Genomic DNA, 56,292 nt, shown 5'->3' with positions numbered 1-56,292 from the left:
CACGCGCCCGGGTGCGCCCCGTCGCGCCTACCGCGACATCTCGGCGCCGATCGCCGGGGGCGTCGCGGCCGGTCTCGCCGAGCACCTCGCCGTGCCGGTGCTGTGGGTGCGCGGCTTCTTCGTGGCCACCGCCTTCCTCGGCGGCTTCGGGCTCCTGCTCTACGCCGGCCTGTGGGTCTTCATGCCCGCCGACCAGCACTTCGAGGTCGGCGCACCCGGCCTCGAGAGCGCGACCCGCACCGGCAAGCGGCCGGCGCGGCGGCGCTCGCGGCTGCGCGACGCCGGACCGGCCATCGCGCTCGGCGCGCTGTTCTTCGGCGTCGTGCTCGGCGTCGAGGGCATCTTCGGCCAGGGGGTGCTCTTCTGGCCGGTGGTCCTCGGCGTCGCCGGCATCGGGCTGCTGTGGCGCCAGGCCGACGAGGCCCAGCGTGAGCGCTGGATGGACTCCTCCGGGCGCATCGACCCGTTCCGGGCGATCTTCGGCAACGGCGGGTGGGCCTCCTACGCCCGGATCGCCGCGGGCCTCGGGCTGATCGTGACCGCCCTCATCGTGTTCGCCGTGGCCGCCGGGCAGGCGACCTTCGCCGTGCCGGTGCTGGTCGCGGGCCTGCTCGGGCTGCTCGGTCTCGCGATCGTGGTCGGTCCGTGGGCCCTGCGGCTCGTCAACGACCTCGGCGCCGAGCGGGCCGAGCGCGTGCGCACCCAGGAGCGCGCCGACATGGCCGCCCACCTGCACGACTCGGTGCTGCAGACCCTCGCGCTGATCCAGAAGAACGCCCACGACGCCACGACCGTCGCCCGCCTCGCGCGGTCGCAGGAGCGCGACCTCCGCCAGTGGCTGTTCGAGGCCGACACCACCGACGCGACGACCCTCGCGGGCGCGCTGAAGGAGATGGCGGCCGACGTCGAGTCGCAGCACCCCGTGGTCGTCGACGTCGTGACCGTCGGCGACTGCGACCTCGACGAGTCGCTGCGCCCCATCGTGCTGGCCGCGCGCGAGGCGGTGGTCAACGTCGCCAAGCACGCCGGCACCCAGCGGGCCGACGTCTACGCCGAGACGAGCGACGGAGCCGTCGACGTGTTCGTCCGCGACCGCGGCGCGGGCTTCGACCTCGGCGGGGTGGCCACCGACCGCCACGGCGTCCGCAACAGCATCGTCGACCGGATGGCGCGCCACGGCGGCAGCGCCGACGTACGCTCGGCTCCCGGTGAGGGCACCGAGGTCCGCCTCCACATGCCGCGCACCGGCCAGCACCAGCACCACCAGCAGCCCCACCAGCAGACCGACAGCGAGGAGACCCCATGACCCAGGCCAGCCCCGAGCGTCCCGTGCGAGTCGTCCTGGTCGACGACCACGCGATGTTCCGCGCGGGGGTCCGCGCCGAGCTCGCCGCGAGCGGCGCCGGCGTGGTCGAGGTCGTGGGCGAGGCAGCCGACGCCGATGCCGCCGTGTCCGTCGTCCGCGACCTGCAGCCCCAGGTCGTGCTGCTCGACGTCCACCTGCCAGGCGGCGGAGGGGTGGAGGTGATGCGACGCCAGCCGTCGCCCGACACCCTCTACCTCGCCCTCTCGGTCTCGGACGCCGCAGAGGACGTCATCGGCACCATCCGCGGCGGCGCGCGGGGCTACGTCACCAAGACGATCACCGGCCCCGAGCTGGTCGACGCGATCACCCGAGTCGCCGGGGGAGACGCCGTGTTCTCGCCGCGCCTGGCCGGGTTCGTGCTGGACGCCTTCGCCGGGTCGATCGACGTCGCCGCCGTCGACGAGGACCTCGACCGGCTCACCGAGCGCGAGCGCGAGGTGATGCGCCTGATCGCCCGCGGCTACGCCTACAAGGAGGTCGCCAAGGAGCTGTTCATCTCGGTCAAGACCGTCGAGACGCACATGTCCTCGGTGCTCCGCAAGCTCCAGCTCTCGAGTCGTCACGAGCTGACGAAGTGGGCCTCCGACCGTCGCCTGCTCTGACACCGACGCGCCGCCCGTCCGGGTGAGCGACGTTTGACAAGCCTGGGACGAACCGGTTCGGTCGTGGGATGGCAGACAGCGCGACGATCCCGCGTCCGGATGAGGCCGACAGCGAGCTGAAACGCTCGATCACCGGTCGCCTCCTGTTCTTCTACACGCTCGGAGACGTGCTCGGGTCGGGCATCTACGTGCTCATCGGCCTCGTCGCCGCAGCCGTCGGCGGCGCGTTCTGGATCGCCTTCGCGCTGGGCGTCACCGTCGCCGCCATCACCGGAGCGGCCTACGCCGAGCTGGTCACGAAGTACCCCCAGGCGGCGGGTGCCTCGCTCTACGTCAACAAGGCCTTCGGCAACCGGCCGCTGACGTTCCTCATCACCGTGTCGTTCCTGGCCGCGAGCATGGCGGCCTCCGGCTCGCTGGCCGTCGGCTTCGCCTCCTACTTCGCGGAGGTGTGGTCCGCGCCGCCGGCGCTGCTGGTCTCGCTGGTCTTCGTCGCGCTGCTCGTGGTCGTGAACTTCATCGGGATCACCGAGTCGGTGTGGATGAACATGCTGATGACCTTCGTCGAGGTCGCCGGCCTGGTCATCGTCATGGTCATCGGCATCATCCACGTGAGCCGCGGCGACGCCGACTTCGGCGTCCTGACGCACATCGACATCTCGGGCGACTACGGGAGCTCCGCGCTGGCGGTTCTCGCCGGCATCTCGTTCTCGTTCTTCGCCATGACCGGCTTCGAGAACACCGCCAACGTGGCCGAGGAGACCATCGACCCCTACAAGTCGTTCCCGCGCTCGCTGGTCGGCGGCATGGTCGTGGCCGGCCTGGTCTACGTCCTGGTGTCGATGGCCGCGGCCCTCACTGTGCCGACCGAGACGCTGGCCAGCTCCGACGCCGCGCTCCTCGAGGTCGTCAAGGCGGGCATCCTGCCCTTCTCGACCGAGCTCATGGCCACCCTCTTCAGCATCATCGCCCTGATCGCGATCACCAACACGACGCTGGTCACGATCGTCACCCAGCCGCGCGTCCTCTACGGCATGGCCCGCGAGGACGTCGTCCCAGGCGTCTTCGCCAAGATCCACCCGACCCGGCGCAGCCCCTGGGTGGGCCTGATGTTCTGCGGCTTCGTCGTCGGCATGCTGCTCGTCATCGGCACGCTGGTCACCGAGGCAGGCGGCGGGATCGACCTCGTCGGTCGCCTCGCCACCGTCACGGTCGTGCTGCTGCTGGCCATCTACGCGCTGGTGATCGTCGCCTGCCTCAAGCTTCGCGGGCAGGACGAGGACCACCCGTTCTTCCGGGCCAACACGCCCCTGCTCCTCGTGGGTCTGATCGGCAACCTCGCCATCCTCGGCTTCACCGTCTACGACGACCCGCACTCGCTGATCTGGTGCGCCGGGCTCCTCGGCGTCGGTCTGGTCCTCTTCCTCGCCGAGTACTTCTTCGGCAGCAAGGGCACCGGCTCCCGGACACCCGATCTCGACGCCGAGCTCAAGGAGGGCTGACATGCACGTCATCGTCGCCACGGACGGCTCGCGCCAGTCGCTGGCCGCCGCCAAGCACCTGAAGTCGTTCGCCGACCCGACCAAGGTCACCGAGGTCTCCGTCGTCGCCGTGATCCGCCCGCTCGCCTCGGTCGCCTTCGCCGACGACCTGTCCGAGGGCAAGCTCGACGGGTCGTTCCGCGACGCGGCGCAGAGCGCGGTCGACGCCATCGCCGCGGTGTTCGAGGGCTGGGGCCCCAAGGTCAACAAGCGCATCCGCAGCGGGTCGGCCGCCAACGAGATCATCAAGGCCGCCAAGCAGTACGACGCCGGGCTGGTCGTGGTGGCGGCGGGCGGGCGCGGGCTCAGCGACAGCGTGCTGGTCGGCAGCACCGCCCAGCGGGTGCAGCACTACGCGCCCTGCCCGGTGCTCGTCGTACGCCCCGCACCCAAGCCGAAGAGGCACCGCGCCTGACCGTCAGGTGGCTCACTAGGGTTGGGCCATGGAGACCCTGCGGCTGGTGCTGCTCTTCGTCCACATCCTCGGCTACGCCGCGCTGCTCGGCGGCCTGCTCGTGCAGGTCCGCGACGAGACCAAGACGGTGAACTCGTTGATGCGCGACGGGGCGGGGACGGCATTCGTCGCCGGCCTGCTGCTCGTCGGCGTCCTCGAGAACCTCGGCACTCCCGACCACGCCAAGATCGGCGTGAAGTTCGCGATCGGCCTGGTGATCCTGGTGCTAGTGATGGTCAACATGCGCAAGCCGAGCATCCCCCAGGGCCTCTACTTCGGCCTGCTCGCGCTGACGGTCGCCAACATCGCGGTGGCCGTGTTCTGGTCGCCCGTCCACGCCTGACCCACGCCCGACCGGGCCCGTCGGCCTGTCGTACCCGCCGCATAGGCTGGGGTCGAGATGACCCCCACTGACGCACCGGCCGACCAGGCCCTCTTCGAGCTCCGCGACCACCCGCTCCTCGACGGGCTCAACGAGCCCCAGCGGGCCGCCGTGACGCACGCCGGCGCCCCGCTGCTGGTCGTCGCCGGGGCCGGCTCCGGCAAGACGCGGGTGCTGACGCGCCGCATCGCCTGGCTGATCAACGAGCGCAAGGCACACCCGGGCTCCATCCTGGCGATCACCTTCACCAACAAGGCCGCGGCCGAGATGAAGGAGCGCGTCGAGGACCTCGTCGGCAAGCGCGCCCGGATCATGTGGGTGTCGACCTTCCACTCCGCCTGCGTCCGGATCCTTCGCAAGGAGATCGACCGCGTCGGGTTCAAGTCCAACTTCTCCATCTACGACGCGGCCGACTCCAAGCGGCTGATGACGCTCGTGCTGCGTGACCTCGAGCTCGACCCCAAGCGCTACCAGCCCAACGCCGTGCTCCACTGGGTCTCGGACCAGAAGAACGAGCTCCGTGACGCCGAGGACGCCGCCAAGGAGGCGCGCAACTCGTTCGAGGAGGCCTACGCCAAGGCGTTCGCGAGCTACCAGCGTCGCCTGCGCGAGGCCAACGCCCTCGACTTCGACGACCTGATCATGACCACCGTGCACCTGCTCCAGGCGTTCCCCGACGTGCGGGAGAACTACCGCCGGAGGTTCCGTCACGTCCTGGTGGATGAATACCAGGACACCAACCATGCGCAGTACAGCCTGATCCAGCAGCTGTGCGGCCAGTCGTTGGAGGAGGGGCACCAGGAGGCGGTCGAGCCCAGCGAGCTGATGGTCGTCGGTGACGCCGACCAGTCCATCTACGCCTTCCGCGGCGCCGACATCCGCAACATCCTCGACTTCGAGCAGGACTTCCCCGACGCCACCACGATCCTGCTCGAGCAGAACTACCGCTCGACGCAGACCATCCTGTCCGCGGCCAACTCCGTCATCGGCAACAACCGCGGCCGCAAGCCCAAGCGGCTGTGGACCGACGCGGGGGCGGGGGAGCGGATCGTCGGCTACGTCTCCGACGACGAGCACGACGAGGCCCGCTTCGTCAGCGAGGAGATCGACAAGCTGACCGACGACGCCGGCGTACGCCCTGCCGACGTCGCCGTGTTCTACCGCACCAACGCCCAGTCCCGGGTCTTCGAGGAGGTGTTCATCCGCACCGGCCAGCCCTACAAGGTCGTCGGTGGGGTGCGCTTCTACGAGCGCAAGGAGGTCCGCGACGCGCTGGCCTACCTCCGGATGCTGGTCAACACCGCCGACGAGATCTCGCTGCGCCGGGTCCTCAACACCCCCAAGCGCGGCATCGGTGAGCGGGCCGAGGCCTGCATCGCCGCCCTCGCCGACCGCGACCGGATCACCTTCTGGGAGGCGCTGACCCGTGCGGCCGACGCGCCGGGCCTGGCCACGCGCAGCCTCAAGAACATCGAGGCGTTCGTCGCGATCGTGCAGGAGCTGCAGTCGATGGTCGAGGCCGACGAGCGCCCCGACGTGATCCTCGAGTCGGTGCTCGAGCGCTCGGGCTACCTCGCCGAGCTCGAGGCCAGCGACGACCCGCAGGACGGCACCCGCGTGGAGAACCTCGCCGAGCTCGTCGCGGTCGCCCGCGAGTTCGCCGAGGACCCGCAGCCCGGACCGAGCGCCGACCCGGCCGAGGTCGAGGCCGGCACCGTCGCGGTCGGCCTCGGCGACTTCCTCGAGCGGGTCGCCCTGGTCGCCGACGCCGACCAGATCCCCGAGGCCCCCGACGGCGACGACTCCGGGGTCGTCACGCTGATGACGCTCCACACGGCCAAGGGCCTGGAGTTCCCGGTCGTCTTCCTCACCGGCCTCGAGGACGGCGTCTTCCCTCACCAGCGCTCGCTCGGCGACCAGCCCGAGCTCGAGGAGGAGCGCCGCCTCGCCTACGTCGGCCTCACCCGCGCCCAGCAGCGCCTCTACGTCTCCCGGGCCCTCGTGCGCTCCGCGTGGGGGGCGCCCAGCCACAACCCCGCCAGCCGCTTCCTCGACGAGCTCCCCGTCGACCTCGTCGACTGGCGTCGTACGGCAGCCGAGCAGACCCGCTGGGGCCGCCAGGACCTCACCGGCGGCTCCACGCGCCTCGGCACCCCCACCGACGCCGGCCGGCGCAACTTCAGCTCGGCCGCCCTCCGCGCCGACGCGGCCGCCAAGGCCAAGCCTGCCCGCGAGATCCCCAGCCTCGCCCCCGGTGACCGCGTGGTGCACGACTCCTTCGGCATGGGCACCGTCGTCGCCGTCGAGGGCGTGGCCGAGAAGTCCGTGGCCTCCATCGACTTCGGCTCCGAAGGCGTCAAGCGCCTCCTCCTCCGCTACGCGCCGGTCGAGAAGCTCTGACCCCGCGCCGGGCCGCTGGTTGAGCTGCTGAGCAGCGAGGGTGTCTAAACCAAGGCTGGGTCGTACGGCGACCGGTCGGGCGGTGTGCCAGCCACATTCCGCGTGTGACAAATGTGGCTCAGGCACCGCTGGCGGCTGTGTCGGCGTACGGCGCGCGAGTGGGCGGTGTGCCAGCCACATTCCGCGGGTGACAAATGTGGCTCACTCACCGCTGGGGCGCCCTGATGAGCGAGATCTCGGTACGTGCCGTCGCGACCCCGCAGGCTCGGTCGCGGGCGCTAGTCGATCTTCCGTGACTACGACGCTGCTGACGCAGCGTCGGTCACGGAACGATGCCGTGCTCGACGAAGGCCTGGAACGGGTCGACGGGGCCGCCGCCGCCCGGGCGCACCTCGAGGTGGAGGTGGGAACCCGTGACGTTGCCGGTGGCGCCGACGGTGCCGATGTTCTCGCCGCCATTGACGCGGTCGCCCACGGAGACGTAGATCGAGGTCTGGTGGCAGTACCAGATCTCGGTGCCGTCATCGAGGGTGACGACGGTCTTGTTGCCGTAGGCGCCGTCATAGCCGGTGGAGGTCACGGTGCCGTTGGCGATCGCCAGGATCGGGTCACCGGAGTCGCCGTTGAAGTCGAGGCCGGTGTGGTAGCTGGCCCAGAGGCCGTACTGGCCGAACGTCGCGGTGATGCCGTAGTGCGCGAGGGGGAGAACCCACTTGTTCTCCTTGATCTTCGCCGCCTGCTTCTCGGCGGCCTTGCGCATCTCGGTGAGCTTGGCGGCCCGCTCGGCCATCTGCTTCTCGGCGAGCGCGACGAGCTCGGGGTCGGTCTCCTCCTCGCCCGAGCCGCGGGTGTGGTCGCGGCTCACGACGACGCCGCGGCGGGACAGGGCCTGTCCGGCGACCGAGCCGATGGCCTGCGTGGCCTCGACCGCGGAGCCGGTCGAGGTGAGGGCGGTGACGCCCGAACCGGAGCCGGTGACGGCGGCGCCGGCGGAGACCGCGAGCACGGCCACGCCGGCGACGAGCGGCAGGGACGGGAGTCGCACCACGGAGCGCTTCGGCGGCGTGGTCGCACGCCGCTTCCCGCTCACGGGTGCAGCCGTTGCCGAGGTGCGTCGCTTGGGAGCGCGCTCCGCTCGGTGGTTGCCCATGAAGGAGTTACCAATCTGCCGGGTCGTCAGGGGGGTCGGGTCGGCAAGACCGCGCACGACTGTAACGGAAGGATCACGGGAAAGTGCAACCCTGGACCAAATAAGTTGCAGTACCCCGCCGGACGGTCGATAAACGAACGCTGTGGCGTGACGCGCGACTCAGCCGCGCGCCGCCTGGTAGCGGTCGAGCGCCTCCCGGCGCTCGTCCGCGTGGTCGACGATGCGCAGCGGGTAGTCCTGCTCGTAGCCGACGTCGGACTTCCACGGCTCGTGCGCGGCCTTCCCGGGGAGGTGGTCGAGCTCGGGCACCCAGCGGCGCACGTAGTCGCCCTGCGGGTCGAACTTCAGGCCCTGGGTGACCGGGTTGAAGACCCGGAAGTAGGGCGAGGCGTCGGTGCCGGTGCCGGCCACCCACTGCCACCCGTGGTTGTTGGAGGCCACGTCGCCGTCGATCAGCAGGTCGAGGAAGTGCCGCGCGCCGACCGGCCACCACACGTGCAGGTCCTTGGTGAGGAACGAGGCGGTGATCATCCGCACCCGGTTGTGCATCCACCCGGTGTGCATCAGCTGCCGCATCCCGGCGTCGACGATCGGGTAGCCGGTGGTCCCGGTGCGCCACGCCTCGATCGCGTCGTCCGGCTCGTCGTACCTCATCTGCTCCAGGGCCGGCTTGAGGTCCGCCCACGCCGACGACGGCGCGTGCCAGAGCACGTCGGCGTAGAAGTCGCGCCACGCCAGCTCGTTGGTGTACGTCGACGTGTGGGGCACCTCCGCGAGGAGTGACCGCGGGTGGAGCACCCCGAGGTGGAGGTAGGGCGAGAGCCGCGACGTGCCGTCGTGGTCGGGCCGGTTGCGCTCGTCCGGGTAGCTGCGGAGCCCGTCGTCGCGGAACGACCGCCAGCGCCGCCACGCGGCGTCCTCGCCGGCACCGGGCAGCTCGAACGGCGCCTGCGCCACCGCCTCCTCCAGCAGGTCGAGCGCCCGCCGGTCGGACCCGGCCGGGGCGAGGTCGGGGGAGCGGGGTGTGCGGGCGGGCTCGGACCAGCCGTGCTCGCGCCACGCGCGGGCGAAGGCGCTGAACACCTGGTAGGGCTCGCCGCTGCCGTTGCGGACCAGGCCCGGTCCCACGGCGTACGGCGACCCGGTGGCGACGAGCTCCACGCGCTCGGCCACCGCAGCGTCGCGGCGCCGGCCGTACGGCGTCGTCTCGGCGGCCACGTGCACCCGCCGGCCGTCGGCCACGCGGGGCACGACCTCGCGAGGGTCGCCGTGGAGGACGGTCAGCGGGATGCGGTCGCCGAGGGCTCTCACGTTGGCGGCCAGCCACGCCCGCCGCGCCGGCCCGGCGGTGGTCCAGATGGCCGGGTCGACGACGAAGAGCGCCGTCGCGGAGCCCTCCTCGAGCGCGGCGAGCAGGGCCGGGTTGTCACGCACCCGCAGGTCGCGCCGGAACCACATCACCGAGGAACCGCGGGTCGACGTCGAGGCAGCCATGCGTCTCAACGTAGCCGCGGAGTGAGCACCACCACGCTCACCCGACCTCGCTCGACCCCGTGAGGGAGGTCTAGGGTGCCGAGAGGGAATTGCCCGCACTGTTCGCAGACGAAAAGGACTGGTCACTCTCGTGGACCTGATGGAGTTTCAGGCGAAAGAGCTCTTCGCCAAGCATGGAGTAGCGACCACCCTGGGTGTCGTCGCCGAGACCCCGGAGGCAGCGCGAGCCGCCGCCGAGGAGATGGGCGGCGTGACCGTCGTCAAGGCCCAGGTCAAGGCCGGTGGCCGTGGCAAGGCCGGCGGCGTGAAGATCGCCAAGACCGCCGACGAGGCGGAGTCCTACGCCCGCGACATCATCGGCATGGAGATCAAGGGCCTGCGCGTCAACCGCGTCCTGGTGACGCCGGCGACCCCGCCGGTCGAGGAGTACTACTTCTCCTTCCTGCTCGACCGCTCCAACCGCTCGCACCTGTGCATCGCATCGGTCGAGGGCGGGGTGGAGATCGAGGAGGTCGCCAAGACCAACCCCGAGGCCGTGCGCCAGATCCCGATCAACGCCATCGAGGGTGTCACGCCCGAGAAGGCCGCCGAGATCGTCGACGACGCGAAGTTCCCCGCCGAGCTGCGCGACCAGGCCATCGAGATGGTCCAGAAGCTCTGGCAGGTCTACGTCCAGGAGGACGCCACCCTCGTCGAGGTCAACCCGCTCGCCCGCCTCGAGGGCGACAAGCTCGAGGCGCTGGACGGCAAGGTCTCCCTCGACGACAACGCCTCCGAGGTCCGCCACCCGGACCACGAGGAGTTCGAGATCCGCGAGGAGGCCGACCCGCTCGAGGCGAAGGCCAAGGACAAGGGCCTCAACTACGTCAAGCTCGACGGCCAGGTCGGCATCATCGGCAACGGCGCGGGCCTCGTGATGAGCACCCTCGACGTCGTCGCCTACGCCGGTGAGGCGCACGGCGGCGTGAAGCCCGCCAACTTCCTCGACATCGGCGGCGGCGCCAACGCCCAGGTCATGGCCGACGGCCTCGACGTGATCCTCAACGACGAGCAGGTCAAGAGCGTCTTCGTGAACGTCTTCGGCGGCATCACCGCCTGCGACGAGGTCGCCAACGGCATCAAGGGCGCGCTCGAGATCCTCGGTGACGAGGCCTCCAAGCCGCTCGTCGTCCGCCTCGACGGCAACAACGTCGTGGAGGGTCGTCGCATCCTCGACGAGCTCAACCACCCGCTGGTCACCCAGGTCGACACGATGGACGGCGCGGCCGACAAGGCCGCCGAGCTCGCCCACCAGGCCTGAGAGAGAGAACTGAACAGATGAGCATCTACCTCAACAAGGACTCCAAGGTCATCGTCCAGGGCATGACGGGCGGCATGGGTGCCAAGCACACCACCCTCATGGTCGAGTCGGGCGCCAACATCGTCGGCGGCGTCAACGCCCGCAAGGCCGGTACGACGGTCGAGCTGGGCGGCAAGGAGCTCCCCGTCTTCGGCACCGTCGAGGAGGCGATGAAGGAGACCGGCGCGGACGTGTCCGTCGCCTTCGTGCCGCCGGCCTTCACCAAGGACGCCTGCATCGAGGCCATCGACGCCGAGATCCCCCTCCTCGTCGTGATCACCGAGGGCGTGCCGGTCCTCGACACCGCCGAGGTCGTCGCCTACCTCGAGGGCAAGTCCACCCGGATGATCGGCCCCAACTGCCCGGGCATCATCACGCCGGAGGAGTCGCTGGCCGGCATCACCCCGCACACCATCGCGGGCAAGGGCCCGATCGGGCTCGTGTCGAAGTCGGGCACGCTGACCTACCAGATGATGTACGAGCTGAAGGACTACGGCTTCACCACCGCCATCGGCATCGGCGGCGACCCGATCATCGGCACCACGCACATCGACGCGCTCGAGGCCTTCGAGAACGACCCGGAGACCAAGGCGATCGTGATGATCGGCGAGATCGGCGGCGACGCCGAGGAGCGCGCCGCGGCCTACATCAAGGAGCACGTGACGAAGCCGGTCGTCGGCTACGTCGCCGGCTTCACCGCACCCGAGGGCAAGACCATGGGCCACGCCGGCGCCATCGTGTCCGGCTCGTCGGGCACCGCCCAGGCGAAGAAGGAGGCCCTCGAGGCCGCCGGGGTCAAGGTCGGCAAGACGCCGTCGGAGACCGCCGCCCTGATGCGGGAGATCCTTCAGGCGCTCTGATCCACAGCGCTCTCCAGACGGCCTCGCAGGTCCACCTGCGGGGCCGTCGTGGATTTCGCGTGCCGGTCGTGGCGCGTGGGCGGGTGCGCCTCCCAGAGCAGGCGCCACACGACGTGCGCGCCCAGCAGGCGCACCGGCGCGACGGCGGTCAACCGTCGCGGCGACGGCAGGGTCGGGCAGGCCGAGCTGGCCAGCGTCGATGGAATGGACATGGTTCTAGCACCCCGTTTTCGTGAACGCGCACATCGCTTGGACGATCTGGTTGGTGGTCTCGGTGACCTCGTCGGCCTGCCGGTCCAGCGACGCGAGCGATCCCTCACCGTACGTCTGGACCATCAGCCGCGCCGAACCGACGCGGGTCACCTGGTAGACCGAGCTGCCGAGCCCGTCGTCGTACGTCAGGCCGATGGTGACGGTGTCGTAGCCGGTGTCGCGCGCCAGGACCGTCCAGACCTGGTTGCCCGAGCGCCGGCAGTCACGCGCGGCCCGGCGGGCCTCGGCCATCGCCCGCACGGCCGCGTCCGCGTCGGCGTGGACGACGAGCTCGCGCCCGTCGTAGTACTCCGGGCCGATCACGGAGGAGTAGAGGTGGCGGGTGCCGGTCGCGCCCGCTGCGGGCCAGACGTCGCGCCCGCACATCTCGACGGCGTCCATGGCGGCGTCGTCGGTGGGCGGTGTGACGTCGTTGTCGCCGCCGTCCTCCGGCAGGCCGACCCCGAGCGGGAAGTCCGCCGGGATCGCCGTCGGCGCTGTCGGCACCGTCGGCTGGGTGGGCTCCGCAGGCGAGGTGGGCGAGCTCGGGTCGGTCGACGGGCTCGGCGCCGGCGGTGACGACGAGGGAGCCTCGGGCGACGGGCTGCCAGGAGTCCCGGTCGGGCCGTCGGTGGGGCTGTCGGTGGGGGTGTCGGTGGGCGTGGAGGATGGGCCGTCGGTCGGGTCCGGTGCGGGCGTCGGCACCTCGCCGAACATCACGAGCGCGTCGACGGTCGCGCGCAGCGGCGCGACGGTCGACTCGACGGCGTCGCGGGCGCGCTCGCGCGTCCACTGGCCGTACGTCGAGGTGACGAGCACCGCGGCACCGACGGGCACGACGTGCACGATGGTCGCACCCGTCCCGGGCTCGCCGTCGAAGGTGTAGGTCTGCAGCAGCGTGGTGGCGGGGCCGGGGCCGAACGGCGACGCGAGCACCTCGGTGCGGGTCTCCATGTCGCGGTGGCCGGCGTCGGGCTCGTCGCACTCCGAGACCAGGCCGGTGAGGCGGTCGGCGAGACGGCGGGCGTCGTCGGGAGCCCCGAGGACCAGCAGCTCACGGGTGTCGGCGGACTCGCCGCCGCTGTTGTCGGCCACCATCCGGTCACGGGTGCCCAGTCCGCGCAGCGGGGAAGTGCCGCACAGCTCGAGGTCACGCAGGCCGGTGCCGGACCGGGAGGTCGGGACGGTGTCGGCGGGTGCTCCCATCCCGGAGGACAGCGGGAAGTCGTCGGGGATCGCGGTGCCGGTGCTCGTCCCGTCGGTCGCCGACGCGGCGGAACCGTCCGACGAGCCGCTCGTCGCAGGCGCGTCCGACGACCGGCCGCCGCACCCGGCGGTGAGCGCGAGGGTGCAGGCCAGCGCGGCGGTGACGAGCCGTGCGCGGTGCCTCATGACCGGTGAGACACCCGTAGGGGCGAAAAGGTTGCGCCGGCCTCGATCTCAGCCGGCGGAGTCGAGCGCCGCGAGCCGTTCGGCCACGCGCCGGGCCAGGGCGACGAAGTCGGGGCGCGACATCGTCATGGTGCGGTTGGGCGCGAAGCCGAGCTGGGAGACGGCTCCGCCGTCTCGCACGACCGCCATCAGGAACGGGAACGACTGGCTGTCGTTGATCTCGAAGTTCAGCGCCCACACGCTCAGGTCGCCGGACTTCGAGGACGACGAGGCCAGCTCGGTGACGTCGGTGCCGAGGTTGGCGCGCCCGCACTGCCGGATGCGCTCGCGGACCTGGTCGACGAAGGTGCCGGCCCGGGCCGGCTTCATCTCGCCGATGGTCTGGGTGAGGCCGAGCTGGCCGACCTTCGGCGTCTCGGGGAACAGGAAGGTGCGGGTCAGGGCCTTGCTGATGCCCTTGCCCTGGAAGGAGGTCCGGTCGCAGCGGGTGGCGGCGTAGTTGGTGCGCGCCCGCTCGGGATCGGTGCCGACCCACGGCCCGCGGACGTCGGCGACCGGCGGGAGGTCGACCACGGACAGCAGCCCGGGCGGCGTACCTATCCCGAGCGGCGGTGCGGCGGTGTCCCGGGGGCGCCCCGCGCAGGCGCCGGCGCCCTCGGACCCGCACACGCCGTTGACGGCGGCGGCGAGCCCGGTGAGCACGGCCTTGTCGGGCACGGCGCGGCCGCGGCTGCGCACCACCTGCGTGATGACCAGGTTGCCGGTGCGGGCCGTGCCGACGGTGAGGGTGGCCGGCTCCTTGCCCCAGGACCGCAGCCGGAACGTGCGGGCCTCGTCGCCGACGCGCTTGACGGTGCGGGTGGCCATGAGCTGGGTGCGGGGGTCGATGCAGCCGGCGAACCAGAGCGACGCCGTCTCGAAGCCCTGCGCCGCCTGGCGCTCGTTGCGCGACATCTCGACCATCTGGACGGCGGTCGAGCGCACCTCGCTGACCTCGCGCTTGCGGGTGCGCTGACGGTCGCCCTTGCCCGCCTTCGTGCGCTCGATGCGGGTCTCGGTGCCCTCCCAGGTGCGGGCGAGGGCGGTGACGCCGTCGGGATCGGCGAAGCGCTCGCGCTGGCACGGAGCGAGCAGGCCGTCGCCGTCGAGGTTGTCGGTGGTGGCGGTCTCGCTCCAGTCGAGCCCGGACCCGAAGCGGGCGAGCTGCGCCGGGGCGAGCAGCGAGTCGGCGCTGATCATCTCCGCGCCCGCGTCGTCGTCGACGGGCGCGTGCACCGTCACCCCGGGCACGGCCTTCTCCTCGCTGAGGCTGGTGGGCTCGGCGTCGGCGCCGGTCGCGACGAGGGAGCCGGAGGCGAGGAGGGCGGCGGTCGCGAGGCCAGCCCCGATCACGGTGTGGGTACGACGTCGGGCGGCCCCGGCGCGGCGGATCACGGTGGCGCGGGGCCAGCGGATGTCCTCGAGCGGGCCCGTGAGGGCGTGGAGGAGGCGCGGGATGTCGGTGGTCGCGACGTCGCGGTGCAGCGAGAACTGCGAGCTCGCCGTCTGGAGCTCGCGCTCGGCATCGGCGCGCGGGAGGCCGACGGTGCGGGCCACGTCGCCGAGCGACAGCGCCGAGATGCCGTTGAGCACGAGCAGCTCGCGCTGGCGGCTGGTGAGCTTGGACAGCGCGTCGAGCGTGCTGCGTACCTCAGGGTCGAGGGACTTGTCGCGGTGCCAGAGCCGGGCGGTGTGGCGCCTGCGGGCACGGCCGAGGGCGAGGGGGCGCACGTAGCCGTCGCGGTCCTCGAGCTGCCCGACCTTGCGCCAGCGGTGCCAGGCGACCACGAACGCGTCGCGGACGGCGGCCCGGGAGGCCGGCGCGTCGCCGGTGAGGGCGTACGCCTCGTGCAGGAGGCGGGTACGGGTCTCGACGTAGTAGGCGTCGAACGTCTCGGGGCTCCTCATGACCGCTCCACGGTACGGGAGGGGCCCTTGCCGCGCACATCGATGAGCGCCTTCGTCGAGGTCGGCACGGGCGGCGTGGGAGCACGATCTGCCGCGGGGCGCGGGTGATGATGGGGCGGCCATGACGTCGCTCCTGACCCGCCCCGACCGCGCACGGACCGAGGCCGCCCGACCGCGACCCCTCGTGCTGATCGCGACCCTCGGCGGGGCGCTCGCGGCCCTGGGCCCGCTCGTCGTGCTCCTGGCGATCGGCGTCATCGGCTGGTTCGCCTCCGACGCCGGCGTCCACGGCGCCCCCCGTGACGGCATGCGCGTGGGTGCCCTCGCCTGGCTGGCCGGCCACGGCTCCGGCGTCACCGTGATGGGAGCGCGGATCACGATCGTCCCGCTCGGCGTCACGGCCATCGCGGCGTGGTCGGTGTGGCGCCTCGGGCACCGCGTCGGCGACTCGGTCTCCGGGCACGGTCCCGACGCCGACCGCATCTCCGACGGCGAGCGCGACCTGACCGTGCCCACCGCCGTCGCCCTGTTCTTCGCGGCGTACGCCGTCGTGGCCGTGGTGGTCGCGACCCTCGCCGCCGGCAGCACCGCCGACCCGTCGCTGCCGCGGGTGCTCGGCTGGGTCGTGCTCCTGACGGTGTTCGTCGCCGCCCCGGCCATCGCGATCGCCTCGGGTCGCGCGGCGATCTGGGCGGCCTTCCTCCCGGCCTCCGTCCGGGCAGGAGCCGCTGTCGCCGGCTCGGTGCTCGCCCGGTTGCTGGCCGTCTGCGCGGTGGTCTTCCTCGTCTCCTTCGCGGCGTCCTTCGGCGAGGCCGCGACGATGTCCTCGCGGTTGCACCTCAGTCCGTCGGAGGCCGGCCTCTACGCCCTCGTCAACGCCGCCTACGCCCCCAACGCCGTCCTCTTCGCGGGCGCGTGGCTCCTCGGGCCCGGCTTCGCGGTCGGCGGCGCGACCGTGGTGTCGCCGAGCGCAGTCGTGCTCGGCCCGCTGCCCGTCGTCCCGCTGCTCGCGGCGCTGCCAACGGTCGGCACGCCGCCCGGCTGGGCGGGCGGCCTCATGGTCCTTCCGCCTCTGGTCGCTGCCGTCGCGGCGCACCGCACGCTCCGCGGGCGTCTCCTGGGCTGGGACCGCATCGCGCTCGCGGGGTGCGGCGGCGGGCTCGCGGCAGGCGTCGGCTTCGCGCTGCTCGCCTCGCTGTCGGGTGGCGCCGCCGGTCCGGGCCGCATGCGCTTCGTGGGTCCCTTCACCCGCGACGTCCTGGTCCACTCGGTCACCGCGTGCGGCATCAGCGCGCTCCTCGGGGCATCGGTGCTGGCCTGGTTGGCATGGCGCGCCGCGCGCTCCGTCACGCCCGACGAGGACCTCGGTCCCGACACGCCCGCCGAGGACTGATCGGTGGGGGCTGGACACAGCCACGGCGAGCGCTCGTCCCTCGGGCCCGCGCCGCGGCAGATCAGGGTGCTGATGGCTGCGCTGGTGGCGCCGCTCGTGCTGGCCACCCTCGTCGGCCTCGTGACGCTGTGGCCCGACGGGGACCTCGAGGTCAGCGGACCGGGGGTCGACGTCGAGCGCGGCACCGCGAAGGTGCTGTCGATCGGCGCGTGCCGGCAGGACGTGGAGGGCTGCCAGCTGGCCGAGGTGGAGCTGCTCAGCGGTCCGGGAGCCCCCGGCGAGGCAGAGGCCCTGCTGCCGTATGGCTCGCAGGCTCCCGAGGTGGTGGCGGGTGACCGCATCATCGTGTCCTACACCGCGCAGGCGCCCGAGGGCGAGCAGTACGCCTTCCAGGACTTCGACCGCGGCCCACCCCTCCTCCTGCTGCTGGTCCTCTTCGCCGTGTGCGTCCTCGCCCTGTCGCGGTGGCGGGGGATCGGCGCGCTCGGCAGCCTGGTGTACTCCCTGGTCCTCATCGCGATGTTCACGCTGCCCGCGATCATGGAGGGCTCCTCGCCGCTCCTCGTGGCGGTGACGACGGCGGCCTCGATCATGCTGGTCACGCTCTACCTCTCCCACGGCCTCAGCGTCCGCACGACGGTCGCGATGCTCGGCACGCTGGTGTCGCTCGCGGTGATCGGGGGCGTCGGGTGGGTGTTCACCGAGATCGGCCACTTCACCGGCCTCGTCGACGAGGGCAGCCAGTACATCTCGGGCATCGCCGCGCAGGTCGACCTCCGCGGGCTGCTGCTCGCGGGCCTGGTCATCGGCGCCCTCGGCGTCCTCGACGACGTCACCGTCACCCAGACCTGGGCGGTGTGGGAGCTCGCCGACGTCGACCCCGACGCCAGCACCCGCTCGCTGTTCACCCGGGCGATGCGGATCGGTCGGTCGCACGCCGCGTCCACCGTGAACACCCTCGTGCTGGCCTACGTCGGCGCCACCCTGCCGCTGATGCTGGTCTTCTCCGCGCTGTCGCTGCCCTTCGGGATCGCGGTCAGCCAGGAGGTCGTCGCGCAGGAGGTCGTCCGCGGGCTCGTCGGCGGGCTCGGGATCATCGCGGCCGTCCCGGTGACGACGGCGATCGCGGCCCTGGTCGCTGGTCGGATGCTGCGTGATCGGACACGCCCCAGCGCCCCGTCCCACCGCGCCTAGACTTCCGCGCGTGCACCAGCCCACCCGCCTCGTCGTCCTCGTCTCGGGGTCCGGTACCAACCTGCAGGCCCTGCTCGACGCCTGCGCCGATCCGGCGTACGGCGCCCGTGTCGTCGCGGTCGGCGCCGACCGCGACGACATCGAGGGCCTCGCGCGCGCCGACCGCGCCGGCATCCCGACCTTCGTGCGCAAGCTGTCGGACTTCGAGACCCGCGAGGGGTGGGACGCCTCGCTGGCGACGGTGGTCGAGCGGTTCGAGCCCGACCTGGTCGTCTCCGCGGGCTTCATGAAGCTGCTGTCGCGGGAGTTCCTCGACCGGTTCCTCACCCTCAACACCCACCCGGCGCTGTGCCCGGCGTTCCCGGGGATGCACGGACCGCGCGACGCCCTCGACTACGGCGTGAAGGTCACCGGCGCCACCCTGTTCGTCGTCGACGGCGGTGTGGACACCGGCCCGATCGTCGACCAGATCACGGTCCGCGTCGAGGACATCGACGACGTCGACTCGTTGCACGAGCGGATCAAGCTGGCCGAGCACCGCATGCTGGTGGAGTCGGTGGGGCGGATCGCCCGCGAGGGGATCACCGTGGAGGGGCGCCGGGTTCGCTTCGGCCGCGCGGCTCGGTAGTCTGCTGCCACACGACTGGCGCAGGTGGGACACCACCAGGGAGTGACGCGCGGGAGCATCGAACGCCTGGGTGCCCCGACTCGAAACCAACCGAGGAGTCCCCGTGTCCCCGACAGCTGCTGACCGCATCGCGATCCGGCGTGCACTCGTGTCCGTCTACGACAAGGCCGGTCTCGACGTCCTGGTCCGTGGCCTGCACGACGCCGGCGTCGAGCTCGTCTCCACCGGCGGCTCCGCCGCGCTGATCGAGTCGCTCGGCCTGCCCGTCACCAAGGTCGAGGACCTCACCGGCTTCCCGGAGTGTCTCGACGGCCGGGTCAAGACGCTGCACCCGCGCGTGCACGCCGGCATCCTCGCGGACCGCCGCCTCGAGTCCCACGTCGCACAGCTCGAGGAGCTCGGCGTCGAGCCGTTCGACCTGGTGGTCAGCAACCTCTACCCCTTCACCCAGACCGTCGCCTCGGGCGCCAGCCCCGACGAGTGCGTCGAGCAGATCGACATCGGTGGCCCCTCGATGGTCCGCGCCGCCGCCAAGAACCACCCCAGCGTCGCCATCGTCACCTCGCCCGCGTCGTACGACGCCGTGCTGGCCGCCGTCGCCGCCGGCGGATTCACGCTGGCCGAGCGCCAGCGCCTCGCTGCCGAGGCCTTCGTGCACACCGCGACCTACGACGTCCACGTCGCCTCGTGGATGGGCAACGTCCTCACCGACACCAGCGAGGGCTCGGGCTTCCCGGCCTGGATGGGCGCGACCTGGGACAAGGAGGCGGTGCTCCGCTACGGCGAGAACCCGCACCAGTCCGCCGCGCTCTACACCAACGGCTTCCTCCCCGAGGGCCCCGGCCTCGCCCAGGCGACGCAGCACCACGGCAAGGAGATGTCCTACAACAACTACGTCGACGCCGACGCGGCCCGCCGGGCGGCGTACGACTTCGACGAGCCGGCCGTGGCGATCATCAAGCACGCCAACCCCTGCGGCATCGCGGTCGCCGACGACGTGGCGACGGCTCACCGGAAGGCCCACGAGTGCGACCCGGTCAGCGCCTTCGGCGGCGTGATCGCCACGAACGTCCCGGTCTCGGTCGCGATGGCCGAGCAGGTCGCCGAGATCTTCACCGAGGTCATCGTGGCGCCCGGCTACGAGGACGGCGCGATCGAGGCGCTCCAGGCCAAGAAGAACATCCGCATCCTCGAGTGCCCGCCGCTCACGCGGGGCGGGGGCGAGATGCGCGCGATCTCCGGCGGGCTCCTGCTGCAGGGCCGCGACGTGGTCTCCGCGGACGGGGACGACCCCGCCACCTGGACCCTCGCGACCGGGGAGGCGGCCTCCGAGGAGGTGCTCGCCGACCTTGCCTTCGCGTGGCGCGCCTGCCGCTCGGTGAAGTCCAACGCGATCCTGCTCGCCGCCGGCGGCGCCTCCGTGGGCGTCGGGATGGGCCAGGTCAACCGCGTCGACTCCTGCCGCCTCGCCGTCGAGCGGGCGGGGGAGCGGGCCTCGTCCGCGGTCGCGGCCTCCGACGCGTTCTTCCCCTTCGCCGACGGACCCCAGATCCTCATCGACGCCGGCGTGAAGGCCATCGTCCAGCCGGGCGGGTCGGTGCGCGACGCCGAGGTCGTCGCGGCCTGCGAGGCCGCCGGCGTGACGATGTACCTCACCGGCGCGCGTCACTTTTTTCACTAGGAGGAGCGAAGCGACTCCGCGAGTGAAAAGGTCGAGTGCGCCCGCGACCGACGAAGGAGGTCGCGACGGCGCGTACCGAGACCCAGACGGTCCCACCGGTAGATGAACCCTGAAAGGATGCACGCGTGACCGCACAGACCCTCGACGGCGCAGCGACGCTGCGGACCATCAAGGCAGAGCTCGCCGAGCGCGTCGCCTCACTGCGCGAGCGGGGCGTGGTCCCCGGTCTGGGCACCGTGCTGGTCGGCGACGACCCCGGCTCGCACTGGTACGTCGGCGCGAAGCACAAGGACTGCGCGGAGATCGGCATCACCTCGATCCGGCGCGACCTCCCGGCGACGGCCACCCAGGCCGAGGTGGAGGCCGTCATCGACGAGCTCAACGCCGACGACGCGTGCACCGGGTTCATCGTGCAGCAGCCGACCGGGCTCGACGAGTTCGCCCTGCTCTCGCGGGTCGACCCCGACAAGGACGTCGACGGGCTGCACCCGGTCAACCTCGGCAAGCTCGTGCTCGGCGAGGCCGGACCGCTACCGTGCACGCCGGTGGGCTCCATCGAGCTGCTGCGTCGTCACGGCGTCGAGATCGCGGGCGCGGAGGTCGTCGTGGTCGGCCGCGGCATCACCGTCGGCCGCCCGCTCGGGCTGCTCCTGACCCGGCGCTCCGAGAACGCCACGGTCACGCTGTGCCACACCGGCACCCGTGACCTCGCCGCGCACGTGCGCAACGCCGACATCGTCGTCGCGGCCGCCGGCGTGCCCGGCATCGTGACCGCCGACATGGTCAAGCCCGGCGCCGCGGTGCTCGACGTGGGCGTCTCGCGCGTCGACGGCAAGGTCACCGGTGACGTGCACCCCGACGTCTGGGACGTGGCGGGGTGGGTCTCGCCCAACCCCAAGGGCGTCGGACCGATGACGCGCGCGATGCTGCTGACCAACATCGTCGAGATCGCCGAGAAGTCCCTCCGGTCCTGACATGGCCGAACCCGACATCCCCGACACCCCCGACTCTCCCGACCACCCCGAGACACCTGGGCGTCCGGTCGAGCCCCCGGAGTCGGTGCCCCCGGTCTCGGCCGAGCCGCCTCCGGAGAACCCCGACGAGCCGCGCCGCTACCCCTCGACCATCGGGGGAGCGTTCTACCTGCTCGTCCTGGGCGTCGTCGCGGTGTCGATGGTCGTGGTGGCGCTCGACGAGTGGCGCAGCGGTGTCCGGCTCATGGGCGGAGCGCTGATCTTCGCCGCCCTGGTGCGACTGGTGCTGCGGCGTCGCGACGCCGGCATGCTCGCCGTACGCCACAAGCTCCTCGACGCGGCCGTCCTCCTGGTCCTGGGCGGGTCGCTGATCTTCCTCGCCGGCTCGATCCCCGACCAGCCCGGCGGCTTCTAGTCGAGTCGGCGCATCTGCACGCCGAAATCGCATCGAGTCGGCGCATCTGCACACGAAGCTGCGTGCAGATGCGCCGACTCGACAGGCGTGGCGCGTGCAGAAGCGCCGACTCAGATGAGGCCGAGCTCCGTGACGGCCTTGCGCTCGTCGGCGAGCTCGGCGGTCGAGGCGTCGATGCGGGCGCGGGAGAAGTCGTCGATCTCCAGGCCCTCGACGATCGACCAGTCGCCGCCGGAGGTGGTGACCGGGAACGAGGAGATCAGGCCCTCGGGGACGTCGTACTCGCCGTTGGACACCACGGCCATCGACACCCAGTCGTCGGACGCCGAGCCGAACAGCCAGTCACGGGCGGCGTCGATCGTGGCGGACGCGGCCGAGGCGGCCGAGGAGGAGCCGCGCGCGTCGATGATCGCGGCGCCGCGCTTGGCGACGGTCGGGATGAAGTCGTTCTCCAGCCACGCCTGGTCGCCGACCAGCTCGGCGGCGTTCTGGCCCTTGACCTTCGCGTGGAACAGGTCGGGGTACTGGGTGGCCGAGTGGTTGCCCCAGATCGTCATGTTCGTGATGTCGGTGACGGCCGCGCCGGTCTTGGCCGCGAGCTGCGAGATCGCCCGGTTGTGGTCGAGGCGGGTCAGCGCGGAGAAGCGCTCGCGCGGGATGTCGGGCGCGTTGGTCATCGCGATGAGGGCGTTGGTGTTGGCCGGGTTGCCGGTGACACCGATCCGCACGTCGTCGGCCGCGACCGCGTTGAGGGCCTTGCCCTGGGCGGTGAAGATCGCGCCGTTGGCCGAGAGGAGGTCGCCGCGCTCCATGCCGGGTCCGCGCGGCCGCGCGCCGACGAGGAGGGCGAGGTTGACGCCGTCGAAGATCTTCTCGGCGTCCGCGCCGATCTCGACGCCCGCGAGGTTCGGGAACGCGCAGTCGTCGAGCTCCATGACGACGCCCTCGAGCGCCTTGAGGGCGGGCTCGATCTCGAGCAGTCGCAGCTCGATCGGGCGGTCCGCGGCCAGCGCGCCGCTGGCGAGGCGGAAGAGCAGGCTGTAGCCGATCTGGCCGGCGGCGCCGGTGACGGCGACCTTGAGGGGTTCGGAGGTCACGGTGGTACTCCTCGTGAGGTGTTCGGGAGGCGGGACGTCTGTCCCGCTGACGCTAGCAGCGCCCGATCCGCCGTCGGCCGCTGGTCTGTGACTGGCATGCTGGCGCCCATGACGAGGGGTCCCCGGCGCGTACGACGCCCGCGTGCGGGAGCCGCGCTGGCAGCCGGCCTGACGGCCGGGATGGCCCTCGGGCTCACCGGGTGCGCCGGCATCGGCCAGCCGGCGCCGTACGACTCCCCGGGCATCAACGGCCTCGTCGTCCCGACGCCGACGCCGGCCCCGGACGACTTCGTCGACGACGTCGACAACCCGTGGCTCGCCCTCGAGCCGGGCAGGCGCTGGACCTACGACGTCACCGGTACCGCCACGAGCGGGCGCATCGAGGTGGACGTGCTGGACCGCACGGTGCCGGTGGCCGGCCTGGACGCCACAGCGGTGCGGACCACGACGTACCTCGGGGACGGGACGAGCGTGGACACCCGTCTGTACGCGCAGGACGAGGCGGGCAACGTCTGGTGGGTGGGCTCGAACTCCGGACCCGACTCCGGAGACGTGTCCTGGCGTGCGGGGGAGGACGGTGCCGAGGCGGGGCTCGCCATGCCGGCCGACCCGCGCCTCGGCGACGGCTGGCTGTCGTACGACGTCCCGGGCCTGCCGCGCGCCAGCGCGACCATCGAGGACCAGTCGAGCGAGCTGGTGCAGCTGCGCGACGAGGCCGACACCACGACCCGCACGGTGTACGAGAAGGGTGTCGGCCTCGTGGGGCTCGAGGACCTCGACGCCGGCTGGACCGCCGAGCTGGTCGAGGACCAGCAGTAGTAGCCGGTCAGTCGGGCCGGCGGACCTGGGTGCGGCCGTCGTCGTCGCCGTCCGGGTTGCCCCAGTGGCCGGGCTGCCCGGGCTGACCGGGCTGCTGCGCGGGCTGGGCCGGCTGCTGGGGCGCGCCCCACTGGCCGGGCTGGGACTGGCCGGGCGGCTGCTGCTGCGGGGCGGGCTGGCCCCACTGGCCGGGCTGCTGCGGGGCGGACTGAGGTGCACCGTAGGCCGGGTCGGGCTGCTGCGGCTGCTGGTAGGGGTCGGGCTGGCCCCACTGCTGCTGCGGGGGAGCGCCCCAAGCGGCACCGGGCTGTCCCCAGCTGGCCGGCTGGCCCTGGTTCCACTGGGCCTCGTAGTTGCCCGGCACGAACTGGTCCTTGCGCCCGCCGCCGAAGTTCAGGCCGGAGCCGGCCACCGGCTCGGCGCCGTGGCCGAAGAGGACCGGGTAGGTGAGCCCGGCGATCGCGGCGCCCAGCAGCGGGGCGAGCACGAAGAGCCACAGCTGGACGATCGCGTCCGTGCCGGCGAAGACGCCGACGCCGATCGAGCGGGCCGGGTTGACCGAGGTGCCGGTCAGCGGGATGGAGGCGAAGTGGATCATCGCGAGCGACAGGCCGATCGCGAGGGGACCGAGCGCGACGTTGACCTCGTTGCGCGCGTCGGTGACGGCGAGGATGACCCACACGAAGACGGCGGTCATCATCAGCTCGAGCAGCAGGGCGGCCCACCAGGCGAAGCCGGAGCCCTGGTCGCCGAAGAAGTTCTGGCCCATGTTGCCCTCGGCGACGAAGCCCTCGAACCCGTGGCCGAGGCCGAAGAGCACCGCGCCGGCGAGCAGTGCGCCGAGCAGCTGTGCGGCCATGTAGATGCCGACGTGGCTCCAGGGCAGGCGTCCGCCGAGCACGGCGCCGAGCGTGACCGCCGGGTTGAAGTGACCGCCGGAGACGCGCCCGAAGGCGTAGGCCATCACCAGGACGGTGAGGCCGAAGGCCAGGCCCGTCGCGACGAGGTCGCCGCCGCTGTAGACGGCGGTGCCGCAGCCGAAGAAGACCAGCACGAAGGTGCCCAGGACCTCTCCTGCGAACTTCTGCCCGGTGGTCGGTGTGTCTTCGACGAGTTCGCTCATCGCGAGTTCCTCCAGAGTCAGGTGGCCGTACCCCTCGTAGGCCGAGGCGAGCCTAGCGGCGTCATGCGAGGGGTGCGAGGGTAGGCGAGTCGCCTCTCGTCACCGGCGTCAGGTATCTTGACATCAAGAGTTATGCCCGGACCCAGATCACGAGCTGCAGGAGCTGTCGTACCCATGGCCAAGATCATCTACACCCACACCGACGAGGCGCCGCTGCTCGCGACGTACTCGTTCCTCCCGATCATCGCCGCCTACGCGAAGACCGCCGGTGTGGACGTCGAGACCCGTGACATCTCGCTGGCCGGCCGCGTGATCGCCCAGTTCCCCGACCGGCTCACCGACGAGCAGCGCCTCGACGACGCACTCGCCGAGCTCGGCGAGCTGGCGACGAAGCCCGAGGCCAACATCATCAAGCTGCCCAACATCTCGGCCTCGATCCCGCAGCTCAAGGCGACCATCGCCGAGCTGCAGTCGCAGGGCTACGACCTGCCCGACTACCCCGAGAACCCCCAGACCGACGAGGAGCGCGAGACCCGCGCCCGCTACGACAAGGTCAAGGGCTCCGCGGTCAACCCGGTGCTGCGCGAGGGCAACTCCGACCGGCGCGCGCCGGCCTCGGTCAAGAACTACGCCAAGGCCCACCCCCACTCGATGGGCGCGTGGAGCAGCGACTCGAAGACCTCGGTCGCGACGATGGGCCACGACGACTTCCGCAGCAACGAGCAGTCCGTGGTCGTCCCCGCCGACGACACCCTCTCCATCGTGCACGTCGGTGACGACGGCCAGGAGACGGTCCTCAAGGAGGGCCTGAAGGTCCTCGAGGGCGAGGTCGTCGACGCGACCTTCATGAGCGCGGCCCACCTCGACGAGTTCCTCGAGCAGCAGGTCGCCAAGGCCAAGGCCGACGGCGTCCTCTTCTCGGCCCACCTCAAGGCGACGATGATGAAGGTCTCCGACCCGATCATCTTCGGCCACGTCGTGCGCGCCTACTTCGCCGACGTCTTCGCCCAGTACGGCGAGCAGCTCGCCGCGGCCGGCCTGTCCGCCAACGACGGCCTGGGCGCCATCCTGTCGGGCCTCGACAAGGTCGACGGTGGGGCCGAGATCAAGGCCGCCTTCGAGAAGGGCCTGGCCGAGGGGCCGTCCCTCGCGATGGTCGACTCCGACCGCGGCATCACCAACCTGCACGTCCCCTCCGACGTCATCATCGACGCCTCGATGCCGGCGATGATCCGCACGTCGGGCCAGATGTGGAACGCCGAGGGCAAGCAGCAGGACACCCTCGCCGTGATCCCGGACTCCTCCTACGCAGGCGTCTACCAGGCGGCGATCGACGACTGCCGCACCCACGGCGCCCTCGACCCCTCCACCATGGGCTCGGTGCCCAACGTCGGCCTGATGGCCAAGGCGGCCGAGGAGTACGGCTCCCACGACAAGACCTTCGAGATCCCCGCCGCCGGCAAGGTGGAGGTCCGCAACGGCGCCGGCGACGTGCTGATGTCGCACGACGTCGAGGCCGGTGACATCTGGCGTGCCTGCCAGACCAAGGACGCCTCGATCCGCGACTGGGTCAAGCTCGCCGTCACCCGCGCCCGCGCGTCCGAGACGCCGGCGGTGTTCTGGCTCGACGAGACCCGGGCCCACGACGCCAACCTTATCGCGCTCGTCGAGAAGTACCTCGCGGACCACGACACCGAGGGGCTCGACCTCCAGATCATGGCGCCCGCGGCGGCGACGACGTACTCGCTGGAGCGGATCCGCAAGGGCGAGGACACCATCTCGGTCACCGGCAACGTGCTCCGCGACTACAACACCGACCTGTTCCCGATCCTCGAGCTCGGCACCAGCGCCAAGATGCTCTCGATCGTCCCGCTGATGAACGGTGGCGGCCTGTTCGAGACCGGCGCCGGCGGGTCGGCGCCCAAGCACGTGCAGCAGCTGGTCAAGGAGGACTACCTCCGCTGGGACAGCCTCGGCGAGTTCTTCGCCCTGGCCGCCTCGCTCGAGCACCTCGCCGGCTACGACGACAACGCGCGCGCCCGGATCCTCGGCGACACGCTCGACAAGGCCACCGAGACGTTCCTCAACGAGGACCGCTCGCCGGGTCGCAAGCTCGGCACGATCGACAACCGCGGCTCGCACTTCTACCTCGCCCTCTACTGGGCCGAGGAGCTGGCGAAGCAGACCGAGGACGCCGACCTCGCCGCCGCGTTCGCCTCGCTCGCGTCCTCGCTGCGCGCCGACGAGCAGACCATCGTCGACGAGCTGCTCGCCGTGCAGGGCAAGCCCGCCGACATCGGTGGCTACTTCCGCCCCGACTCCGAGAAGGCGGCTGCGGTCATGCGTCCGTCCGCCACCTTCAACGAGGCCCTCGCCTCGCTCTGAGCGCGACCAACGTCACAGGGCGGGCTCGCGGGGAACAATCCCCGGGAGCCCGTCCTTGTCGGAGGTGATGACCACGACCGCCGAGACCTCCGCCCTGCCCGCCGACCCCTCGTCGGCCGACCTCGACGTCCCCTCGGTGACCGCACGCCACTTCGGCCTCGCGGTGCTGGCACTGGCGATGGGCGGGTTCGCCATCGGCACCACGGAGTTCGTCACGATGGGGCTGCTGCCGCAGATCTCGAGCGGCGTCGACGTCTCGATCCCGACCGGTGGCCACGTCATCTCGGCGTACGCCGTCGGGGTGGTCGTCGGAGCGCCCGTGCTCGCCTTCCTCGGCGCCCGCCTCCCGCGGCGCGCCCTCCTGGTGGCCCTCATGGCCGCCTTCGCCGTCGGCAACGGCCTGAGCGCCCTCGCGACCTCCTACGAGCAGCTGATGGTGGCGCGCTTCGCCGCCGGCCTGCCGCACGGCGCCTACTTCGGCGTCGCCTCCCTGGTGGCGGCGAGCATGGCCCGGCCCTCGCGCAAGGGGCGTGCCGTCTCCCTGGTGATGCTGGGCCTGTCGGTCGCCAACGTGATCGGCGTACCCGCCGCCACCGTGCTCGGCCAGGAGCTCGGCTGGCGCGCGGCCTACTGGGCCGCCGGAGGCCTGGCCGTGGTCACCCTCGCCCTCGTCGTGTGGTTCGTGCCGTCGTGCCCCGGCGACCCGGGGGCGAGCGGTCGCCGCGAGCTGTCGGCGTTCAAGGTGCCCCAGGTGTGGCTGACCCTGCTGGCCGGCGCGGTGGGCTTCGGGGGCATGTTCGCCGTCTACTCCTACATCGCGCCCGTCGTCACCGACGTGGCCGGCCTGGGGGAGCGGTCGGTCGCGGTCTTCCTGCTGTCCTTCGGCCTCGGCATGGTGGCCGGCACGTGGCTGGCCGGGATCATGGCCGACTGGTCGATCTTCCGCTCGCTCATCATCGGCGGCGTCGGCATGGCCGCGACCATGCTGGCCTTCTGGGTCGCCGCGCCGCACGGCTGGGCCGCCCTGCCCGTCGTCTTCCTCATCACCACGCTCGGGTCGGTGCTCGTCGTCAACCTCCAGCTGCGGCTGATGGACGTCGCCGGCGACGCGCAGACCCTCGGCGCCGCGATGAACCACGCGTCGCTCAACATCGCCAACGCGCTGGGTGCGTGGCTCGGCGGCCTGGTCATCGCCGCCGGCTGGGGACTCCGCGCCCCCGCCCTGGTCGGCCTCGGCCTCTCGATCGCCGGCGTGGCGATCCTGCTGCTGTCGGCCGCGCTGCACGTGCGTCGGCGGGACGCCGTACCCGCCTGACCCCCGCCTGACCCCCTGCCGACCCGGGCTGACGCCCCTGATCTGCGCTGCCTTGAGCGCAGAACCGTGCACGTGATTTCCGCTGATGTTGCGTGGAGTTAACACGGGCGGAACTGTTGCGTAGCCCGGACTTGTAACGATCCAATTATCGAAGGGCGGGTCAGCCGCCGGAGAACATTCCGATTGGGGGAGTCATGGACGAGGACAGGATCGCGCGCGAGATGGAGCGCCGCCGCCAGCTGGCCGACCGCAACACCGGGGCGGTGGTCGAGCTGCTGAGGAGGCGCGAGGAGCTGCGGGGGATCTACCCTGCGGCCGACCTGGTCGCGGAGAACGTCGGCTGGGTGGTGTGACCCGGCTGGTCGCAGGGGGCGGTCAGGCCCAGCCGTAGACCATCCCCATCGCCTCGCGCACCTCGGCGAGGGTCGCCTCGGCGACGTCGTTGGCCCGGGCGTTGCCGCGGCGCAGCACCTCGTCGAGGTAGCCGGGGTCGGCCTCGAGCTCGGCCCGGCGGGCGCGCAGCGGGGCGAGCTCGGTGTTGATGGCGTCGGTGAGGCGCCCCTTGAGCGCCCCGCCGCCCCCGTCCCCGATCTCCTCGGCGACGGCCGCGGGGTCGACGCCCTCGCACAGCCCGATCAGGGTGAGCAGGTTGGCCACCTCGGGGCGGGCCTCCGGGTCGTAGGTGATGACCCGGTCGCTGTCGGTCTTGGCGCCCTTGAGCTTCTTGGCGGTCTCGTCGGCGGTCATCCGCAGCTCGACCACGTTGCCCTTGGACTTGCTCATCTTGGTGCCGTCGGTGCCGAGGATCAGCGGCGCCTCGGACAGCAGGGCACCCGGCTCCGGGAACACGGGGGCGTACCGGTCGTTGAAGCGGCGCGCGACGACGCGGGTCTGCTCGAGGTGGGGCAGCTGGTCGCGGCCGACGGGAACGACGTTGGCCTTGCAGAACAGGATGTCCGCGGCCTGGTGGACGGGGTAGGTGAGCAGCAGCCCGCCGATCGAGGTGATGCCGGCCGACTTGGCCTCGTCCTTGACGGTGGGGTTGCGCTGCAGTTCGGCGACGCTGACCAGGCTGAGGAAGGGCAGCATCAGCTGGTTGAGCGCGGGCACCGAGGAGTGCGTGAAGATCGTCGCCTTCTCGGGGTCGAGCCCGGCGGCGATGTTGTCGACCAGCAGGTTGCGCACGTTGCCGGCGATGTCGCCGCCGACCTCGCGGTCGGTGATCACCTGGTAGTCCGCGATCAGCTGCCAGATCTCGGCGCCGCTGTCCTGCAGGCGGAGGCGGTTGCGGATCGAGCCGAAGTAGTGGCCGATGTGCAACGCCCCGGTCGGACGGTCCCCGGTCAGCATGCGCAGCGAGGCCGGGTCCTTCGCCATCTGCTCCTCGATGGCGTCGCTGCGGGCCTGTGCGGCGCGGAAGGTGTCACTCACGGCGACGATCCTAATCAGGGGGCGATCGACGTCGCGATCGGGTTCTGTAGGGTTTCGGAGGTGCCCACCATCGGAGTAGCGATCGCGATCCCCGAGCCCTGGGCGAGCGAGCTCCAGGACTACCGGACCAGCGTCGGCGACACCACGGCGACGCAGATCCCGACCCACATCACGCTGGTCCCGCCGACCGAGCTGGCCGACGGCGATCTCGAGGCGGTCTGCGCCCACCTGAGGCAAGCGGCGTCCGCCGTCCCGCCGTTCGACATCCACCTGCGCGGCACCGGCACGTTCCGTCCGGTCTCGCCGGTCGTGTTCGTCACCCTGGCTGAGGGCATCTCGGGCTGCGAGGTGCTGGCGGGCGCCGTACGACAGGGGCCGCTCGAGGTCGAGCTGCACTACCCCTACCACCCGCACGTCACCATCGCCCACCACCTCGACGACGAGACGCTCGACCGGGCGTTCGGTGAGCTCGCGGAGTTCGAGTGCCGCTTCGAGGTCGACGCGTTCAGCCTCTACGTCCACGACACCGGCACCGGCTGGCGGGCCACCGACCACTTCGCGCTGGGCTGAGCGGTGGGGGTCGTCGACACCGTCAAGCAGCGAGTCGCCCGCGCCCGGGAGCGGCGCCCGGTCGTCGACCACCTGGTGCGCGCCGTCGAGCACTACGGCCAGGTCAACGGCAGCGCGCTGGCAGCCGCGGTGACCTACTTCGCCTTCCTGTCGTTCTTCCCGATCCTCGCGCTCGCCTTCGCGGTCTTCGGCCAGCTGACCAAGGTCTACGAGGACGCCCAGGACACGCTGGTCGACGCGGCCAACTCCGTCCTCCCGGGCCTCGTCGGCGGTGACAACGGGGTCCCGCTCGACACCCTCCAGGCCGCGGCGCCCGGGATCTTCACCTTCGGCATCCTGCTGACCCTCTACTCCGGGCTGGGGTGGCTCTCGGGCATGCGCACCGCGCTGACGGCGATCTTCGAGGAGCCCGAGCGCGAGCAGCCCAACTTCGTGTTCGGCAAGCTGCGTGACGTGCTCGCCCTGCTGGCGCTCGGCACCATCCTGGTCGCGAGCGTGGCGATCTCGGGCATCGCGACCAAGGTGCTGACCCCGATCATGGACGCGCTCGACCTGGGCGCGGTCGCCGAGGTGTTCTTCTGGGTGCTGGCCCTGTGCCTGGGCCTGGCGGCCAACACCTTGCTCTACTTCGCGTTCTTCCGGTTGCTCGCGCAGCCCGACATCCCCAGCAAGTCCCTGTGGTCCGGTGCACTCCTGGGCGCCATCCTGTTCGAGATCATGAAGCAGCTGTCCACCTTCCTGCTCAAGGCGACGGCGAGCTCGCCCGCGTTCCAGGCCTTCGGCATCGCGCTGATCCTGCTGGTGTGGATCAACTACTTCTCCCGCGTCGTCGTCCTCTCCGCGGCGTGGTCCCACACCTCGCCCGAGGCCCGCGCCCTCCGCGACGCGAACCGGGTCGCCGACCAGATGCCCGAGGGCCCCCGCATCGACCTCGCCGCGGCTGCCCCCGGCGTACGCCCGTCCCCTCCCGCACCCGCCGCGTCGCCGAAGGCCGCCTTCGCCGCCGGCGCCGCCTCGATGCTCGGCCTCGTCGCCCTCCTCCGGCGCCGGGGCTGAGCGCACCCTCCTCTCCTCGAGCGGTGCGTGACCCACATTCCGTGGGCGCCGAATGTGGCTACGGCACCGCTCGCCAGCTCGTCGCGATTGTCGGCCACTCGGGCGGTGTCCCAGCCACATCCGCGACCGGGGGAATGTGGCTGGCGCACCGCCCGCTGACGGCGACGCGCGCTGGCCACCATGTCTCCACAACAAGTGCCCGCGAAGGCTCGTCCACAGCCCGTACGGCGACGCTCCGCGCGAGTGGCAGCGATGTGGCGCCATGACGTCATGCACCACGTAGCGCCGGAACTCCTGCAGGGTCCCTTCACCCGGTCGTACGCCCTCTCGCTCGGCACGCCTGCCCGCGTGCTGGAGGGCGTTCAGTTCCGACGCCTCCATCAAGGGGTCTACGTCCACCGGAGCCTGGAGATGACGTGGGCGGACCATGTGGAGGCAGCTCGCCTGGCTCTACCTCCATCCGCTCGCACGACTGGCGCCACCCGCCTGCGACAGGCGGGCGTCGACGCGGGACGCGCCTGGCCGCTCCACTTCGTCGTGGAGGGGGACCTGCACCTGACCCTCGAAGGGGTCTTCCTGCACCGCACGGTCAAAATGCCACCGAACGGTGACGACGCCGTCAGCATCGAGGCGGCGTTCGTCGCATTTTGCGCCGAGTCCCGGCTTCTCGACGCCATCGTGGTCGGTTCGGTCCTGCTCAACAAGGAGCTGCTCGACCTCGCTCGGCTCGAGGAGATCCTGCGCGGAGAGAAGTGGCGCAGCGGTGTGCCCGAGACGGCGTTGGCCCTGCCTCACCTGGAGGGGCGTTGCCGCTCCATGCCCGAGGCCAAGCTGTTCTCGTACGTGGTGTTCGCTGGGCTGCCCGTGCCGGAGGTCAACGAGACGATGACCGTCGGGGTCGTCGAGCTCACGCCCGACCTGCGGTTCGAGGACTGCCGGCTCGTGGTCGAGTACGAAGGAAGCCAGCACCAGGAGGAGCGCGCCCAGTACAACGCCGACATCGACCGCTACGGCCTCTATCGCCGACACGACGTGCCTTACGAACTTGTCACCAAGGAGCGGATGCGGTCACCGAAGGCGACCGTCAGATTGATCCACTCGGCGCTCGTGGCGGAGGGGTACGCCGGACCGCCGCCGGTGTTCGGTGTGCAGTGGGCCGAGCTGTTCGAGCCGCTCGCGCAGCTCGTACGCCGGCGTCGCGCGTCGTGAGCCGTCCCAGCGGTGCGTCAGCCACATTCTCGGTGCTCGGAATGTGGCTGAGGCACCGCCCGGACGGCGCCATGGGCGTGTCGCCGGCGCGAGCGGTGCGCCACCCACATTCGCCGCTCTTGGAATGTGGGTGGGGCACCGCTCGGCGGTCGAGGAGGCCAGAGTCCAAAGACGCGACGAGGGCCGGGGGAGACCCCCGGCCCTCGTCGGTGGAGCAGTACGTCGCTCAGTGACCGTGCTTGATCGCGGTGCGGAGGTCGCGGTTGAGCTGGGAGATCACGTCGAGCGGGATCTCCTTGGGGCACGCGGCGGTGCAGGCACCGATGTTGGTGCAGCCACCGAATCCCTCGTGGTCGTGCTGGGCGACCATGTTGACCACGCGCTCGTCGCGCTCGGGCTGGCCCTGGGGGAGCAGGCCGAGGTGGGTGACCTTGGCGCCCATGAAGAGCGAGGCCGAGCCGTTGGGGCAGGCCGCCACGCAGGCGCCGCAGCCGATGCAGGTCGCGACGTTGAAGGCGCGGTCGGCGTCGTCCTTGGGCACGGGGACCGAGTGGGCCTCGGGCGCCGAGCCGGTGTTGACCGAGACGTAGCCGCCGGCCTGGATGATCCGGTCGAAGGCGCCGCGGTCGACGACGAGGTCCTTCACGACCGGGAAGGCGTCGGAGCGCCACGGCTCGATCGTGATCGTCTCGCCGTCGCTGAACGAGCGCATGTGGAGCTGGCAGGTCGTGGTGACCTCCGGGCCGTGCGCGTCGCCGTTGATCATCAGGCCGCACATGCCGCAGATGCCCTCGCGGCAGTCGGAGTCGAACGCGATCGGGTCCTCGCCCTTGTCGTTGAGCTGCTCGTTGAGCACGTCGAGCATCTCGAGGAACGACATGTCGGGGGAGACGTCGGCCAGCTCGTAGGTGTGCATCGCACCGGGGCTGACGGCGTCGGGCTGACGCCAGATCTTGAGGGTCAGGTTCATTACTTGTAGCTCCGCTGCTTCATCTCGATGGCCGTGTAGACCAGGTCTTCCTTGTGCAGGACGGGCCGCTCGTCGAGGCCGGCCCACTCCCAGGCGGCGACGTAGGCGAACTCGTCGTCGTGCCGCAGCGCCTCGCCGTCCTCGGTCTGCGACTCGCCACGGAAGTGGCCGCCGCAGGACTCGCGCCGGTTGAGCGCGTCGATGCACATCAGCTCGCCGAGCTCGAAGAAGTCGGCCACGCGGCCGGCCTTCTCGAGCGACTGGTTCAGCGACTCGCTCGTGCCGAGCACCTTGACGTTGCGGTAGAAGTCGTCGCGCAGCCCGCGGATCAGGTCGATCGCCTTCTTGAGGCCCGTCTCCGTGCGCTCCATGCCGCAGTACTCCCACATGATGTTGCCGAGCTCGCGGTGGTAGGAGTCGACGCTGCGGGTGCCGTTGACGGACAGGAAGTGCTCGATGCGCTCGGTGACCGAGGTGCGGGCCTCGACGACCGCCGGGTGGTCCTCGCCGATGGGCTCGAACGGGCCGTCGGCGAGGTAGTCGCGGATCGTGTGGGGCAGCACGAAGTAGCCGTCGGCCAGCCCCTGCATCAGCGCGGAGGCGCCGAGGCGGTTGGCGCCGTGATCGGAGAAGTTGGCCTCACCGGTGACGAACAGGCCGGGGATCGTGGACTGCAGGTCGTAGTCGACCCACAGGCCGCCCATGACGTAGTGCACGGCCGGGTAGATCCGCATCGGGACCGAGTACGGGTCCTCGCCGGTGATCCGGGCGTACATGTCGAAGAGGTTGCCGTACTTGTTGGCCACCGCGTCGCGACCGAGGCGGTCGATCGCGTCGGCGAAGTCGAGGTAGACACCACGGCGTACGCCGTCCACCTCGGGGCCGACGCCGCGACCCTCGTCGCAGACGTTCTTCGCGGCCCGGGAGGCGATGTCGCGGGGGACCAGGTTGCCGAAGGAGGGGTAGATCCGCTCCAGGTAGTAGTCGCGGTCCTCCTCGGCGATGTCGCGCGGGTCCTTGTCGCAGTCGGCCTGGTTCTTCGGCACCCAGATGCGGCCGTCGTTGCGCAGCGACTCCGACATCAGCGTCAGCTTGGACTGGTGCGAGCCCGAGACGGGGATGCAGGTCGGGTGGATCTGCGTGTAGCAGGGGTTGGCCATGTAGGCGCCCTTGCGGTGCGCGCGCCAGGCGGCGGTGACGTTGGAGCCCATCGCGTTGGTGGACAGGTAGAACACGTTGCCGTAGCCGCCCGAGGCGAGGACGACGACGTCGGCGAGGTGGGTCTGCACCTCACCGGTGACCATGTCGCGGGCGATGATGCCGCGGGCCTTGCCGTCCGCGACGATCAGCTCGAGCATCTCGTGGCGGGTGAACATCGACACGGTGCCGGCGGAGATCTGGCGCTCGAGCGCCTGGTAGGCGCCGATCAGCAGCTGCTGTCCCGTCTGGCCGCGGGCGTAGAACGTGCGCGAGACCTGGACGCCACCGAAGGAGCGGTTGTCGAGCAGGCCGCCGTACTCACGGGCGAAGGGAACGCCCTGCGCGACGCACTGGTCGATGATGTTGGTGCTGACCTCGGCGAGGCGGTAGACGTTGGACTCCCGCGAGCGGTAGTCGCCGCCCTTCACGGTGTCGTAGAAGAGGCGGTGGACGGAGTCGCCGTCCTCCTTGTAGTTCTTCGCGGCGTTGATGCCGCCCTGCGCGGCGATCGAGTGCGCCCGGCGCGGGGAGTCCTGGTAGCAGAACGTCTTGACGTTGTAGCCGGCCTCGCCGAGCGTGGCGGCGGCCGAGGCGCCGGCCAGGCCGGTGCCGACGATGATGACCGAGAGCTTGCGGCGGTTGGCCGGGTTGACGAGGCGGGCCTCGAACTTCCGGTTCTGCCAGCGGTCCGCGATCGGGCCCGAGGGCGCCTTCTCGTCGACGAGCGGCGTGCCCGGGGTGTAGTAGCCCGCGGCGTCGTCGTAGTCCCCGTCGATTGACCCGCTGTGCGAGGCCTCCGTCGAGGTGACGGTGTCGGGCATGTCCATGTCGTGGCTGTCGTGGCTCACGTGCGGTGACCCCTTACTTGGTGATGATGCCCGCGAGCACGGCGAGCGGGACGAGGGAGAAGCCGACCGAGACGATCAGCGCGATGACGAACCCGAAGACCTTCGCGCGCTGCCGCTTGGCCGCGGTGCCGGTCCAGCCGAGCGTCTGGGCGGCGCTCCAGATGCCGTGGTGGAGGTGGGCACCGAGGGCGAGCATCGCGACGATGTAGATCAGCGTCATCCACCACACGTCGAAGGTGTCGACCATCAGGTCGTAGGGGTCGTTGGTCGCGCCGCCCTGCGGGTTGACCTTGCCGATGGTGAAGTTGAGCAGGTGCCAGATCAGGAAGACCAGGATCGTCACCCCGCCCCAGCGCATCATCAGGCTGGCCCGCGTCGCGCCGGTGTCCTTCTTCATGACGTACTTCGTGGTGCGGGCGCGAGCAGCGCGGCGCCACAGCACGACGGCGCAGTAGACGTGCACCACCAGCGACAGGATCAGGCCGAGCCGCAGGATCCACAGCGCGCCCTCGTGCGGCAGCATCGGCTCGCCGAGCACGCGCAGGTGGTGGGCGTACTCGTTGAACGCGTCGTGGCCGGCGAACGCCTTGAGGTTGCCGTACATGTGCGCGAGCACGAAGCCGAGGAAGATGAAGCCGCTGACCGCCATGCCCAGCTTGAGCGCGATGGTGGTGCGCGAGGCCCGCGCACCCTTCACCAGCGTGGGCCGAGGGGGATTGAGTTGGGTTGCCACGCCGCCACGTTATCCCGTTGCTCCGGCAAGCGACGCGCCGAGGGCGTGTGACGTTTTGCTGGGCGCGTTGTCTTCCGCTCAGGCGTGACACAGGTCATAGTCGGGACCGTCGTCCGGGAGCACTCCCGGATTGCCGGGACCTTCACGGAGGACGCATGGCGACAACCGACCACGGCGTGACCAGTCCGACCCGCGCGCGCATCGAGGCGCGGACGTTGCGCCAGGACCGGTGGTGGCTCTCGCCCCTGGCGACGTTCGTCGTCTTCACGGCGTTCGTCGTCTACGCGACGGTCCGCGCGTTCGTGGGACGCGACTACTACGCCACGCCCTACCTGTCGCCGTTCTACTCGCCGTGCCTGGGGGACTGCGTCGAGGGCGCCTCCGACTTCGGCCAGCCGTTCGACTGGTGGCCGCTGTCGGCAGCGCTGATCATCCTGATCTTCCCGCTCGGCTTCCGGATGACCTGCTACTACTACCGCAAGGCCTACTACCGCGCGTTCTGGCTGAGCCCGCCCGCCTGCGGCGTCGCCGAGCCCCACGGGTCCTACTCCGGCGAGACGCGGTTCCCGCTCGTCCTGCAGAACGTCCACCGCTGGTTCTGGTACGCCGCGGTGCTGGTCGGCCTGGTGCTCACGTTCGACACGTTCCTGGCGTTCCGGCCGATGCCGGCGGAGTACGCCGTCGGCGACGGCGAGACCAGCGGCATCCACATGGGCCTCGGCACGCTGCTGATGATCGTCAACATCGTCTTCATCTGGCTCTACACGCTGTCGTGCCACTCCTGCCGCCACATCGTCGGCGGCCGGCTGCGCCACTTCTCCAAGCACCCCGTCCGCTACCGGGTGTGGACGTGGGTGTCGCGGCTCAACGAGAGCCACGGCAGGTGGGCGTGGTACTCGCTGTTCTCGGTCGCGATCGTCGACCTCTACATCTACCTGCTGGCCACCGGAGTGATCCAGGACGTGAGGTTCTTCTAAGTGACGGACACCAGGCACCCGATGACGGGCAACGAGATGTCCTACTACGCCGAGGGCGGGATCGAGCGCCACCGGTACGACGTGGTGGTGGTCGGCGCCGGCGGGGCGGGCCTGCGGGCCGCGATCGCCGCCCACGAGGCGGGCGCGGAGACCGCCATCGTCTGCAAGTCGCTGCTCGGCAAGGCGCACACCGTGATGGCCGAGGGCGGCATCGCCGCGGCGATGGGCAACCGCTGGCCGGAGGACAACTGGCAGGTCCACTTCCGCGACACCATGCGCGGCGGCAAGATGCTCAACCACTGGCGCATGGCTCAGCTCCACGCGCAGGAGGCGCCCGAGCGGGTCCTCGAGCTCGAGGACTGGGGCGCGCTGTTCGACCGCACCGAGGACGGGCTGATCAGCCAGCGCGACTTCGGCGGCCACAAGTACGCCCGGCTCGCCCACGTCGGCGACCGCACCGGCCTCGAGATGATCCGCACGCTGCAGCAGCGCGCGGTGCAGGTCGGCATCGACGTCTTCATGGAGTGCACCGTCACCGACCTGCTGAAGGACGACGCCGGCGCCCTGTCGGGCGTCTTCGGCTACTGGCGCGAGACCGGTCGCTTCGTGACGATCGAGGCCCCGGCCGTCGTCCTGGCCACCGGCGGGATCGGCAAGTCGTTCAAGGTGACGTCCAACTCGTGGGAGTACACCGGCGACGGCCACGCGCTGGCGCTGCGGGCGGGCGCGTCGCTGATCAACATGGAGTTCGTGCAGTTCCACCCCACCGGCATGGTGTGGCCCCCGTCGGTGAAGGGGCTGCTCGTCACCGAGTCCGTGCGTGGTGACGGCGGCGTCCTCAAGAACTCCGAGGGCAAGCGCTTCATGTTCGACTACATCCCCGACTTCTTCCGGGCGGAGACCGCCGACACGGAGGAGGAGGCGGATCGCTGGTACGACGACAAGAAGAACAACCGCCGCCCGCCCGAGCTGCTGCCGCGCGACGAGGTCGCGCGGGCCATCAACTCCGAGATCAAGGCGGGCCGTGGGTCACCGCACGGCGGCATCTACCTCGACATCGCCTCGCGCCGCGACCCCGACTTCATCCGCAAACGGCTGCCGTCGATGTACCACCAGTTCAAGGAGCTCGCGGACGTCGACATCACGCAGGAGCCGATGGAGATCGGGCCGACCTGCCACTACGTCATGGGTGGCATCGAGGTCGACCCCGACACCGAGCTGAGTGCCGTCACCGGCCTCTACGCCGTCGGCGAGTGCTCGGGCGGCATGCACGGCTCCAACCGGCTGGGCGGCAACAGCCTCTCCGACCTGCTGGTCTTCGGCCGGCGCGCCGGCGAGGCGGCAGCGGCGTACGTCGCGGGGCTGGCGCAGCGTCCGGTCGTCACCGACGAGTCGGTCCGGGCCGGCGAGTGGTCGGCGCTGACGCCGTTCCAGGTCGAGGGGGGTGACAACCCCTACACGATCCAGCAGGACCTGCAGCAGACGATGAACGACCTGGTCGGCATCATCCGCACGGCCGAGGAGCTCGAGCAGGCGCTGGTGCGCATCGAGGAGCTCAAGGAGCGGGCACAGAGGATGTCGGTCGAGGGCCACCGCCAGTACAACCCCGGCTGGCACCTCGCCCTCGACCTGCGCAACATGCTGGTCGTCTCGGAGGCGATCGCGCGGGCGGCCCTCGCCCGTCAGGAGTCCCGTGGCGGGCACACCCGCGACGACTACCCGAAGACGGATCCCGAATGGGGGACGAAGAACCTCGTCGTCCGCCTCGACGACGCCGGCACCGGCGTGACCCTCGCCGAGCAGCCGCTGCCCGAGATGCCCGACGACCTGAAGTCTCACTTCGAGGGGAGCTGACTCATGGCCTACGACCTGAAGCTGCGCGTGTGGCGGGGGGACCAGGACGGCGGGGACCTGCAGGACTACACCGTCGAGGTGTCCGAGGGCGAGGTGGTGCTCGATGCGCTGCACCGGTTGCAGGCGACGCAGACCGGCGACCTCGCGATCCGGTGGAACTGCAAGGCCGGCAAGTGCGGGTCGTGCAGCGCCGAGGTCAACGGCCGACCGCGGCTGATGTGCATGACGCGCCTGTCGGACTTCGAGCCGTCCGAGACCATCACGGTCACCCCGATGCGCACGTTCCCGGTGATCCGCGACCTGGTCACCGACGTGTCGTTCAACTACCGGAAGGCCCGCGAGCTGCCGTACGCCGAGCTCGGCCCGCGCGACGCCGACGGCAAGCGCCGGATGATGCAGGTCGACGTGGAGCGCGGCCAGGAGTTCCGCAAGTGCATCGAGTGCTTCCTGTGCCAGGACGTGTGCCACGTCGTGCGCGACCACGAGGACAACAAGCAGCACTTCGCCGGACCGCGCTTCTTCATCCGCTACGCCGAGCTCGACATGCACCCGCTCGACACCCACGACCGCCGCAAGCTGGCGCAGGAGGCGGCCGGTCTCGGGATGTGCAACATCACCAAGTGCTGCACCGAGGTGTGCCCGGAGGGCATCCACATCACCGACAACGCGATCATCCCGATGAAGGAGCGTGTGGTGGACCGCAAGTACGACCCGCTGGTGTGGCTCGGCAACAAGATCGGGATCCGCAACAAGGACAACGAGGGCCGAGCCGAGCTCTGAGACCGTGTTCCGCGACGACTTCGACGGCGACGGGCTCGACCCGTCGGTGTGGCTGCCGCACTACCTGCCGGCCTGGAGCTCGCGGGCGGCGACGCGCGCCAGCCACCGGGTCGAGGGCGGTCGCCTCGTGCTGGACGTCCCGGTCGACCACCCGGTCTGGTGCCCCGACGACCACGCACCGCCGCTGCGGGTGTCCGGCATCCAGTCGGGCAGCTGGTCGGGGCCGGTCGGCAGCACCCGCGGGCAGCAGCGGTTCGCCGAGGGGCTGACTGTCGAGGAGGAGCAGCCGCGCTTCGAGGGGTGGCTGCCGACGTCCGGCCACGTCGAGATCCGCTGCGCCATGGACCTGTCGCACCGCTCGATGGCCGCCCTCTGGATGTCGGGGTTCGAGGACGACGAGGAGCAGCTGCGCTGCGGCGAGCTCTGCGTCGTCGAGGTGTTCGGCAGCGCGCTGCGGCCGGGGTCCGCCGAGGTGGGCGTCGGCATCAAGGCGTTCCGCGACCCGGCGCTCACCCAGGACTTCGCGGCGCCGCGGGTCGACGTCGAGGTGTCCGGGTTCCACACCTACGCCGTCGACTGGGACGCCGACGTCGCCGTCTTCACCGTCGACGGCGAGGAGCTGCGGCGCTGCCCGCGCCCGCCGACGTACCCGCTCCAGCTCATGGTCGCGGTGTTCGACTTCCCGGACGACTCCACCGGCGACGACGACCACCTGGTGCCGCGGCTGGTGGTCGACCACGTCGCGGGGTGGTAGCTCACCACCGCGAGGTCGGCGAGGTCCGCTGCAGGTAGAGGTTCGAGGCGCGCGCCAGGAGCGGGTGCCGGTCGGCGTGGTGGACCGCCCGCTTGCGGGCCCAGAAACCCCCGGCGCGCAGCTGGCTGGTCAGCACCTCGACGGGTCCCGGTAGCCGGCCTTCCCGCTCGGCGAACGCGCGGCGGTAGCGCCGGAAGAGGCGTCCGTGGTCGAGGGCGATCGACACCAGCGCAGCCTGGGTGGCGTCGAGCAGCTCGTCGTCCGTGACCTGGTCGAGCGCCGGTCCGGACGTGGCGACGCCGGTCGGCACGAGGTCGGACAGGTCGCCGTGGACGGTGAGCTCGCGGCGTCCGAGCTCGGCGACCATCCGCTCGCCGTACGACGTCGCCCACGCGAGGTGCTCCGGCGGCAGCTCGAGCGGCCGGTCGGTCGTGCCGGCGAGCCGCGACCGGATGCCGGCCTCGATCACGAACCGGTGCTGGGTGGCGTTGAACCTCCCGGACACTGCCGCGTTGAGCCGGCGCACCACCTCGAGCTCGGCCGCGCCCAGCGAGACGTTGCGGGCCGGCTGCTGCTCGCCCGGCCAGCCGGCGGGCAGGCCGGCCGCGGCGCCGAAGCGGGTCAGGAGGGCTGCCCCCGGCGTGCCCCGCGGCGGCACCGTGACCAGCCGCACGCGCTCGGCCGGAACCACGGACGACCAGGTGTCGAGCACCCGGAGGAGGTCGTGGCGCCAGTGGAAGGACACGCCCTCGCTCGGCGGCGCGCCCTCCTGTCCCCGCACCGACGCCACGAAGTCCCCCCAGGTGGTGGTGCCGCCGTTGACGATCGTCTGCTGCCAGGCCGAGACCAGCGTGCGTGCGATGTCGCGCGCGCCGACGACGACGTGCACCCGGTGGCCGTCGAGCTCGCGCACCAGCCGGCGTGCCTGGCGCGGACGTGCCAGGGACAGCTCCTCCTCGGAGACCACCACGGTCGGACCGTCGTGGGCCGCGACGAGGTCGACCAGCCGGCCCAGCGCCCCTGCGGCCTCGCCGCGCAGCTCACCGCCCACACGCTGGCCGAGCAGGTCGTAGGCCGCGAGGCGCTGGGCTCGGTGGCCCCCCGGGAAGAGCACCCCCGCGGCGGCGAGCTGCTCCGCCGAGGCCGCGAGGGCGCCCTGGATCGTGGTCGTCCCTGTCTTGTAGAGACCCACGTGGAGGAAGACGTCCGGCATGGCAACGACGCTAGGAACGACGGGCCGCCGGCACATGGGGCCGACGTCCCGCCCGGCCGGGAATCTCCGGCAGCCGCCTCGGGACGGTGACCTATCCCATAGCCGGCGGCAGTGACCCTCGCCACGCCACGGGCCTATCCTGCGCAGCATGACCGACCTCCCTGGTGGCGTGCCTGGTGGCCTCGACGGCGGGCTCGACGAGCCCGAGGAGCTGCAGCCCGCGGAGGGCTCGCTCCGGCTGGTCGGCGACGGCGACGCGTACGACGGAGCAGCGTGGGAGGCGGCCACGGCCGCCGTGCTGCGCAAGGCCCGGCGCCTCGCGGACGACGCGCCCGACTCAGACGTCTGGACGGTGCTGACCCGGACGACGCTGGACGGCATCGAGGTCGCACCGATCGGCCAGCCCTCCGACCTGGACGGGCTCGCCACCAGCGGCCGCCCGGTGCGTCGCGGCGCCTGGGACGTGCGTACGTCGCTGGTCGGCGACGACGCGGCGGCCGTCAACGAGGCGGCCCTGGTCGACCTCGACAACGGCGCGACCTCGCTGCACCTCGACCTCGTGGGCGGCCTGGACCTCGAGGTCGCGCTGCGCGGGGTGCTGCTCGACCTCGCGCCCGTGACGCTCGAGCACCCCAGCACCGGGCAGTCCGAGGCGCTGGCCCGCCTGCTCGAGGACACCCCGGGCGACCCGCACCCGGGCAACAACCTCTCCGCCGACCCGGCCACCGCGCTGCTGCTCGGCGAGGGTGTCGGCGAGGGCGAGCCGCTGCTGGCGCAGTCCTTCGTCGACACGGTCCGTCGCGCCCGGGCGCTCGGCGTGCTCGGTGCGGTCGTCGACGGCACCGTGCTGCACGACCTCGGGGCGAGCGACGCCCAGGAGCTCGGCTGGACGATGGCCGTGGGCGTGCACTACCTCCGCGTGCTCACCGACGCCGGGCTCACGGTGGACGAGGCCGCCGGGCTCGTCGAGTTCCGCTACGCCGCGACCGACGAGCAGTTCCCGACGATCGCCAAGCTGCGCGCCGCCCGCCGGTTGTGGGCCCGGGTGTTGGAGGCCAGCGGCGCCACCGACCTCCCGCAGCGCCAGCACGTCGTCACCAGCCGCGCGATGATGGGCAAGCACGACCCCTGGGTCAACATGCTCCGCGGCACGGTTGCCGCGTTCGCAGCCGGTGTCGGCGGTGCCGACGCGCTCACCGTGGTTCCCTTCGACGAGCGCCTCGGCCGGCCCGACGCCTTCGGCCGCCGGATCGCCCGCAACACCTCCGCCCTGCTGGTCGAGGAGTCGCACGTCGCCACGGTCACCGACCCGGCCGGTGGCTCCTACGCCGTGGAGAAGCTCACCGACGACCTCGCCGTCGCCGGCTGGGCCGAGCTCGGTCGCATCGAGGCCGACGGCGGCGTGGGGCCGCAGGCGGCGGTCGCCGTACGGGCGCGGGTCGACGAGGTGCGCGCCCGGCGCGACGCGGGCATCGCGGACCGGTCCCGTCCGCTGACCGGGATCTCGGAGTTCCCGAACCTCGACGAGGTGCTCCCCGAACGGGAGCCCTGGCAGCGCAACGGCGAGCTCGTGCACTACGCCTCGGCCTACGAGGACATGCGCGCCGCGCCCGCGTCGCAACCGGTGTTCCTCGCCACGATGGGCACGGTCGCGGCCCACACGGCCCGCGCCACCTTTGCCACCAACCTGCTCGCCGCGGGCGGTGTCGCCGTCGAGGTCGCCGGAGCGACCGGTTCGGTCGACGACGTGATGGCGGCCTACCGGTCCGAGCGAGGAGGCCGGCCCGTGGTCTGCCTGGCCGGCACCGACGCGGCCTACGCCGAGTGGGGCGCCGACCTCGTCGCCGCGCTGCGGGCGGCAGGGGCGTCGTACGTCGTCCTGGCCGGCAAGCCGGGTGAGCGGACCGTGACCGACGTGGACGACTCGTGCGCCATGGGAGTCGATGCGCTCGGCTTCCTCGGCCGGATCCGAGAGGAGCTCGCCCGATGAGCATCCCGAAGAACTTCGCCGACGTCCCCCTGTCGGGTCTCGTGACAGGACTTCGTCCTTCCTCGACCAACGAAGCGGGCGGCAGTGCGGGCGAGCCGTGGAGCAGTCCCGAGGGGATCGACATCCTCCCCGTCTACGGACCCGAGCACCTCGCGGGCCTCGACGGCCTCGACACGTGGCCGGGCATCGCGCCGTTCCTGCGCGGGCCCTACCCGACGATGTACACGACCCAGCCGTGGACGATCCGGCAGTACGCCGGCTTCTCGACCGCCGAGGAGTCCAACGCGTTCTACCGCCGCAACCTCGCGGCGGGCCAGAAGGGCCTGAGCGTCGCCTTCGACCTCGCCACCCACCGCGGCTACGACTCCGACCACCCGCGGGTGCGCGGCGACGTCGGCATGGCGGGCGTGGCGATCGACTCGATCTACGACACGCGCACCCTCTTCGACGGCATCCCGCTCGACGAGATGTCGGTGTCGATGACGATGAACGGCGCCGTGCTGCCGGTGCTGGCGCTCTACATCGCGGCGGCCGAGGAGCAGGGGGTGAAGCCGGAGCAGCTCGCGGGGACCATCCAGAACGACATCCTCAAGGAGTTCATGGTCCGCAACACCTACATCTACCCGCCGGCGCCGAGCATGCGGATCATCAGCGACATCTTCGCCTTCACCTCGCAGCGGATGCCGCGCTTCAACTCGATCTCGATCTCCGGCTACCACATCCAGGAGGCCGGGGCGACGGCCGACCTCGAGCTGGCCTACACCCTCGCCGACGGCGTGGAGTACATCCGCGCGGGCCTCGACACCGGCATGACGATCGACCAGTTCGCGCCGCGCCTGTCCTTCTTCTGGGCGATCGGGATGAACTTCTTCATGGAGGTCGCCAAGATGCGGGCGGCCCGCGCGCTGTGGGCCCGCCTGGTCGACGACTTCGAGCCGCAGAACCCGAAGTCGCGGTCGCTGCGCACGCACAGCCAGACCTCGGGCTGGTCGCTCACCGCGCAGGACGTGTTCAACAACGTGGGCCGCACCTGCATCGAGGCGATGGCCGCGACCCAGGGGCACACGCAGTCGCTGCACACCAACGCGCTCGACGAGGCGATCGCGCTGCCGACCGACTTCTCCGCGCGCATCGCCCGCAACACCCAGCTGCTGCTGCAGCAGGAGAGCGGCACCACGCAGGTGATCGACCCGTGGGCCGGCTCCTACTACGTCGAGAAGCTCACCCACGACCTCGCCGAGCGCGCCTGGGCCCACATCCAGGAGGCCGAACGGGCCGGCGGCATGGCCGCGGCGATCGAGCAGGGCATCCCCAAGATGCGCATCGAGGAGGCGGCCGCCCGCACGCAGGCGCGCATCGACTCCGGGGCGCAGAAGGTCATCGGCGTCAACACCTACCGTCTCGCCGCCGAGGACAAGCTCGACGTGCTGCGCGTCGACAACGACGACGTCTACCGCCAGCAGGTCGCCAAGCTCGAGCGGCTGCGCGCCGAGCGCGACGACGACGCCGTACGCCGGTCATTGGAGGCGCTGACCACCAGCGCCGAGCGCGGTCCGGCCGGCGGCGGTTCCCTGGAGGGCAACCTCCTCGCGCTGGCCGTCGACGCGGCGCGCGCGAAGGCCACGGTCGGGGAGATCTCCGACGCGCTGGAGAAGGTCTACGGCCGCCACCAGGCCGTCATCCGTACGATCAGCGGCGTGTACCGCGACGAGGCAGGCGCCCCCGAGGGGAGTGCCGTCGCCGCGGTCCTGCAGGCGACCGAGGAGTTCGAGGCCGAGGAGGGCCGCCGACCGCGCATCCTCGTGGCCAAGATGGGCCAGGACGGGCACGACCGCGGCCAGAAGGTCGTCGTCACCGCGTTCGCCGACCTCGGCTTCGACGTCGACGTGGGGCCGCTGTTCTCCACGCCCGAGGAGGTTGCCCAGCAGGCGATCGACGCCGACGTCCACATCGTCGGCGTCTCCTCGCTGGCGGCCGGCCACCTGACGCTGCTGCCGGCCCTCAAGCAGGCGCTCGCCGACCAGGGCCGGCCCGACATCATGGTCGTGATCGGCGGCGTGATCCCGCCCGACGACGTGCTGACGCTCAAGGAGATGGGCGCCGCGGCGGTGTTCCTGCCCGGCACGGTCATCGCCGAGTCGGCCCTCGACCTGATCGCGCGCCTGAGGGAACAGCACCGCCACGACCCGGGAGCCTGATGCCGCGGCCGATCGACGTCGCCGCGCTGGTCGCGGGCGTGCAGGACGGCCAGCGGGCCGCGGTCGCGCGCGCGATCACCCTCGTCGAGTCGTCGCGTCCCGAGCACCGCCTCGCCGCGCGCGAGCTCCTGACCGAGCTCGCCGCCACCGAGCGACCGATGGCGACCCGGGTCGGGATCTCCGGCGTCCCCGGGGTGGGCAAGTCCACCTTCATCGAGGCGCTCGGCACCCGCCTCACGGGCGCGGGCCACCGGGTCGGCGTCCTCGCCGTGGACCCGTCGTCGGTGCGCACCGGCGGGTCGGTGCTCGGCGACAAGACCCGCATGGCGACGCTGTCGGTCGACCCGGGCGCCTTCATCCGGCCCTCGCCCTCGGCCGGCACGCTGGGCGGCGTGGCCCGCGCGACCACCCAGGCGATGCTGGTGCTCGAGGCGGCGGCGTACGACGTCGTCCTGGTCGAGACGGTCGGCGTCGGGCAGTCCGAGGTCACCGTCGCCGGGATGGTCGACACCTTCCTCTTCCTCACCCTCGCGCGCACCGGCGACCAGCTGCAGGGCATCAAGAAGGGCATCCTCGAGATCGCCGACGTGGTGGCGGTCAACAAGGCGGACGCCCTCGGCGGGGAGGGCCACGAGGCCGACGCCCGCGTCGCCGCGCGTGAGCTCTCCGGCGCCCTGCGCCTGGTCCGCGGGCACGCCGAGTGGGCGCCGCCCGTCGTCACCTGCTCCGCGCTGACCGGTGCCGGCGTCGACGACGTGTGGCAGCGGGTGGGTGCGCACCGCGCCCACCTCGGCGTCGACGGCCTCGCCCACAAGCGCGCGGGACAGCAGCTCGACTTCACCTGGGCGCTCGTGCGTGACGAGCTCGACCAGCGGCTGCGGTCCTCGCCCGGGGTCGCCGCCGTGCGCGACGACGTACGCCGGGCCGTGCTGTCCGGCGAGCTGCCGGCCCCGCTGGCCGCAGATCGGCTACTCGCCGCCTACGACGGGCAAACGGCCGAGGGGGAGGGGACGCGCCCGTAGACTGGGTCGGTCATGCCAGTTGAACTCCCCGCCACTCCCGTCATCGCCGAGGTCGTCGACAAGTACGCCGACGAGCTCGTCGCCCTGCGCCGCGACCTCCACGCCCACCCCGAGCTGAGCTGGGCCGAGGAGCGCACCTCCGAGGCGGTCGTGACCGCGCTGGAGGGTGCCGGATGGGCGGTACGACGACCCGAGGGCGGGGGAGTGCTGGCCGAGATCGGCCACGGCGGCAGGCTGGTCGCGCTGCGTGCCGACCTCGACGCGCTGCCGGTCGACGACCTCATCTCCGACCCGTGGCGCAGCACCAACCCGGGGGTGGCCCACGCCTGCGGCCACGACGTCCACACCGCCGGGCTCGTCGGGGCCGGGCTCGCGCTGGCGGAGGTCGCCGCCCGCGGGATGCTGCCCGGGCGCGTGCGCCTGCTGTTCCAGCCGGCTGAGGAGGTCATGCCCGGTGGTGCGCTGCAGCTGATCTCCGCAGGTGCGCTGGAGGGCGTCTCCCACGTCTTCGGCCTGCACTGCGACCCGAGCCTCGACGTCGGCCGGCTCGGCCTGCGCGAGGGGCCGCTCACCGGCGCCGCCGACGCGTTGACGGTGCGGCTGATCGGCAAGGGCGGCCACACCTCGCGCCCCCACCTCACCGAGGACCTCACCTTCGCCCTGGGCAAGGTCATCACCGAGCTCCCGGCCATCCTGAGCCGGCGCCTCGACCCCCGCGCCGGGGTCAGCGTCGTCTGGGGGATGGTGCGTGCCGGCTCCGCCCACAACGTGATCCCCCACGGCGGCGTGGTGGCCGGCACGGTCCGGATGCTCGACGCGGTCGCTTGGGCCGACGCCGAACACCTGATCCGCCAGCTCATCACCTCCATCGTGGCGCCCTACAGCGTGACCGCCGAGGTGACCTACCAGCGAGGCGTGCCCCCGGTCGTCAACCACGCGGAGTCCACGCGCCTGCTCGGCACCGCGGTCGAGAACGTGCTCGGCGTGCACGGCCACGTCTCCACCGCCCAGAGCCTGGGCGGCGAGGACTTCGGCTGGTACCTCGACTCCGTCCCCGGCGCGATGGCCCGCCTCGGCACCCGCACGCCCGGCGGGCCGACGTACGACCTCCACCAGGGCAACCTCCGCGTCGACGAGGCGGCGACCGGCATCGCCGCCCGTGTCCTCGCCGACGTCGCGGTGACCGCGCTCAGCGACTGACCGACCCGGCGCCCGTCAGGCGGGCGGCAGGGGGAGCCCGAACGTGAAGGTGCTGCCCGCGCCCGGGGTGGACTCGACGCCCAGGTGGCCGCTCATGAGGTCGACCAGCTCGCGGCAGATCGCCAGGCCGAGGCCGACGCCGAGGCGATCCCCGGCAGACTGCGGGTCCGCCTGGACGAACGGGTCGAAGAGCCGCCGGAGGTCGTCCTCCGCGATGCCGATCCCGGTGTCGCGGACCCGGAAGTCGACCCAGTCGCCCACGCCCGGACCGTCCACCGAGCAGGGGCGGCCGCTGACGCGGACGTCGACCGAGCCGTGCTCGGTGTAGGCGATCGCGTTCTGGACGAGGTTGGTGACCACCTGGGTGATGCGCCGGGCGTCGCCGAGGCCGGTCGCGGGGACCCCCTCGTCGACGCTGAAGGTGATGGTGAGGCCCTCGGACTCGGCGAGCGGGACGGCCCAGGACGCCATGTCGTCGACGAGGGCGCGTACGTCGACGGGTGCGCGTCGCAGCACCGTCTGGCGGGCCTCGAGCCCGGAGAACTCCAGGATCTCCTGCACGAGGTGCATGAGGCGTTCGCCGGAGCGGTGGACGATCCGGGCGAAGTGCTCGGGCTCGGGCGGCAGGTCCGTGTCGATGAGCAGCTCGGAGGCGCCCACGAGCGCAGCGAGCGGTGTTCGGACCTCGTGGCTGATGGTGGCCAGGAACAGGGTCTTGGCGGCGTTGGCCTCCTCGAGCTCGCGCACCACCCGCTTGGCCTCGGTGACGTCCTCGGTCACCCCGTGCACGCCGACGACCTCGTCGCCGATGATGACCGGGATCGCCGTGCAACGGATGTCGACGACCTGGCCGTCGACCCGCACGACGCGCGCCTCGACCACCTGGGGGTCACCCGCCATCGCCCGGTCGAAGCCGTCCTGGATGAGGTGCAGGTCCTCGGGGTGGATGACCTGCCCGAAGTGGGTCCGGCGCATCTCCTCGAGCGTCAGCCCGGTCATCTCGAGCGACCGCTCGTTGGCGTCGGTGAAGTAGCCCCGCGGGTCGACCGAGTAGGTGGCGTGCGGGTGGTGGGTGAACATCGAGGCGTAGCGCTCGCTGCTCTGGGACAGCGCCTGCGAGCCCACAGTCGCGTCGGTCGACGAGGAGCGACGGGGGTCGCGCTCATCGGGTGCCATCAGGACCTCCGAGAATCGTGTCGGCGTGCGGTGCACCGTACCCCGCGTCATGTGCTGCGCATGTGGGCGGCCCGTCCGCGCAGCGGTTTCGGAGAAGCGGTGCCGCGGCAGCGTGACTAGCGTCGGTGACACACCACCGAAGGGAGTCACCATGAGCTACCAGGCCTACCTCGACGCGATCGAGAAGAAGACCGGCAAGACGCCTGAGGAGCTGTTGGGGGAGGCCGCTGCGCGCGGGTTCACTCCGCAGAGCAAGGCGGGCGATGTCGCAGCATGGCTCAAGGACGACTACGCCGTCGGCCGGGGCCATGCGATGGCGCTGTTCGGCGTGCTCAAGAACGGGGCGACGATCAGCGACAAGCACGTCAACAGCGGCACCACGCACTCCGATGCCTCCACCGAGCTGCGTCTGGACGGCATCGACCGCCGCTGACGGGCGACAGAGCCGCGGAGCTGACGGTCAGGCGGCACGCACGTCTGCGGCAGCAAGCTCCACGCCGGCGCCGTCCCAGAACTTGCCCCGGTCGAACAGCAGCGGCTCGCCGTCACCTCGAACGGCGACGTCGACGACGCGTCCGAGGTGCAGCCGGTGGTCGCCGCCGTCGTAGGACTGCCACGGCTGGCACCGGAACGACGCGAGGGCACCCTCGAGGGTCGGCGCCAGCTGGTCGCTCGTCCGCCCGCCGGCGTCGGTGCGATATCCGCTCATGCCGAGATTCGGAAGTCCTGGATGCGGCTGCGACACAGACGGCATTGGCGGGGTGGTCCTTCGCATTGCCTCGGGGGAGGCTGAGCGCATGGTGCGCGTACTAGTGGACGAGGTCGTGAAGACCGACTACGGACAACTGGACCTCTGGTTCTCTGACGACGTCGAAGACGATGGTGACCTCCAGTCCACCTTCGCCGGTCAGATCAATGGGGTTGCTGGTGCAGCCGTTCCCGGACGGATCTACCTGAACCTGGGCCGTCGATCCGGTGGATCATCGGTCCGCATCGAGGCGCACGATGGGGTCGTCCCGAGCGACGCGGAGTGGGAAGACGTCGTCGAGGTTTCCACTGTCGTCGATGAGCCGGGGAACTGCGGGTGGACCAGTTGGGCTAGCGAGAGCGGCGGTGAGTTCGTCCTGCCTCCCGGACCCCATCGGGTGCGGGTGTCTGCCCGTGGGCGGGACGCCGGTGACGAGAACGAACTCGCGGACGAAGCGGTGGATTTCTACCTGGTCCAACTCTGGCCCGCTCCCGTGCAGCCGGATGCCATCCTGCGCGTTGGCAGCGAGAACGCTCGGTACTGGCACGAGGCGTGGGGCTCAAACCGGTAGGCCCCGTGAGCAACGCCCATCGGCCCGACGATCTCGAACGTCCGGATCTGCCGCTGACAGTGCGCGGATCTGCCGAGATGAGTGCATCTGTTCCTACACAGCTTGGAGCCAGATGCAGACCTTCTCGGCATTCTCACGAGGCGTGCACTCAACCTGTACCGCCCACCGGCCAGGTCCGATCTCAACAGTGTCTTCCTGATCGGCGTCTCCGACTGTGAGCACGCCTGACGGGACGTTGATGACGCCGCTGGACGCCGGGCTCTCGGGTGCGCCGTCGTCGCCGACGATGACTTCGACCTGCACCTGCGCCGCGGGGATCACGTCGTTGTCGCCGTATCCACTCAGATCAACGCCTTGCGCGTGAAGCACCTTTACCGCGAGGCCGGTTCGGGAGAACGACACCACGTCGGCTGTAAGAGCCGGTACGTCCGAGTCATCGCGATCCATGAGCAATAAGAGTCCCCACCACAGCGGACGCCTCGTCTGCCAAGTGTTCACGGCAGTGAGTGTCCCGCAGTTTCACACAGGTGACGCACGGATCTGCCGCGACGACTGCGCGGATCTGCCGAGTTGAGTGCGGTCAGGTTTGGGCCAGCCAGTCGACCAAGCGCTCTTGCTCGTCCTCAGGCATGTGCCATGTCGCGGGCTTGGCCCAGCGAACGTGTCCGTAGCCGCAGACCCGGGCTCCCTCATACATCCGAAGGACGTCATCGGGTCGAACATCGAGCCACTGTGGGGCGTGGTCGATGAACAGCGGCACCAAGATGGCCCGGGTGCGGTCGCCGGGGTGAACGTTCGTGCTTGAGAAGCCGAGCACAGGCCCAGCGGTCTGGTCGCCGTCTGCCCAGTTGGGAAGTCCCCAGTTCGGTCGATAGGTGAAGCGGTTCTCCTTGGCGTAGCCGCCGAGCAAGGGTGTTTGCCGCCCGCCGTCCTCCGAGGTCACCAGGTCGAGGTCTATCCCGATCGCCACAGTGCTGACTGACTCCATGACGGGAGGGTAGGACCGTTGACTCGTGAGAACGTCCGGATCTGCCGCGGACAGTGCGCGGATCTGGCACCCCTCTGTGTCAAGAGGCTGCCGGGAGGGGTGTTTTAGGCTGCGTTCTGGCGGGTCCGGGAAGTGGCTTGTCCGAAGAGTTGGTGTGGGGCTGTGAGCCGGCCGCGCTGGAGTCAGAGTCGTTGCCCCGTTGCCCTCCCGGGCCCGTCCCTGTCGCTGCACATGTGGTGCGGAAGGCGTCGTTGAGCATGGTCTGGAAGACGATGTCGGACAGTCGACGCTTCACGCATCGCATGGCTTCCATGGGTGCTTTCCCGTCGGCCTTCTTGCGGTCGTAGTAGTCGCGTCCTGGTGTGGGGTTGCGGAGTTGGACGCGGGCCATCGCGTGCAGGACCCGGTTGATCTGCCGGTTGCCCTTGCGGGACAGCCGGTGACGAGTGTGGTCGCCGGAGGATGCGTCAATCGGGGCGGTGCCGTTCCAGGAGGCGAAGTGCGCCTTGCTCGGGAACCGGGTGATGTCGCCGACCTCGACCAGCAGCCGGGCGGCGCCAGTGGGGCCGATGCCGTGCAGGTCCAGCAGCGTGGTGCCGGTCGCGCGGACCAGGTCGGTGAGCTCCTTGTTCGCGTCCTTCTTCCGGCATAGATCCGCTCGAGGTCGGCGACGAGCTCGGCGGCCACCCGGCGGCGGGTCTTGCCGACGACATCGCGGGGTCGGATCTTGGCCAGCAGCGCCTTGGCCTGGGCCGCGGACAGGTCACGCTTCGCGCCACCTGGAATGAGCTCGAGCAGCAGCTGGTGCAGCTGCGATGTCTTGCGGGTGTGTTCCTCGCCTAGTGAGCAGCGCCGGTCAACCAGGAGTCGCAGCACCTCCAACTGCTCGTCGGTGACGACCGGCCGCAGTCCGGCCATCCGGGTCCCGACGAGTGCGACGGAGTGGGCGTCGGTGGCGTCGGTTTTGCGTCCCTGCCCGGTCGAGAACACCCGGGCTCGTGCGGACAGCTTCGGTGGCACGTCGACAATCTCCTCGCCAGCGGCAAGTAGTCGGACCGCGACGTGGTGACCGATCCCCGAGCATCCCTCGATCGCCCAGACCCGGTCCGGGAACTGGCTGACATAGCGCCCCATCTCGGCGAACCCGGCTTCGTCGGTGCCGTACCGGCCTCCACCGAGGACGCTCTCGTCGGCTGTCATCACCTCGATCGTCACCGACCGTTTGTGTGGGTCCATCCCGATCACCACACGACTGCTTACGTCCTTCATCAGCTCCTCCGATCCTCGAACCTCTTTGGTTGTCGAGCCGGGAGGGCAACGCTGCTTCGAGCCGAGCAAACCCCTCTTGAGCCTCTCCTGGCCCTGGCGACGCCCGGGACCGCGCAGGCCAGATGAGAGCCACACGACCAGCGTGGGCAGCCGATGTGCGAGCGACAGCCCGGGCGCCTGCACCGAGCCTCGCCAGGCACCGGTCCTAGGTCAATGAAACAAGCAGCCGATGAGCGAACCTCGGCAGCGCGAGCATGGAGCGGCCCGAGCACCCCCTTCTTGAGTGACCCGGGCCTAAGCCCGAAGACACTCATGACTGCCTGCCGACCTACGTGCCGGTACCCGGGCTGCCTCCTGCCATGCGCCCGGCCGGGCGGGTGCGGCGCTGGGGCTCGCGATCCTAGAAGCACATCAAGACGTGCTCACCGGGGAACCTCGTTACATGTACCGGACGGGCGAAGGCCCCGAACGTGATGACGCCGCTGACGGTCGCGACGTCGCCGCCACGCGGCGCGACCAGGACGCCGGTGATCGCGACAGCCGCGCCGCCCTCCGTGACGACCGGGCTTGGCAACGCGACCAAGCCGCGAGGGACCGTCTCTGGGCTGAGCGGCTGCGTGCGGACCAGCGAGACCAGCGAGACCAGCGAGACCAGCGGGACCAGGTGGGGCACAGCGACCGCCCTTTCACCGCTGCGCATCAGCAGGCCCTCATCGACTATGAGGTAGCCAAGAGTGAGGCAGAGATGGTTCAGGAGGACCTCCGCGACGTTCTGGATGGGGCTCGTGGTGATCGTCTCTCGGCCGCCGCGGATCGGCGCACCGGAGAGCGAAACCGCCGCGACTCCGAGAAGGACCGAACTTCATCCGCGCACGATCGGCAGGCAAGCGCCGCCGAGCGGCAGCAGGCCGAAGTAGAGCGGCAGCAGTCCGAGGTCGACCGCCAGTTGGCCCGCGAGTCGATACCTGACGGCTGACAGGACTTACCAAGGCGTCGGCCAAAGCCTCAACGTCCGGATCAGCCGCTGACGGTGCGCGGACCTGCCAAGTGAGTGGTGGACTACAGAGAGTTCAGCCACGGGTGGCCGGGATGGGCGATGCCGACTGCGGTTCTCAACCACCTGCGACGCTCCGGCTCGAGGAGGTGCAGGCATGCATCGAAATCGGCTTGGTCCTTGACCCTGAGTCCTGGAGCCTTGTGCAGCAGCTGGACCTCCGGCCGCAGGTACGAGATGTCGTCATGCACCCAGAGGATGTCGTCGAGCGGTAGGTGAATGCGACCATCTCGCTTGTACGTCCAGGTCGTTGACGTCGCGTCCATGAGGATGACGTCGTACTCCCATGGGGACGCGCCGTCAGGGCGCAACCAGAGGTTCCCGCAGGACGCCATCAACGGATCCGCCGGATCGATCATCGGCCGCAGCGCCCCGTCCGCTGCCTGCCACACATCGAGTCGCCCAGAGGGGTGCTGTCTCAACGCGGGAACGTCGGAGCGCGGGATGCTGGGGTCCAAGTCGTCGTGCGGCCGCGTGACGCCGGTGAACGCCTCGATGGCCCAGCCGCCTGCGATCCACCACCTGCCGCTGTACCCCTCCAGCAGCGCGGCAGCGTCGCCGGGGGTCCGAGCTCGCCAGGGGCCATACAGGCGAACCGACTCGTCGTGATCCACGCCGTGCACAGTAGGCGAGGCGCGGCCACCGCCAGTTGAACGCAAGGATCTGGCGCGTCGAGGGCAGCAACGCCCGCATGCGTCGCGACCCCTGCCCATAGGGTCGTCCGCGTGAACATCGAAGGCGTAGATCCTCGGCACGCGGAGTGGGAAGTCGACTGGCCGGTGTACCGCGTCCACTTCTGGCATCAGCCGCCCGCACCGGCAGGCGTAGGGCAGGAGCACGCGATGTGGCACTGCGACGAGTACCGGTTGAGCGACGTCGCCGACGTCGAGGAAGTCCTCGGATGGGCACGGAGCAAGGCGCGATCGGACCAGACGTTCGTCATCTACATCGAGCAGCGTGACGCTCGACGGCGTGGACTCGTGCGCCTCTTCGGAGCCGACCCCAACAGCGCCGCCTGAACGTCCGGATCTGCCGCAGCTGGATCCCCACGAATGAGGGATGTTGGTCGCTCGTGGTGATGGGAACATGAGGCGGTGGCAGTCACGACTGACGCGGAGCGCGTTGACCGGGCGCTCGGGCAACGCGCCGGCGCGCTCGTCGTGGCTTTGTGGTGGGCGGTGGCGTTCTTCGGGATCATCGACCTCTTGGGGGGGTCGTTCCGTCGACGTTTCCGGACGAGTACGACTGGACTGCCGTGGCGGTGGTCTCGACGAGCTGGGGCCTGATGTTCTCCGTCTTGGTGCCGGTACCACTCGTCGCGTGGGTGATCCGGCCGATGGGCTGGGTCGGGCCGCAACTCATCGGGGTCGCCGCTGCGGTCCTCGTGGCGGGTCTCGCGGCAACGTCACCAGGTCACGTGTTCGTGGCAGTCCTCATCGCGGCTTCCGCGGCCTTCCCGCGGATGTGGGGCCCGAGACCCGTGTGGCCACCGCGACGGGTATTGCTGAGCAACTCGTTCTGGGTAGTGGTCTCACTTCTGGTGCTCGGGTTCGTCGCCGCGTTGTTGGAGGCGTGGAGCTTGGTCGACGCGGCTCGCAACGGTGCAGCTGACGACGACACCTGGGGACTGATGCACCTGCCCATGCAGGCGGGATTCACCCTCGCTGTTCCAGTCTCGGCAGCGGTGGGCGTGTGGGCGATGCTGAGCCGGCTGAATGGCTGGTGCTTCGCAATCGTGCCGGCAGCGCTCTCGGCTGTCTGGTTCGGTGCCATCTGCGCGAAGTACCCCGACCTGTCGGGCAGCGTCGGCACGACGGCGGGGTGGGGCTACGTCGCCTGGGGCGCGGCAATCCCTGTCGCGCTGTGGGTCACCGGCCGTCGGACGAGAGCGTCCACGCCGTGAGCCTCCAAGAGCGAAGGGCGGGGCGGCATGGGGTGGTGGTCTGCACGCGTCGGTGCACCCAGTCCCCCAACGAGGTGAGCAGAATCCTGCGGTCAAGCCGGCGCGCGTCAGCTCAGCCGCCGTACCGGTCGGCCACCTCGTCGAACCGCTCGCGCGACCTCGCCACGACCTGGTGGTAGTCGTCGACGTCGAGCCTCAGGATCCTCATCAAGGGCACGACCTCACGGCGGCGGGCCGCCTGGTCGTCCTGCTCCGACGGGTCCTCGTCGCGGGTGGTGATCTCGTACGACATCGCGCACGCCAGCGCCACTGCGGCACTCACGGCCGACAGGTCCTCGTGCGCCTCGTGGTGGTCCCGGATGCCGTCGACGATCG

Annotated in this window: 52 protein-coding genes, 1 pseudogene and 1 riboswitch (2 of these 54 cut by a window edge); of the genes and pseudogenes, 34 read left to right on the top strand and 19 right to left on the bottom strand. The window is 71.1% G+C overall.

All coding sequences use genetic code 11. From position 1 onward, the window contains the following. The 6 genes from AC3A3L_RS03030 to pcrA form a co-directional block, all read left to right on the top strand. Nucleotides 1–1,306, top strand: partial view of a PspC domain-containing protein gene (locus AC3A3L_RS03030; RefSeq protein ID WP_487638559.1) — the 3' portion only. The gene continues 53 nt to the left of window position 1, outside the view; 1,306 of the gene's 1,359 nt are visible here — the last part of the coding sequence; the start codon falls outside the window, past its left edge; its stop codon occupies nt 1,304–1,306. After that, nucleotides 1,303–1,968, top strand: a complete 666-nt coding sequence (locus AC3A3L_RS03025; RefSeq protein ID WP_487638558.1) for a LuxR C-terminal-related transcriptional regulator — start codon at nt 1,303–1,305, stop codon at nt 1,966–1,968. The genes AC3A3L_RS03030 and AC3A3L_RS03025 overlap by 4 nt, the downstream gene beginning before the upstream one ends. Before the next feature lie 68 nt (nt 1,969–2,036). After that, nucleotides 2,037–3,470 (top strand): APC family permease, encoded by a 1,434-nt coding sequence (locus AC3A3L_RS03020; protein ID WP_487638557.1) that lies wholly within the window; start codon nt 2,037–2,039, stop codon nt 3,468–3,470. A gap of 1 nt (nt 3,471) precedes the next feature. Beyond that, nucleotides 3,472–3,924, top strand: a complete 453-nt coding sequence (locus AC3A3L_RS03015) for a universal stress protein (protein ID WP_487638556.1) — start codon at nt 3,472–3,474, stop codon at nt 3,922–3,924. 28 nt (nt 3,925–3,952) lie between these two features. Further along, a complete protein-coding gene (locus AC3A3L_RS03010; protein ID WP_487638555.1) occupies nt 3,953–4,306 on the top strand; it encodes a hypothetical protein in 354 nt (117 codons plus the stop codon). A 57-nt stretch (nt 4,307–4,363) separates the two neighbouring features. Beyond that, nucleotides 4,364–6,745, top strand: coding sequence for a DNA helicase PcrA (gene pcrA / locus AC3A3L_RS03005; RefSeq protein ID WP_487638554.1), 2,382 nt, complete (start codon nt 4,364–4,366; stop codon nt 6,743–6,745). Between the two features lie 322 nt (nt 6,746–7,067). Here the strand turns inward: pcrA and AC3A3L_RS03000 are convergent, their stop codons facing one another. Beyond that, entirely contained in the window at nt 7,068–7,835 is a 768-nt protein-coding gene (locus tag AC3A3L_RS03000) for a peptidoglycan DD-metalloendopeptidase family protein (RefSeq protein ID WP_487638553.1), read from the bottom strand. Nucleotides 7,836–8,054: 219 nt separating this feature from the next. Then, complete coding sequence (locus tag AC3A3L_RS02995) at nt 8,055–9,389, bottom strand: cryptochrome/photolyase family protein (RefSeq protein WP_487638552.1); 1,335 nt, start codon at nt 9,387–9,389, stop codon at nt 8,055–8,057. Between the two features lie 130 nt (nt 9,390–9,519). Here AC3A3L_RS02995 and sucC point away from each other — a divergent pair, with 130 nt between their 5' ends. Then, nucleotides 9,520–10,689, top strand: a complete 1,170-nt coding sequence (gene sucC / locus AC3A3L_RS02990; RefSeq protein WP_487638551.1) for an ADP-forming succinate--CoA ligase subunit beta — start codon at nt 9,520–9,522, stop codon at nt 10,687–10,689. A gap of 17 nt (nt 10,690–10,706) precedes the next feature. Continuing rightward, a complete protein-coding gene (gene sucD, locus AC3A3L_RS02985; protein WP_487638550.1) occupies nt 10,707–11,588 on the top strand; it encodes a succinate--CoA ligase subunit alpha in 882 nt (293 codons plus the stop codon). A gap of 216 nt (nt 11,589–11,804) precedes the next feature. On the opposite strand, the gene AC3A3L_RS02980 is transcribed toward sucD, so the two are convergent. Beyond that, on the bottom strand, nt 11,805–13,232 hold the full coding sequence (locus AC3A3L_RS02980) for a hypothetical protein (protein WP_487638549.1): 1,428 nt from the start codon (nt 13,230–13,232) through the stop codon (nt 11,805–11,807). Nucleotides 13,233–13,280: 48 nt separating this feature from the next. Then, nucleotides 13,281–15,179, bottom strand: a complete 1,899-nt coding sequence (locus AC3A3L_RS02975) for a SigE family RNA polymerase sigma factor (protein ID WP_487638548.1) — start codon at nt 15,177–15,179, stop codon at nt 13,281–13,283. 121 nt (nt 15,180–15,300) lie between these two features. Between AC3A3L_RS02975 and AC3A3L_RS02970 the strand changes: the two genes are divergently transcribed. From AC3A3L_RS02970 to AC3A3L_RS02945, 6 genes are all read left to right on the top strand, one after another. Then, nucleotides 15,301–16,572 (top strand): cell division protein PerM, encoded by a 1,272-nt coding sequence (locus tag AC3A3L_RS02970; protein WP_487638547.1) that lies wholly within the window; start codon nt 15,301–15,303, stop codon nt 16,570–16,572. 3 nt (nt 16,573–16,575) lie between these two features. Further along, entirely contained in the window at nt 16,576–17,766 is a 1,191-nt protein-coding gene (locus AC3A3L_RS02965) for a YibE/F family protein (protein WP_487638546.1), read from the top strand. A 10-nt stretch (nt 17,767–17,776) separates the two neighbouring features. Next, complete coding sequence (gene purN / locus AC3A3L_RS02960) at nt 17,777–18,394, top strand: phosphoribosylglycinamide formyltransferase (protein ID WP_487638545.1); 618 nt, start codon at nt 17,777–17,779, stop codon at nt 18,392–18,394. A gap of 1 nt (nt 18,395) precedes the next feature. Further along, nucleotides 18,396–18,473: riboswitch (ZMP/ZTP riboswitch) on the top strand. A 24-nt stretch (nt 18,474–18,497) separates the two neighbouring features. Then, nucleotides 18,498–20,075 carry a bifunctional phosphoribosylaminoimidazolecarboxamide formyltransferase/IMP cyclohydrolase gene (purH, locus tag AC3A3L_RS02955; RefSeq protein ID WP_487638544.1) on the top strand — a complete coding sequence of 526 codons (1,578 nt, stop codon included), beginning with the start codon at nt 18,498–18,500 and terminating at the stop codon, nt 20,073–20,075. 125 nt (nt 20,076–20,200) lie between these two features. Beyond that, on the top strand, nt 20,201–21,049 hold the full coding sequence (locus AC3A3L_RS02950) for a bifunctional methylenetetrahydrofolate dehydrogenase/methenyltetrahydrofolate cyclohydrolase (protein ID WP_487638543.1): 849 nt from the start codon (nt 20,201–20,203) through the stop codon (nt 21,047–21,049). 1 nt (nt 21,050) lies between these two features. Continuing rightward, nucleotides 21,051–21,464, top strand: a complete 414-nt coding sequence (locus tag AC3A3L_RS02945; RefSeq protein WP_487638542.1) for a DUF3017 domain-containing protein — start codon at nt 21,051–21,053, stop codon at nt 21,462–21,464. 110 nt (nt 21,465–21,574) lie between these two features. Here the strand turns inward: AC3A3L_RS02945 and AC3A3L_RS02940 are convergent, their stop codons facing one another. Next, nucleotides 21,575–22,561: a malate dehydrogenase gene (locus AC3A3L_RS02940; RefSeq protein ID WP_487638541.1), complete on the bottom strand. Its 987-nt coding sequence runs from the start codon at nt 22,559–22,561 to the stop codon at nt 21,575–21,577. Between the two features lie 108 nt (nt 22,562–22,669). Here AC3A3L_RS02940 and AC3A3L_RS02935 point away from each other — a divergent pair, with 108 nt between their 5' ends. Continuing rightward, the gene (locus tag AC3A3L_RS02935; protein WP_487638540.1) at nt 22,670–23,380 is read left to right on the top strand and encodes a hypothetical protein; all 711 of its coding nucleotides are present in this window, start codon (nt 22,670–22,672) and stop codon (nt 23,378–23,380) included. 7 nt (nt 23,381–23,387) lie between these two features. Here AC3A3L_RS02935 and AC3A3L_RS02930 read toward each other — a convergent pair whose 3' ends face one another. Continuing rightward, nucleotides 23,388–24,503: an aquaporin gene (locus AC3A3L_RS02930; RefSeq protein WP_487638539.1), complete on the bottom strand. Its 1,116-nt coding sequence runs from the start codon at nt 24,501–24,503 to the stop codon at nt 23,388–23,390. A 174-nt stretch (nt 24,504–24,677) separates the two neighbouring features. Here AC3A3L_RS02930 and AC3A3L_RS02925 point away from each other — a divergent pair, with 174 nt between their 5' ends. The 3 genes from AC3A3L_RS02925 (at nt 24,678) to AC3A3L_RS02915 (ending at nt 28,556) form a co-directional block, all read left to right on the top strand. Then, a complete protein-coding gene (locus AC3A3L_RS02925; protein ID WP_487638538.1) occupies nt 24,678–26,888 on the top strand; it encodes an NADP-dependent isocitrate dehydrogenase in 2,211 nt (736 codons plus the stop codon). A 67-nt stretch (nt 26,889–26,955) separates the two neighbouring features. Further along, nucleotides 26,956–28,203 carry an MFS transporter gene (locus AC3A3L_RS02920; protein ID WP_487638537.1) on the top strand — a complete coding sequence of 416 codons (1,248 nt, stop codon included), beginning with the start codon at nt 26,956–26,958 and terminating at the stop codon, nt 28,201–28,203. Between the two features lie 194 nt (nt 28,204–28,397). Beyond that, nucleotides 28,398–28,556 (top strand): hypothetical protein, encoded by a 159-nt coding sequence (locus AC3A3L_RS02915; RefSeq protein WP_487638536.1) that lies wholly within the window; start codon nt 28,398–28,400, stop codon nt 28,554–28,556. 22 nt (nt 28,557–28,578) lie between these two features. Here the strand turns inward: AC3A3L_RS02915 and trpS are convergent, their stop codons facing one another. After that, a complete protein-coding gene (gene trpS / locus AC3A3L_RS02910; RefSeq protein WP_487639819.1) occupies nt 28,579–29,643 on the bottom strand; it encodes a tryptophan--tRNA ligase in 1,065 nt (354 codons plus the stop codon). 51 nt (nt 29,644–29,694) lie between these two features. Here trpS and AC3A3L_RS02905 point away from each other — a divergent pair, with 51 nt between their 5' ends. The 3 genes from AC3A3L_RS02905 (at nt 29,695) to AC3A3L_RS02895 (ending at nt 32,469) form a co-directional block, all read left to right on the top strand. Further along, complete coding sequence (locus tag AC3A3L_RS02905; protein ID WP_487638535.1) at nt 29,695–30,204, top strand: 2'-5' RNA ligase family protein; 510 nt, start codon at nt 29,695–29,697, stop codon at nt 30,202–30,204. Nucleotides 30,205–30,207: 3 nt separating this feature from the next. Beyond that, nucleotides 30,208–31,260, top strand: coding sequence for a YihY/virulence factor BrkB family protein (locus AC3A3L_RS02900; protein WP_487638534.1), 1,053 nt, complete (start codon nt 30,208–30,210; stop codon nt 31,258–31,260). Between the two features lie 243 nt (nt 31,261–31,503). Further along, nucleotides 31,504–32,469, top strand: a complete 966-nt coding sequence (locus tag AC3A3L_RS02895; protein ID WP_487638533.1) for a hypothetical protein — start codon at nt 31,504–31,506, stop codon at nt 32,467–32,469. 226 nt (nt 32,470–32,695) lie between these two features. Here the strand turns inward: AC3A3L_RS02895 and AC3A3L_RS02890 are convergent, their stop codons facing one another. The 3 genes from AC3A3L_RS02890 to AC3A3L_RS02880 are packed head-to-tail and all read right to left on the bottom strand — an operon-like array spanning nt 32,696 to nt 36,220. Further along, entirely contained in the window at nt 32,696–33,439 is a 744-nt protein-coding gene (locus AC3A3L_RS02890) for a succinate dehydrogenase/fumarate reductase iron-sulfur subunit (RefSeq protein WP_487638532.1), read from the bottom strand. Beyond that, nucleotides 33,439–35,460 (bottom strand): fumarate reductase/succinate dehydrogenase flavoprotein subunit, encoded by a 2,022-nt coding sequence (locus AC3A3L_RS02885; protein WP_487639818.1) that lies wholly within the window; start codon nt 35,458–35,460, stop codon nt 33,439–33,441. Before AC3A3L_RS02885 ends, AC3A3L_RS02890 begins: the two co-directional genes overlap by 1 nt. 40 nt (nt 35,461–35,500) lie before the next feature. After that, nucleotides 35,501–36,220 carry a succinate dehydrogenase cytochrome b subunit gene (locus AC3A3L_RS02880; RefSeq protein WP_487638531.1) on the bottom strand — a complete coding sequence of 240 codons (720 nt, stop codon included), beginning with the start codon at nt 36,218–36,220 and terminating at the stop codon, nt 35,501–35,503. A 155-nt stretch (nt 36,221–36,375) separates the two neighbouring features. Here AC3A3L_RS02880 and AC3A3L_RS02875 point away from each other — a divergent pair, with 155 nt between their 5' ends. From AC3A3L_RS02875 to AC3A3L_RS02860, 4 genes are read left to right on the top strand one after another with little or no spacing between them, the layout of a single operon-like run. Continuing rightward, complete coding sequence (locus AC3A3L_RS02875; RefSeq protein WP_487638530.1) at nt 36,376–37,197, top strand: hypothetical protein; 822 nt, start codon at nt 36,376–36,378, stop codon at nt 37,195–37,197. Continuing rightward, a complete protein-coding gene (locus AC3A3L_RS02870; protein WP_487638529.1) occupies nt 37,198–39,051 on the top strand; it encodes a fumarate reductase/succinate dehydrogenase flavoprotein subunit in 1,854 nt (617 codons plus the stop codon). Between the two features lie 3 nt (nt 39,052–39,054). Continuing rightward, nucleotides 39,055–39,831, top strand: a complete 777-nt coding sequence (locus AC3A3L_RS02865; RefSeq protein ID WP_487638528.1) for a succinate dehydrogenase/fumarate reductase iron-sulfur subunit — start codon at nt 39,055–39,057, stop codon at nt 39,829–39,831. Between the two features lie 4 nt (nt 39,832–39,835). Next, nucleotides 39,836–40,585, top strand: coding sequence for a glycoside hydrolase family 16 protein (locus AC3A3L_RS02860; protein WP_487638527.1), 750 nt, complete (start codon nt 39,836–39,838; stop codon nt 40,583–40,585). Between the two features lies 1 nt (nt 40,586). On the opposite strand, the gene AC3A3L_RS02855 is transcribed toward AC3A3L_RS02860, so the two are convergent. Beyond that, nucleotides 40,587–41,798 (bottom strand): hypothetical protein, encoded by a 1,212-nt coding sequence (locus AC3A3L_RS02855; RefSeq protein ID WP_487638526.1) that lies wholly within the window; start codon nt 41,796–41,798, stop codon nt 40,587–40,589. A 148-nt stretch (nt 41,799–41,946) separates the two neighbouring features. On the opposite strand from AC3A3L_RS02855, the gene AC3A3L_RS02850 reads away from it, so the two are divergent. From AC3A3L_RS02850 to AC3A3L_RS02835, 4 genes are read left to right on the top strand one after another with little or no spacing between them, the layout of a single operon-like run. After that, on the top strand, nt 41,947–43,788 hold the full coding sequence (locus AC3A3L_RS02850; protein ID WP_487638525.1) for a methylmalonyl-CoA mutase family protein: 1,842 nt from the start codon (nt 41,947–41,949) through the stop codon (nt 43,786–43,788). Further along, the gene (gene scpA, locus AC3A3L_RS02845) at nt 43,785–45,986 is read left to right on the top strand and encodes a methylmalonyl-CoA mutase (RefSeq protein ID WP_487638524.1); all 2,202 of its coding nucleotides are present in this window, start codon (nt 43,785–43,787) and stop codon (nt 45,984–45,986) included. Before AC3A3L_RS02850 ends, scpA begins: the two co-directional genes overlap by 4 nt. Continuing rightward, entirely contained in the window at nt 45,986–47,008 is a 1,023-nt protein-coding gene (meaB, locus tag AC3A3L_RS02840; RefSeq protein WP_487638523.1) for a methylmalonyl Co-A mutase-associated GTPase MeaB, read from the top strand. The genes scpA and meaB overlap by 1 nt, the downstream gene beginning before the upstream one ends. 12 nt (nt 47,009–47,020) lie before the next feature. Then, nucleotides 47,021–48,208 (top strand): amidohydrolase, encoded by a 1,188-nt coding sequence (locus tag AC3A3L_RS02835; protein ID WP_487638522.1) that lies wholly within the window; start codon nt 47,021–47,023, stop codon nt 48,206–48,208. A gap of 15 nt (nt 48,209–48,223) precedes the next feature. On the opposite strand, the gene AC3A3L_RS02830 is transcribed toward AC3A3L_RS02835, so the two are convergent. Next, a complete protein-coding gene (locus tag AC3A3L_RS02830; RefSeq protein WP_487638521.1) occupies nt 48,224–49,384 on the bottom strand; it encodes a sensor histidine kinase in 1,161 nt (386 codons plus the stop codon). Between the two features lie 151 nt (nt 49,385–49,535). Between AC3A3L_RS02830 and AC3A3L_RS02825 the strand changes: the two genes are divergently transcribed. Then, nucleotides 49,536–49,817: a DUF4287 domain-containing protein gene (locus tag AC3A3L_RS02825; RefSeq protein ID WP_487638520.1), complete on the top strand. Its 282-nt coding sequence runs from the start codon at nt 49,536–49,538 to the stop codon at nt 49,815–49,817. Between the two features lie 27 nt (nt 49,818–49,844). Here the strand turns inward: AC3A3L_RS02825 and AC3A3L_RS02820 are convergent, their stop codons facing one another. Continuing rightward, complete coding sequence (locus AC3A3L_RS02820; protein ID WP_487638519.1) at nt 49,845–50,093, bottom strand: flavin reductase family protein; 249 nt, start codon at nt 50,091–50,093, stop codon at nt 49,845–49,847. Nucleotides 50,094–50,208: 115 nt separating this feature from the next. On the opposite strand from AC3A3L_RS02820, the gene AC3A3L_RS02815 reads away from it, so the two are divergent. Then, the gene (locus tag AC3A3L_RS02815; RefSeq protein WP_487638518.1) at nt 50,209–50,703 is read left to right on the top strand and encodes a hypothetical protein; all 495 of its coding nucleotides are present in this window, start codon (nt 50,209–50,211) and stop codon (nt 50,701–50,703) included. 93 nt (nt 50,704–50,796) lie between these two features. On the opposite strand, the gene AC3A3L_RS02810 is transcribed toward AC3A3L_RS02815, so the two are convergent. The 4 genes and pseudogenes from AC3A3L_RS02810 to AC3A3L_RS02795 form a co-directional block, all read right to left on the bottom strand. Then, on the bottom strand, nt 50,797–51,201 hold the full coding sequence (locus tag AC3A3L_RS02810; protein WP_487638517.1) for a hypothetical protein: 405 nt from the start codon (nt 51,199–51,201) through the stop codon (nt 50,797–50,799). Nucleotides 51,202–51,283: 82 nt separating this feature from the next. Then, the gene (locus AC3A3L_RS02805) at nt 51,284–51,691 is read right to left on the bottom strand and encodes a hypothetical protein (RefSeq protein WP_487638516.1); all 408 of its coding nucleotides are present in this window, start codon (nt 51,689–51,691) and stop codon (nt 51,284–51,286) included. Between the two features lie 79 nt (nt 51,692–51,770). After that, nucleotides 51,771–52,235 (bottom strand): transposase, encoded by a 465-nt coding sequence (locus tag AC3A3L_RS02800; RefSeq protein ID WP_487639817.1) that lies wholly within the window; start codon nt 52,233–52,235, stop codon nt 51,771–51,773. 248 nt (nt 52,236–52,483) lie between these two features. Next, nucleotides 52,484–52,927 (bottom strand): annotated as a pseudogene (locus AC3A3L_RS02795) (IS110 family transposase); the annotation flags it as partial. Between the two features lie 475 nt (nt 52,928–53,402). Between AC3A3L_RS02795 and AC3A3L_RS02790 the strand changes: the two are divergent. Next, on the top strand, nt 53,403–53,936 hold the full coding sequence (locus AC3A3L_RS02790; RefSeq protein WP_487638515.1) for a hypothetical protein: 534 nt from the start codon (nt 53,403–53,405) through the stop codon (nt 53,934–53,936). 83 nt (nt 53,937–54,019) lie between these two features. Here the strand turns inward: AC3A3L_RS02790 and AC3A3L_RS02785 are convergent, their stop codons facing one another. Next, nucleotides 54,020–54,628 carry a nucleotidyltransferase domain-containing protein gene (locus AC3A3L_RS02785; protein ID WP_487638514.1) on the bottom strand — a complete coding sequence of 203 codons (609 nt, stop codon included), beginning with the start codon at nt 54,626–54,628 and terminating at the stop codon, nt 54,020–54,022. Between the two features lie 228 nt (nt 54,629–54,856). Between AC3A3L_RS02785 and AC3A3L_RS02780 the strand changes: the two genes are divergently transcribed. Both AC3A3L_RS02780 and AC3A3L_RS02775 read left to right on the top strand, forming a co-directional pair. Further along, nucleotides 54,857–55,033, top strand: a complete 177-nt coding sequence (locus tag AC3A3L_RS02780) for a hypothetical protein (protein WP_487638513.1) — start codon at nt 54,857–54,859, stop codon at nt 55,031–55,033. A gap of 266 nt (nt 55,034–55,299) precedes the next feature. Next, the gene (locus AC3A3L_RS02775; protein WP_487638512.1) at nt 55,300–55,917 is read left to right on the top strand and encodes a hypothetical protein; all 618 of its coding nucleotides are present in this window, start codon (nt 55,300–55,302) and stop codon (nt 55,915–55,917) included. Nucleotides 55,918–56,029: 112 nt separating this feature from the next. Here AC3A3L_RS02775 and AC3A3L_RS02770 read toward each other — a convergent pair whose 3' ends face one another. Then, on the bottom strand, nt 56,030–56,292 hold the end of the coding sequence (locus AC3A3L_RS02770) for an HDOD domain-containing protein (protein WP_487638511.1). It continues 613 nt past the right edge of the window; 263 of the gene's 876 nt are visible here — the last part of the coding sequence; its start codon lies beyond the right edge, outside the window — the gene reads right to left on this strand; its stop codon occupies nt 56,030–56,032.

It is taken from the genome of Nocardioides sp. Soil_C_8, assembly GCF_057656315.1.
The sequence above is the reverse complement of the archived record's forward strand: the minus strand, read 5'-3'. Positions and strand labels throughout refer to the sequence as shown.

Excerpts from the sequence above, each read along its gene's own strand:
- AC3A3L_RS02865 (WP_487638528.1), top strand. The coding sequence starts at position 39,055 with ATGGCCTACGACCTGAAGCTGCGCGTGTGGCGGGGGGACCAGGACGGC.
- AC3A3L_RS02850 (WP_487638525.1), top strand. The coding sequence starts at position 41,947 with ATGACCGACCTCCCTGGTGGCGTGCCTGGTGGCCTCGACGGCGGGCTC.
- AC3A3L_RS03025 (WP_487638558.1), top strand. The coding sequence starts at position 1,303 with ATGACCCAGGCCAGCCCCGAGCGTCCCGTGCGAGTCGTCCTGGTCGAC.
- AC3A3L_RS02790 (WP_487638515.1), top strand. The coding sequence starts at position 53,403 with ATGTACCGGACGGGCGAAGGCCCCGAACGTGATGACGCCGCTGACGGT.
- AC3A3L_RS02875 (WP_487638530.1), top strand. The coding sequence starts at position 36,376 with ATGGCGACAACCGACCACGGCGTGACCAGTCCGACCCGCGCGCGCATC.
- sucD (WP_487638550.1), top strand. The coding sequence starts at position 10,707 with ATGAGCATCTACCTCAACAAGGACTCCAAGGTCATCGTCCAGGGCATG.
- AC3A3L_RS02830 (WP_487638521.1), bottom strand. The coding sequence starts at position 49,384 with ATGGCACCCGATGAGCGCGACCCCCGTCGCTCCTCGTCGACCGACGCG.
- AC3A3L_RS03015 (WP_487638556.1), top strand. The coding sequence starts at position 3,472 with ATGCACGTCATCGTCGCCACGGACGGCTCGCGCCAGTCGCTGGCCGCC.
- AC3A3L_RS02930 (WP_487638539.1), bottom strand. The coding sequence starts at position 24,503 with ATGAGCGAACTCGTCGAAGACACACCGACCACCGGGCAGAAGTTCGCA.
- AC3A3L_RS02855 (WP_487638526.1), bottom strand. The coding sequence starts at position 41,798 with ATGCCGGACGTCTTCCTCCACGTGGGTCTCTACAAGACAGGGACGACC.
- AC3A3L_RS02805 (WP_487638516.1), bottom strand. The coding sequence starts at position 51,691 with ATGGAGTCAGTCAGCACTGTGGCGATCGGGATAGACCTCGACCTGGTG.
- AC3A3L_RS02995 (WP_487638552.1), bottom strand. The coding sequence starts at position 9,389 with ATGGCTGCCTCGACGTCGACCCGCGGTTCCTCGGTGATGTGGTTCCGG.
- AC3A3L_RS02920 (WP_487638537.1), top strand. The coding sequence starts at position 26,956 with ATGACCACGACCGCCGAGACCTCCGCCCTGCCCGCCGACCCCTCGTCG.
- meaB (WP_487638523.1), top strand. The coding sequence starts at position 45,986 with ATGCCGCGGCCGATCGACGTCGCCGCGCTGGTCGCGGGCGTGCAGGAC.
- AC3A3L_RS02970 (WP_487638547.1), top strand. The coding sequence starts at position 15,301 with ATGACGTCGCTCCTGACCCGCCCCGACCGCGCACGGACCGAGGCCGCC.
- AC3A3L_RS02980 (WP_487638549.1), bottom strand. The coding sequence starts at position 13,232 with ATGAGGCACCGCGCACGGCTCGTCACCGCCGCGCTGGCCTGCACCCTC.
- AC3A3L_RS02835 (WP_487638522.1), top strand. The coding sequence starts at position 47,021 with ATGCCAGTTGAACTCCCCGCCACTCCCGTCATCGCCGAGGTCGTCGAC.
- AC3A3L_RS02915 (WP_487638536.1), top strand. The coding sequence starts at position 28,398 with ATGGACGAGGACAGGATCGCGCGCGAGATGGAGCGCCGCCGCCAGCTG.
- AC3A3L_RS02775 (WP_487638512.1), top strand. The coding sequence starts at position 55,300 with ATGTTCTCCGTCTTGGTGCCGGTACCACTCGTCGCGTGGGTGATCCGG.
- AC3A3L_RS02945 (WP_487638542.1), top strand. The coding sequence starts at position 21,051 with ATGGCCGAACCCGACATCCCCGACACCCCCGACTCTCCCGACCACCCC.
- pcrA (WP_487638554.1), top strand. The coding sequence starts at position 4,364 with ATGACCCCCACTGACGCACCGGCCGACCAGGCCCTCTTCGAGCTCCGC.
- AC3A3L_RS03010 (WP_487638555.1), top strand. The coding sequence starts at position 3,953 with ATGGAGACCCTGCGGCTGGTGCTGCTCTTCGTCCACATCCTCGGCTAC.
- AC3A3L_RS02890 (WP_487638532.1), bottom strand. The coding sequence starts at position 33,439 with ATGAACCTGACCCTCAAGATCTGGCGTCAGCCCGACGCCGTCAGCCCC.
- AC3A3L_RS02975 (WP_487638548.1), bottom strand. The coding sequence starts at position 15,179 with ATGAGGAGCCCCGAGACGTTCGACGCCTACTACGTCGAGACCCGTACC.
- scpA (WP_487638524.1), top strand. The coding sequence starts at position 43,785 with ATGAGCATCCCGAAGAACTTCGCCGACGTCCCCCTGTCGGGTCTCGTG.
- AC3A3L_RS02885 (WP_487639818.1), bottom strand. The coding sequence starts at position 35,460 with ATGCCCGACACCGTCACCTCGACGGAGGCCTCGCACAGCGGGTCAATC.
- AC3A3L_RS03020 (WP_487638557.1), top strand. The coding sequence starts at position 2,037 with ATGGCAGACAGCGCGACGATCCCGCGTCCGGATGAGGCCGACAGCGAG.
- AC3A3L_RS02825 (WP_487638520.1), top strand. The coding sequence starts at position 49,536 with ATGAGCTACCAGGCCTACCTCGACGCGATCGAGAAGAAGACCGGCAAG.
- AC3A3L_RS02780 (WP_487638513.1), top strand. The coding sequence starts at position 54,857 with ATGTGGCACTGCGACGAGTACCGGTTGAGCGACGTCGCCGACGTCGAG.
- AC3A3L_RS02820 (WP_487638519.1), bottom strand. The coding sequence starts at position 50,093 with ATGAGCGGATATCGCACCGACGCCGGCGGGCGGACGAGCGACCAGCTG.
- AC3A3L_RS02935 (WP_487638540.1), top strand. The coding sequence starts at position 22,670 with ATGACGAGGGGTCCCCGGCGCGTACGACGCCCGCGTGCGGGAGCCGCG.
- AC3A3L_RS02925 (WP_487638538.1), top strand. The coding sequence starts at position 24,678 with ATGGCCAAGATCATCTACACCCACACCGACGAGGCGCCGCTGCTCGCG.